This is a genomic window from Streptomyces sp. NPDC048751, assembly GCF_043198595.1.
In the GTDB taxonomy this organism is placed as follows: domain Bacteria; phylum Actinomycetota; class Actinomycetes; order Streptomycetales; family Streptomycetaceae; genus Streptomyces.
Window position 1 is genome coordinate 449442 of record NZ_JBICUX010000003.1, and the last position, 54915, is coordinate 504356.

Annotated in this window: 54 protein-coding genes and 1 pseudogene (2 of these 55 running past the window's edge); 29 read left to right on the plus strand and 26 right to left on the minus strand. The window is 71.1% G+C overall.

Annotation, left to right across the window (positions count from 1 at the left end; all coding sequences use genetic code 11):
* The 4 genes in view from ACGFNV_RS13715 to ACGFNV_RS13730 are tightly spaced (at most 11 nt apart) and all read right to left on the minus strand, a layout consistent with a single transcriptional unit that may run on beyond the window.
* Nucleotides 1-275 carry the beginning of an acetyl/propionyl/methylcrotonyl-CoA carboxylase subunit alpha gene (locus ACGFNV_RS13715; RefSeq protein ID WP_393622115.1) on the minus strand. 1567 nt of this gene lie to the left of the window's left edge, so only the first 275 of its 1842 coding nucleotides appear in the window; it begins with the start codon at nt 273-275; the stop codon falls past the left edge of the window.
* An 11-nt stretch (nt 276-286) separates the two neighbouring features.
* Entirely contained in the window at nt 287-1927 is a 1641-nt protein-coding gene (locus ACGFNV_RS13720) for an acyl-CoA carboxylase subunit beta (RefSeq protein WP_393622117.1), read from the minus strand.
* A complete protein-coding gene (locus ACGFNV_RS13725) occupies nt 1882-3567 on the minus strand; it encodes an acyclic terpene utilization AtuA family protein (protein WP_393622119.1) in 1686 nt (561 codons plus the stop codon). The genes ACGFNV_RS13720 and ACGFNV_RS13725 overlap by 46 nt, the downstream gene beginning before the upstream one ends.
* Nucleotides 3564-4358 (minus strand): TIGR03084 family metal-binding protein, encoded by a 795-nt coding sequence (locus tag ACGFNV_RS13730; protein ID WP_393622120.1) that lies wholly within the window; start codon nt 4356-4358, stop codon nt 3564-3566. The genes ACGFNV_RS13725 and ACGFNV_RS13730 overlap by 4 nt, the downstream gene beginning before the upstream one ends.
* 100 nt (nt 4359-4458) lie before the next feature.
* Between ACGFNV_RS13730 and ACGFNV_RS13735 the strand changes: the two genes are divergently transcribed.
* Nucleotides 4459-4857, plus strand: coding sequence for a hypothetical protein (locus ACGFNV_RS13735; RefSeq protein ID WP_393622122.1), 399 nt, complete (start codon nt 4459-4461; stop codon nt 4855-4857).
* 4 nt (nt 4858-4861) lie between these two features.
* On the opposite strand, the gene ACGFNV_RS13740 is transcribed toward ACGFNV_RS13735, so the two are convergent.
* The gene (locus tag ACGFNV_RS13740) at nt 4862-5824 is read right to left on the minus strand and encodes a DMT family transporter (protein ID WP_393622123.1); all 963 of its coding nucleotides are present in this window, start codon (nt 5822-5824) and stop codon (nt 4862-4864) included.
* A gap of 245 nt (nt 5825-6069) precedes the next feature.
* Between ACGFNV_RS13740 and ACGFNV_RS13745 the strand changes: the two genes are divergently transcribed.
* From ACGFNV_RS13745 to ACGFNV_RS13815, 15 genes are all read left to right on the plus strand, one after another.
* Nucleotides 6070-6321: a hypothetical protein gene (locus ACGFNV_RS13745; protein ID WP_393622125.1), complete on the plus strand. Its 252-nt coding sequence runs from the start codon at nt 6070-6072 to the stop codon at nt 6319-6321.
* Nucleotides 6322-6413: 92 nt separating this feature from the next.
* Nucleotides 6414-7520, plus strand: a complete 1107-nt coding sequence (gene lxmK, locus ACGFNV_RS13750; protein ID WP_393622126.1) for a class V lanthionine synthetase subunit LxmK — start codon at nt 6414-6416, stop codon at nt 7518-7520.
* Nucleotides 7517-8542 (plus strand): T3SS effector HopA1 family protein, encoded by a 1026-nt coding sequence (locus tag ACGFNV_RS13755; protein ID WP_393622128.1) that lies wholly within the window; start codon nt 7517-7519, stop codon nt 8540-8542. The genes lxmK and ACGFNV_RS13755 overlap by 4 nt, the downstream gene beginning before the upstream one ends.
* A gap of 81 nt (nt 8543-8623) precedes the next feature.
* A complete protein-coding gene (locus ACGFNV_RS13760) occupies nt 8624-8818 on the plus strand; it encodes an LxmA leader domain family RiPP (RefSeq protein WP_393622129.1) in 195 nt (64 codons plus the stop codon).
* An 86-nt stretch (nt 8819-8904) separates the two neighbouring features.
* Nucleotides 8905-9087 (plus strand): LxmA leader domain family RiPP, encoded by a 183-nt coding sequence (locus tag ACGFNV_RS13765; protein WP_393622130.1) that lies wholly within the window; start codon nt 8905-8907, stop codon nt 9085-9087.
* A gap of 86 nt (nt 9088-9173) precedes the next feature.
* Nucleotides 9174-9368: an LxmA leader domain family RiPP gene (locus ACGFNV_RS13770; protein ID WP_393622129.1), complete on the plus strand. Its 195-nt coding sequence runs from the start codon at nt 9174-9176 to the stop codon at nt 9366-9368.
* A gap of 87 nt (nt 9369-9455) precedes the next feature.
* Complete coding sequence (locus ACGFNV_RS13775; protein ID WP_393622132.1) at nt 9456-9638, plus strand: LxmA leader domain family RiPP; 183 nt, start codon at nt 9456-9458, stop codon at nt 9636-9638.
* Nucleotides 9639-9769: 131 nt separating this feature from the next.
* Nucleotides 9770-10783, plus strand: a complete 1014-nt coding sequence (locus tag ACGFNV_RS13780) for a methyltransferase (RefSeq protein ID WP_393622134.1) — start codon at nt 9770-9772, stop codon at nt 10781-10783.
* Nucleotides 10777-11664, plus strand: coding sequence for an ABC transporter ATP-binding protein (locus tag ACGFNV_RS13785; RefSeq protein ID WP_393622136.1), 888 nt, complete (start codon nt 10777-10779; stop codon nt 11662-11664). Before ACGFNV_RS13780 ends, ACGFNV_RS13785 begins: the two co-directional genes overlap by 7 nt.
* On the plus strand, nt 11661-12839 hold the full coding sequence (locus tag ACGFNV_RS13790) for an ABC transporter permease (protein ID WP_393622137.1): 1179 nt from the start codon (nt 11661-11663) through the stop codon (nt 12837-12839). The genes ACGFNV_RS13785 and ACGFNV_RS13790 overlap by 4 nt, the downstream gene beginning before the upstream one ends.
* 31 nt (nt 12840-12870) lie before the next feature.
* Nucleotides 12871-14685 (plus strand): ABC transporter ATP-binding protein, encoded by a 1815-nt coding sequence (locus ACGFNV_RS13795; RefSeq protein WP_393622139.1) that lies wholly within the window; start codon nt 12871-12873, stop codon nt 14683-14685.
* 74 nt (nt 14686-14759) lie between these two features.
* Entirely contained in the window at nt 14760-15701 is a 942-nt protein-coding gene (locus tag ACGFNV_RS13800; RefSeq protein WP_393622520.1) for an LLM class flavin-dependent oxidoreductase, read from the plus strand.
* A complete protein-coding gene (locus ACGFNV_RS13805; RefSeq protein ID WP_393622141.1) occupies nt 15698-16381 on the plus strand; it encodes a flavoprotein in 684 nt (227 codons plus the stop codon). Before ACGFNV_RS13800 ends, ACGFNV_RS13805 begins: the two co-directional genes overlap by 4 nt.
* Nucleotides 16378-17313: a hypothetical protein gene (locus ACGFNV_RS13810; RefSeq protein ID WP_393622142.1), complete on the plus strand. Its 936-nt coding sequence runs from the start codon at nt 16378-16380 to the stop codon at nt 17311-17313. Before ACGFNV_RS13805 ends, ACGFNV_RS13810 begins: the two co-directional genes overlap by 4 nt.
* An 85-nt stretch (nt 17314-17398) precedes the next feature.
* Complete coding sequence (locus ACGFNV_RS13815; RefSeq protein WP_393622143.1) at nt 17399-20038, plus strand: insulinase family protein; 2640 nt, start codon at nt 17399-17401, stop codon at nt 20036-20038.
* 130 nt (nt 20039-20168) lie between these two features.
* Here ACGFNV_RS13815 and ACGFNV_RS13820 read toward each other — a convergent pair whose 3' ends face one another.
* The 5 genes from ACGFNV_RS13820 to ACGFNV_RS13840 form a co-directional block, all read right to left on the minus strand.
* Entirely contained in the window at nt 20169-20474 is a 306-nt protein-coding gene (locus tag ACGFNV_RS13820) for a transcriptional regulator (RefSeq protein WP_393622144.1), read from the minus strand.
* Nucleotides 20471-20938 (minus strand): hypothetical protein, encoded by a 468-nt coding sequence (locus tag ACGFNV_RS13825; RefSeq protein WP_393622145.1) that lies wholly within the window; start codon nt 20936-20938, stop codon nt 20471-20473. The genes ACGFNV_RS13820 and ACGFNV_RS13825 overlap by 4 nt, the downstream gene beginning before the upstream one ends.
* A gap of 49 nt (nt 20939-20987) precedes the next feature.
* Complete coding sequence (locus ACGFNV_RS13830; RefSeq protein ID WP_393622147.1) at nt 20988-21974, minus strand: helix-turn-helix transcriptional regulator; 987 nt, start codon at nt 21972-21974, stop codon at nt 20988-20990.
* 253 nt (nt 21975-22227) lie between these two features.
* Nucleotides 22228-23349 carry a lipid II:glycine glycyltransferase FemX gene (locus ACGFNV_RS13835; RefSeq protein ID WP_393622149.1) on the minus strand — a complete coding sequence of 374 codons (1122 nt, stop codon included), beginning with the start codon at nt 23347-23349 and terminating at the stop codon, nt 22228-22230.
* Between the two features lie 108 nt (nt 23350-23457).
* Nucleotides 23458-26274 carry an FAD-binding and (Fe-S)-binding domain-containing protein gene (locus ACGFNV_RS13840; protein WP_393622150.1) on the minus strand — a complete coding sequence of 939 codons (2817 nt, stop codon included), beginning with the start codon at nt 26272-26274 and terminating at the stop codon, nt 23458-23460.
* 184 nt (nt 26275-26458) lie between these two features.
* On the opposite strand from ACGFNV_RS13840, the gene serC reads away from it, so the two are divergent.
* Nucleotides 26459-27577 (plus strand): phosphoserine transaminase, encoded by a 1119-nt coding sequence (gene serC / locus ACGFNV_RS13845; RefSeq protein ID WP_393622152.1) that lies wholly within the window; start codon nt 26459-26461, stop codon nt 27575-27577.
* Nucleotides 27578-27690: 113 nt separating this feature from the next.
* On the opposite strand, the gene ACGFNV_RS13850 is transcribed toward serC, so the two are convergent.
* Nucleotides 27691-28338, minus strand: a complete 648-nt coding sequence (locus tag ACGFNV_RS13850; protein WP_393622154.1) for a tetratricopeptide repeat protein — start codon at nt 28336-28338, stop codon at nt 27691-27693.
* A 141-nt stretch (nt 28339-28479) separates the two neighbouring features.
* Between ACGFNV_RS13850 and ACGFNV_RS13855 the strand changes: the two genes are divergently transcribed.
* Nucleotides 28480-29220, plus strand: a complete 741-nt coding sequence (locus ACGFNV_RS13855) for an SDR family NAD(P)-dependent oxidoreductase (protein ID WP_393622156.1) — start codon at nt 28480-28482, stop codon at nt 29218-29220.
* A gap of 105 nt (nt 29221-29325) precedes the next feature.
* On the opposite strand, the gene ACGFNV_RS13860 is transcribed toward ACGFNV_RS13855, so the two are convergent.
* Entirely contained in the window at nt 29326-29826 is a 501-nt protein-coding gene (locus ACGFNV_RS13860) for a hypothetical protein (RefSeq protein ID WP_393622157.1), read from the minus strand.
* Between the two features lie 75 nt (nt 29827-29901).
* On the minus strand, nt 29902-30033 hold the full coding sequence (locus ACGFNV_RS13865) for a hypothetical protein (protein ID WP_393622159.1): 132 nt from the start codon (nt 30031-30033) through the stop codon (nt 29902-29904).
* 34 nt (nt 30034-30067) lie between these two features.
* Here ACGFNV_RS13865 and ACGFNV_RS13870 point away from each other — a divergent pair, with 34 nt between their 5' ends.
* On the plus strand, nt 30068-30373 hold the full coding sequence (locus tag ACGFNV_RS13870; protein ID WP_393622161.1) for a hypothetical protein: 306 nt from the start codon (nt 30068-30070) through the stop codon (nt 30371-30373).
* Between the two features lie 148 nt (nt 30374-30521).
* Nucleotides 30522-31028 carry a carboxymuconolactone decarboxylase family protein gene (locus tag ACGFNV_RS13875; protein WP_393622163.1) on the plus strand — a complete coding sequence of 169 codons (507 nt, stop codon included), beginning with the start codon at nt 30522-30524 and terminating at the stop codon, nt 31026-31028.
* 69 nt (nt 31029-31097) lie between these two features.
* Here ACGFNV_RS13875 and ACGFNV_RS13880 read toward each other — a convergent pair whose 3' ends face one another.
* Both ACGFNV_RS13880 and ACGFNV_RS13885 read right to left on the minus strand, forming a co-directional pair.
* Nucleotides 31098-32657 carry a cellulase family glycosylhydrolase gene (locus ACGFNV_RS13880; RefSeq protein WP_393622164.1) on the minus strand — a complete coding sequence of 520 codons (1560 nt, stop codon included), beginning with the start codon at nt 32655-32657 and terminating at the stop codon, nt 31098-31100.
* A 188-nt stretch (nt 32658-32845) separates the two neighbouring features.
* Nucleotides 32846-33823: a WD40 repeat domain-containing protein gene (locus tag ACGFNV_RS13885; protein ID WP_393622165.1), complete on the minus strand. Its 978-nt coding sequence runs from the start codon at nt 33821-33823 to the stop codon at nt 32846-32848.
* Nucleotides 33824-33917: 94 nt separating this feature from the next.
* Between ACGFNV_RS13885 and ACGFNV_RS13890 the strand changes: the two genes are divergently transcribed.
* The 3 genes from ACGFNV_RS13890 (at nt 33918) to ACGFNV_RS13900 (ending at nt 36405) form a co-directional block, all read left to right on the plus strand.
* A complete protein-coding gene (locus ACGFNV_RS13890) occupies nt 33918-34667 on the plus strand; it encodes an SGNH/GDSL hydrolase family protein (protein WP_393622167.1) in 750 nt (249 codons plus the stop codon).
* Between the two features lie 113 nt (nt 34668-34780).
* On the plus strand, nt 34781-35368 hold the full coding sequence (locus ACGFNV_RS13895; protein ID WP_393622168.1) for a Uma2 family endonuclease: 588 nt from the start codon (nt 34781-34783) through the stop codon (nt 35366-35368).
* A gap of 44 nt (nt 35369-35412) precedes the next feature.
* The gene (locus ACGFNV_RS13900) at nt 35413-36405 is read left to right on the plus strand and encodes an aldo/keto reductase (protein ID WP_393622170.1); all 993 of its coding nucleotides are present in this window, start codon (nt 35413-35415) and stop codon (nt 36403-36405) included.
* Between the two features lie 174 nt (nt 36406-36579).
* Here the strand turns inward: ACGFNV_RS13900 and thpR are convergent, their stop codons facing one another.
* Genes thpR through ACGFNV_RS13915 form a run of 3 tightly spaced genes read right to left on the minus strand, consistent with a single transcriptional unit; the run spans nt 36580 to nt 39033 of the window.
* Entirely contained in the window at nt 36580-37152 is a 573-nt protein-coding gene (gene thpR, locus ACGFNV_RS13905) for an RNA 2',3'-cyclic phosphodiesterase (RefSeq protein ID WP_393622172.1), read from the minus strand.
* Nucleotides 37153-37193: 41 nt separating this feature from the next.
* Nucleotides 37194-38561, minus strand: coding sequence for an MFS transporter (locus ACGFNV_RS13910; protein WP_393622174.1), 1368 nt, complete (start codon nt 38559-38561; stop codon nt 37194-37196).
* Between the two features lie 34 nt (nt 38562-38595).
* Nucleotides 38596-39033, minus strand: coding sequence for a MarR family transcriptional regulator (locus ACGFNV_RS13915; RefSeq protein ID WP_133929026.1), 438 nt, complete (start codon nt 39031-39033; stop codon nt 38596-38598).
* Between the two features lie 152 nt (nt 39034-39185).
* On the opposite strand from ACGFNV_RS13915, the gene ACGFNV_RS13920 reads away from it, so the two are divergent.
* Nucleotides 39186-39368 carry a ribbon-helix-helix protein, CopG family gene (locus ACGFNV_RS13920; RefSeq protein ID WP_133929027.1) on the plus strand — a complete coding sequence of 61 codons (183 nt, stop codon included), beginning with the start codon at nt 39186-39188 and terminating at the stop codon, nt 39366-39368.
* A 16-nt stretch (nt 39369-39384) separates the two neighbouring features.
* On the opposite strand, the gene ACGFNV_RS13925 is transcribed toward ACGFNV_RS13920, so the two are convergent.
* Nucleotides 39385-40836: an NCS2 family permease gene (locus tag ACGFNV_RS13925; protein WP_393622176.1), complete on the minus strand. Its 1452-nt coding sequence runs from the start codon at nt 40834-40836 to the stop codon at nt 39385-39387.
* 151 nt (nt 40837-40987) lie between these two features.
* Between ACGFNV_RS13925 and ACGFNV_RS13930 the strand changes: the two genes are divergently transcribed.
* Nucleotides 40988-41251, plus strand: a complete 264-nt coding sequence (locus ACGFNV_RS13930; RefSeq protein WP_393622178.1) for a DUF2530 domain-containing protein — start codon at nt 40988-40990, stop codon at nt 41249-41251.
* A 162-nt stretch (nt 41252-41413) separates the two neighbouring features.
* On the plus strand, nt 41414-43810 hold the full coding sequence (locus ACGFNV_RS13935) for an HAD-IC family P-type ATPase (protein WP_393622180.1): 2397 nt from the start codon (nt 41414-41416) through the stop codon (nt 43808-43810).
* A 19-nt stretch (nt 43811-43829) separates the two neighbouring features.
* On the opposite strand, the gene ACGFNV_RS13940 is transcribed toward ACGFNV_RS13935, so the two are convergent.
* The 5 genes from ACGFNV_RS13940 to ACGFNV_RS13960 form a co-directional block, all read right to left on the minus strand.
* The gene (locus ACGFNV_RS13940) at nt 43830-44681 is read right to left on the minus strand and encodes a hypothetical protein (RefSeq protein ID WP_393622182.1); all 852 of its coding nucleotides are present in this window, start codon (nt 44679-44681) and stop codon (nt 43830-43832) included.
* 202 nt (nt 44682-44883) lie between these two features.
* On the minus strand, nt 44884-45750 hold the full coding sequence (locus ACGFNV_RS13945) for a calcium-binding protein (protein ID WP_393622183.1): 867 nt from the start codon (nt 45748-45750) through the stop codon (nt 44884-44886).
* A 207-nt stretch (nt 45751-45957) separates the two neighbouring features.
* A complete protein-coding gene (locus tag ACGFNV_RS13950) occupies nt 45958-49086 on the minus strand; it encodes a sacsin N-terminal ATP-binding-like domain-containing protein (RefSeq protein ID WP_393622185.1) in 3129 nt (1042 codons plus the stop codon).
* 99 nt (nt 49087-49185) lie between these two features.
* Nucleotides 49186-49395 carry a DUF397 domain-containing protein gene (locus tag ACGFNV_RS13955; protein ID WP_393622186.1) on the minus strand — a complete coding sequence of 70 codons (210 nt, stop codon included), beginning with the start codon at nt 49393-49395 and terminating at the stop codon, nt 49186-49188.
* Nucleotides 49392-50267, minus strand: a complete 876-nt coding sequence (locus tag ACGFNV_RS13960) for a helix-turn-helix domain-containing protein (RefSeq protein WP_393622187.1) — start codon at nt 50265-50267, stop codon at nt 49392-49394. Before ACGFNV_RS13960 ends, ACGFNV_RS13955 begins: the two co-directional genes overlap by 4 nt.
* A 367-nt stretch (nt 50268-50634) precedes the next feature.
* Here ACGFNV_RS13960 and ACGFNV_RS13965 point away from each other — a divergent pair, with 367 nt between their 5' ends.
* The gene (locus ACGFNV_RS13965) at nt 50635-51495 is read left to right on the plus strand and encodes a helix-turn-helix domain-containing protein (protein WP_393622189.1); all 861 of its coding nucleotides are present in this window, start codon (nt 50635-50637) and stop codon (nt 51493-51495) included.
* A 12-nt stretch (nt 51496-51507) separates the two neighbouring features.
* Nucleotides 51508-52160, plus strand: a pseudogene (locus tag ACGFNV_RS13970) (hypothetical protein); the annotation flags it as partial.
* A 68-nt stretch (nt 52161-52228) separates the two neighbouring features.
* Here the strand turns inward: ACGFNV_RS13970 and ACGFNV_RS13975 are convergent.
* Complete coding sequence (locus tag ACGFNV_RS13975) at nt 52229-52393, minus strand: hypothetical protein (protein WP_393622191.1); 165 nt, start codon at nt 52391-52393, stop codon at nt 52229-52231.
* A 441-nt stretch (nt 52394-52834) separates the two neighbouring features.
* A complete protein-coding gene (locus ACGFNV_RS13980) occupies nt 52835-53761 on the minus strand; it encodes a DUF3027 domain-containing protein (RefSeq protein ID WP_393622192.1) in 927 nt (308 codons plus the stop codon).
* Nucleotides 53762-54172: 411 nt separating this feature from the next.
* Between ACGFNV_RS13980 and ACGFNV_RS13985 the strand changes: the two genes are divergently transcribed.
* A protein-coding gene (locus ACGFNV_RS13985; RefSeq protein ID WP_393622194.1) for an MFS transporter crosses the window boundary here: on the plus strand, nt 54173-54915 show its 5' portion. 691 nt of this gene lie beyond the right edge of the window; the window shows 743 of its 1434 coding nt (coding positions 1-743); the start codon lies at nt 54173-54175; the stop codon falls past the right edge of the window.

Here is a 54915-nt window from a genome sequence, read left to right on the forward strand (position 1 = left end):
GCGAAGTCGGCGTTCTCGGAGAGGAAGCCGTAGCCGGGGTGGACGGCGTCCGCGCCGGCCGCGAGCGCCGCCTTCACGATGAGGTCTCCGCGCAGATATGTCTCCGCGGGCGCCGCCCCCGGCAGCCGTACCGTCGCGTCGGCCACGCGCGCGTGGAGGGCGTTCTCGTCGGCGTCCGAGGAGACGGCGACCGTCCGGATTCCCCACTCACGGCAGGTGCGGAAGATCCGGCAGGCGATCTCGCCCCGGTTGGCCACGAGCACAGAAGTGATCACTGAAGGGTCCCTCACATCCGGAAGACGCCGAAGCCGCCCCGCACGCCCTCGAAGGGAGCCGTGTGGAGGGCGGACAGGCACAGGCCGAGGACGGTGCGGGTGTCGCGCGGGTCGATGACGCCGTCGTCGTAGAGGCGCCCGGAGAGGAACATGGGCAGCGACTCGGACTCGATCTGCTGCTCCACCATGGCGCGCAGGGCCGCGTCGCCCTCCTCGTCGTACGGCAGCCCCTTCGCGGCGGCCGACTGCCGGGCGACGATCGACAGGACGCCCGCGAGCTGCTGCGGCCCCATCACGGCCGACTTGGCGCTGGGCCAGGCGAACAGGAAGCGCGGGTCGTAGGCGCGCCCGCACATGCCGTAGTGGCCGGCCCCGTACGACGCCCCCATGAGGACCGACAGGTGCGGGACCCGCGAATTGCTCACGGCGTTGATCATCATCGCGCCGTGCTTGATGATGCCGCCCTGCTCGTACTCGCGGCCGACCATGTAGCCGGTGGTGTTGTGCAGGAACACCAGCGGGATGTCGCGTTGGTTGGCGAGCTGGATGAACTGGGCGGCCTTCTGGGACTCCTCGCTGAACAGGACCCCTTGGGCGTTCGCCAGCACGCCGACGGGATAGCCGTGCAGGGTCGCCCAACCGGTTGCCAGGCTCGTCCCGTACAGCGGCTTGAACTCGTCGAAGTCGGAGGCGTCCACGACCCGGGCGATGACCTCGCGCGGGTCGAAGGGGGTCTTCAGGTCGCCCGGGACGATGCCCAGCAGCTCGTCCTCGTCGTACTTGGGAGGCGCGGCCGGGCCCGGATCCCCGTACGCCTTGCGGTGGTTGAGCCGCGCCACGACCCGCCGGGCCTGCCGCAGCGCGTCCCGCTCGTCGACGGCGAAGTGGTCCGCGAGACCCGACACGCGCGCGTGCATGTCGGCACCGCCCAGCGACTCGTCGTCGCTCTCCTCCCCGGTGGCCATCTTCACCAGCGGCGGCCCGCCGAGGAACACCTTCGCCCGCTCCTTGACCATGATCACGTGGTCGGACATCCCGGGGATGTACGCGCCCCCGGCGGTCGAGTTCCCGAAGACGACGGCTACGGTCGGGATCCCGGCCGCCGACAGCCGTGTCAGGTCCCGGAAGATGGCGCCCCCGGGGATGAAGATCTCCTTCTGGGAGGGGAGGTCGGCACCGCCCGACTCGACCAGGCTGACGCAGGGCAACCGGTTGGCGAGCGCGATGTCGTTGGCGCGCAGCGCCTTCTTCAGGCTCCACGGGTTGCTGGCGCCCCCGCGTACCGTCGGATCGTTGGCGGTGATCAGACACTCCACGCCCTCCACCACCCCGATACCGGTGACCAGGGACGCGCCGACGGTGAAGTCGCTCCCCCAGGCGGCCAGCGGCGACAGCTCCAGGAAGGGCGTGTCGGGGTCGAGGAGCAGCTCGATGCGCTCGCGGGCGAGGAGCTTGCCGCGCTGCCGGTGCCGTTGGACGTACTTCTCGCCGCCGCCCGCCAATGCCTTGGCGTGCTCGGCGTCCAGTTCCGCGAGCTTGGCCAGCATGGCCTCGCGGTTCGCCGCGTACTCTGCGCCCTGGGTGTCGAGCCGGGAGTCGATGACGGTCACAGCAGGGCCTCCGGGATGTCCAGGTGGCGGGAGCGCAGCCATTCCCCGAGGGCCTTGGCCTGCGGATCGAAGCGGTGCTGGGCGGCGACGCCCGCGCCGAGGATCCCCGCCACGACGAAGTTCAGGGCGCGGAGATGGGGGAGGGCGTGACGGGTCACGGTCAGCCCACGGCTCTCGGGGACGAGGTCCCGGAACCGCTCGACGGTCAGCTCATGGACGAGCCACCGCCACGCCTCCTCCGTCCGCACCCACACCCCCACGTTGGCGTCCCCGCCCTTGTCCCCGCTGCGGGCACCGGCGACCAGCCCGAGCGGGGCCCTCCTCGTGGCCCCCGGCGGCACCGGCTCCGGCGAGGAAGGCTCCGGTACGTCGTCGAGTACGAGGGCCTCGGCAGGCGCGGGAACGGAGACGCGGCGCCCGTCGTTGAGTACGGCGACGTGCTCGACGTCGCCCTGGGGGACGTACACGGCGTCGAACACGCCGTAGGGCGCAGCCTTGCCGGGCGGTGCGAGCACATGGAAGCCGGGGTAACTCGCCAGGGCCAGCTCCACGGCGGCACCGCTCAGCGCCCGCCCCACGACGGCCTGGTCGGGGTCCCGCACGACGAGCCGCAGGAGGGCGCTCGCGGTTTCCTCGGTGTCGGAGTCGGGGCGATCGGTGCGGACGAGGTCCCAGCGGACGTCCTGGGGGCGCGCCTCGGCGAAGGCACCGGCCTCCATCTGCTCCCGCACCAGCGCCGCCTTGGCCTCGATGTCGAGCCCGGTCAGCACGAAGACGACCTCGTTGCGGTGGCCGCCGACGCGGGTCCGGCCGACCTTGAGGGTCGGGGGCGGCGCCTCCCCGCGCACGCCGTCGATCCGCACCCGGTCGGGCCCGTCCTGGGTGAGCCGTACGGTGTCCAGGCGGGCGGTGACATCGGGTCCCGCGTACCGGGCGCCCTGCGTCTCGTACAACAGCTGGGCGGTCACCGTGCCGACGTCGACGAAGCCGCCGGTGCCGGGGTGTTTGGTGATGACACAGCTGCCGTCCTCGTGCAACTCGGCGAGTGGGAAGCCGGGCCGGCGCACGTCCCCGTCCCGGAAGAACGCGTAGTTGCCGCCGGTGGTCTGCGCCCCGCACTCCAGGACGTGCCCGGCGACGACCGCGCCGGCGAGGCGGTCGTGGTCCTTGGCCGTCCAGCCGAAGTGGGCGACGGCGGGCCCGGTGACGAGCGCCGCGTCGGTGACCCGGCCGGTGACGACGAGGTCGGCGTCGGCCCGCAGCGCGGCGGCGATGCCGAAGCCGCCGAGGTAGGCGTGGGCGGTGAGGCTGCCGGGGTGGGCGGCGGTGAGGTCGTCGCCCTCCACGTGCGCGACGCGGACCGGTATGCCGAGGCGGTCCGCCAGCTGCCGTACGGCGTCCGCGAGACCGGAGGGGTTGAGTCCGCCGGCGTTGGTGACGACGCGGACGCCTCGTTCGTGGGCGAGGCCGAGGCATTCCTCCATCTGCTGGAGGAACGTGCGGGCGTAGCCGGCGGAGGGGTCCTTCAGACGGTCCCGCCCGAGGATGAGCATGGTGAGCTCGGCGAGGTAGTCCCCGGTGAGGACGTCGAGGTCGCCGCCGGTGAGCATCTCGCGCATCGCGTCGAAACGGTCGCCGTAGAAGCCGGAGGCGTTGCCGATGCGGAGAGGGCCAAGGGTCACCGCGCGGCGCCCTTCGGGGGGCGGCCGGTGCCGGGCGGGCCCGCGAAGGCCTGGGCGATGTCCAGCCAGCGGTCGGCGTCGGGGCCCTCGGCGCGCAGGGCGAGGTCGGCGCGGTGGGCCCGCTGGGTGACCAGCAGACAGAAGTCGAGGGCGGGGCCGGTGACGCGTTGAGTGGCGTGTTCGGGGCCGTACGTCCACAGGTCGCCGGAGGGGGCGGTGAGTTCGACCCGGAACTCGTCGGCGGGCGGCTCGAGTCCGTGCACGCCGTAGGCGAAGTCCCGGGTGCGTACGCCGAGACGGGCGATGTGACGAAGGCGGTCGCCGGGCGTGCGCTCCACGCCCAGCGCCGCGGCCACGTCCAGGCCGTGCGCCCACGTCTCCATGAGGCGGGCGGTGGCCATGGAAGCGGCGGACATGGGCGGCCCGTACCAGGGGAAGCGGGCGCCGGGCGCGGAGTCGCGCAGTGCCTTGTCGAGACCGGCGCGCCCTTGCCTCCACCTCGCCAGAAGCTCGCCGGGCTGGAGGCGGGCCCCTTCCTCCGCCCCTTCGTCGACGAACGACTCGGGTGCGGCGAGCGCCCGCTCGACCAGCGCACGGAAGCCGTCCTCGTCGGTCACCGCCACCAGGGCCGAACGGTCGGTCCAGGCGAGGTGCGCGATCTGGTGGGCGATGGTCCAGCCGGGGGCGGGGGTGGGGAGCGCCCACTGCTCCACACTCAACTCGGCCAGGAGCCGGTCGAGTTCCTCGCCTTCCGCACGCAGGTCGTCGAACACGGGTGTCGGATCGGACATGGGGCGAGCATGACAGCGGCCCCAGAAACAAGCAAGCATGCTTGCATTAATCAGCGCTCAAGCCTTCTGGCGGTCCGGGCGGTGCGCCTAGGCTCCCAGCATGATCCTCAGGTGGGTGGTCTTCGCCCTGTTCACAGTGACCGTGTCCGGCCTCGCCTGGGGCGTCTCGGGGATGGTGGAGAACGGTGGATGCCCGGACGGCCGGAACCGCTGCGCCGGGTCGCCGGAGGTCGTGAAGTACTTCGTCGCCGTGATGGTGGGCGCGTTCGGCATGGTCCCCGGGTTCGTCGCGGTCGTGCGCACGCTGGACTGGCGCCCCCTGCTGGGGCTGCCCACGGGTGCCGTGATCGGCACCGGGATCACCCTCTGGCGCGGGCAGACGCTCGGGTTCTGGATCGTGGTGGTGGCCCTCCTGGTGGGCACCAGCGCCCTCACGTTCGGACTGCGTGCCACGCTCGCGAGCTTCCCGCCCGCGGAGGGCGCCCCCGGCTCCCGATGACGGGTCAGTCCCTCTTCGGCCGATCCGCCCTCCCCCGGCCCACCTGGGTCCGCACCGCACCCATGCTCGCCGCGATGACCAGGGCGATCGCCGCCGCCTCCATGACGGACAGGGCCTGGCCCAGGACGAAGAAGCCCGCCGTGGCCGCGATGGCCGGTTCGAGGCTCATCAGGACGGCGAAGGTCGAGGCGGGCAGGCGGCGCAGGGCCAGCAGTTCGAGGGTGTAGGGCAGTACGGAGGACAGCAGTGCCACCCCCGCGCCCAGCGCGATCGTCACCGGGTCCAGCAGCTTCGTCCCCGACTCCGCGACGCCCAGCGGCAGGAACAGCACCGCCGCGACCGCCATGGCGAGGGCGAGGCCGTCGGCCTGGGGGAAGCGGCGGCCCGTGCGGGCACTGAAGACGATGTACGTGGCCCACATCGCGCCCGCCGACAGGGCGAAGGCGACGCCCACCGGGTCGAGGCCGGCGAAGCCACCGCCACCGAGCAGGAAGACGCCGGCGAGGGCCAGCCCGGCCCACACGACGTTGATCGCGCGGCGGGAGGCGATCACGGAGAGGGCGAGCGGGCCGAGGACCTCCAGGGTGACCGCGGTGCCCAGGGGGATGCGGTCGAGGGCCTCGTAGAAGAGGCCGTTCATCGCGCCCATGGTGATGCCGAAGACGACGACCGTGCCCCAGTCGGTGCGGGAGTGGCCGCGCAGGCGCGGTCGGCAGACCACCAGCAGCCCCACGGCCGCGACGAGCAACCTCAGGGTCACCACGCCCAGCGCGCCCGCCCGCGGCATCAGGGTCACCGCGAGGGCGCCGCCGAACTGCACGGAGACACCCCCGGCGAAGACCAGGCCGACAGGGCCGAGCGAGCGTCGGCGTCGCGAGCCGCCCACCCCGGTCGCGCCTGGGGTGACCGGGGTGGGGGTGGAGGAGGGGGAGGGGGAGGGGGAGGAGACGGTGCCGCGGATGCTCACAGGGCGTTCCTGAGTCGAAGTTGCATTCACCTGAATGTACCGCAAAGTCCAGTGCAGTGCACTCTGTCAGGTCTCCGGAAGGGAGACGGCTGCCGGCCGACGGGTGCCCTGGGCAGGACTTCGAGACCGGCGAGGAGGGAGCTGCATCAACCTGACCGGCCCGTGCATCAACATGACATCGGATCCTCTGGAGTGAGCGCTCGGCGACTGACAGAGTTTTGGGCAGAGGAACTCAAGGGGGAAACATGAACAGGAAATTCCACACTGTCTTTGCGAAGTCTGTTCGCGTCGGCACGACGGTTGCCGCGGCTCTGCTGATTTCCGGGTCGCCGATGCTGGCCGGAAACGCCTTCGCGGCAGGGAATGAGTCGGCCGCGCCTTCCGCCACGCTTTCCGGGGAGGAGATTCCCGGTTCCGTCGCGCGTCTTGTCATCGAACTCCCCGAGTTCCCGGGGCAAATTTTCCGCACGCCCGGCCCGGTCAACGGCTGGCAGTAGCCGACCCGGAAACTCTTCGGACTCTGTGAGGGCTTGTGGAGAAGAACAGCGCGGCAGTTTTCAAGCCGCGAGATCTGGACGAGGTCCCGTCCGTGGACGCGCTCCTCGTGGAATTGGGGACAGGTCCCTTCATCCGGGACACCCTGGCGGCTCCGGTCGGCCGGAACGATTCCTGGACCGGCGTCACCACCAGCGGGCGGAAGGTCTTCGTCAAGCACCTGATAGGGCCCGGGCCGGACGTCCGGGACCGTATGCGCCGACTGCTGTCGTTCGAGCGTTTCGCCGAGGGGCTGCCGACCGCGGCGTTGCGAGGCCCGGCATTCCTCGGCGCCGACGAGACGGCCGCTCTGGTGGCTTACGACTACGTCGAAGGCGCGCGCAGCGGGGCGGAGTTGATGATCGACGAAACATTCGGTCCGGAACTCGCCGAGAAGATCGGCAGGGCGATCGGACTGCTGCACGGGGCGCCCGCACCGGATTCCGTTGAATTCGACGCGTCGCTGCCGCCCCATCCGCCGTCGGGATTTCTCCGGGGGCTTCCGCTGCCGGTGTTCGAGTCGCTGAGTTTCGCGGAACTCCAGGGCTGGCGGCTGATGCAGACCGACGCGTCACTGGTCGAGGCCATCGGGGAATTGCGGGTCCGGGAGCGAGAGGCACCTCGGGTGCCGTCCCACTGCGATCTGCGCGTCGACCAGTTCCTGGTGACGGGCGACGACTTCCTCGTGACGGACTGGGAGGAGTTCCGGCTGGCGGACCCGGCCCGTGACGTCGGCGCCTTCGCCGGCGAGTGGCTGCACCGTTCGATCCTCGACATCGTCACCACGCGCGGCGACTCGGCGTTCATGGACATCGAACTGACGCACGAGGCGGTGCTCAGCCGCGGGGTGGAGAAGCTGCAACGTCTCCTGCCCCTGGTACGCGCCTTCTGGCACGGCTACCGGCAGGTTCGTCCTGACCTGGACGACTCGCTCGCCACCCGGGCCACGGCGTACGCCGGCTGGCATCTGCTCGATCGGCTGATGGCAGGCGCGTCCCGGACGTCCAGGCTCTCCGGCATCGAGCGGGCGGCGGCGGGCATCGGCCGGGCGGCGCTCATCACCCCCGAGAGGTTCGTGACCACGCTCGGATTCGAGGACCGCCCCGAGGAAGGCACAGGCGAAGGCACCGACGAACGTGCGTGGGAAGGCAGAGCGGCATGAGCGAGAGACGGCTGGACACCGTGCCGGGCGTGTTGGCACCGAGGCTGCGGGACGCCCTTGACCGGGTGAGCGTCGCACCTGACCGCTCCCGGGCCTGGGTGGACGATCGCCTGGTCGAGGCGGACAGCCCGCGGGAGATGCGCCGGCTGCTGGCGGAAGCCCTGTACGACATCCTGCACGCCGGGCAGTTCGTGGAGAAGGGAGCGTTGTCCTTCCGCCTGCGCGACACGGCGTTCGAACGTGTCCTCGGCGCGGCGGTTCCCCACGAGCGCAGCACCGCACGTGCCCGGGTGCACATCCCCGCGGCCGGGGACGACGGCACGGAGCCGCGCGCCCTGGTCGAGCGGGACGGGGTGCGGGTGTGGGTGCCCTCCGGGAGCATCCGGGAGGACGGCCCACTCGCCGCCGGCCAGGTGGTGACGCTCGACGTACCCGCGCGCCGGCCGGCGCTGTCACCAGGATTCTTCGTGGTGGACGGCTCGCTGCCGCGCAGTCCGCACCGTGAGCTGCTGCGTGTGTACGTCCACATCGAGCGCTGGGAGGATGCCGCCCCGGTCTGGGCGAAGGCGCTCGGCCACCTGGAGGACCACGGGGTGGCGTACCGGTCGAAGATCCTTTCGGCCAAGGCCCTGTATCCCCGGCGGGATGCCCTGGTGGTCTATCTGGGACAGGAGATGTGGCCGCAGGTGCCCCGGCTGGCCGAGGCGTTGCGGAGCCTGCCCGGTATCGGGCGGGAGACCTCCGTCTTCGCCGACACCGTGGCCCCCGGCGTGGCCGTGGCCCTGGAGCCCGAGGACGACCGCCCCGGAATGTCCGGTCTCAGCTTCGGCCAGCACCGGGCCACCGCTCTGGCCAAGGCCCTGCTCGACAGCGCGGCCGACGGAACGCCCTTGGAAGCGACCGTCTTCGCCCGTTTCACCGAGGCGGGAATCGACCCCGCCCGTCCGGCGCGCAACAGCGCGTCCCCCGAGTTTCCGGCGGTGCTGGAAAGCCCGCAGGATGCCGGCCTCGTGTCCGCCTGAAGAAAGTTCCAGGCGCAGTGACGGCCGTCCTACGCCGGGATTCCGGCACCGACCAACACGTAACGACCCAAGGAGAATGCAATGGACAAGTCTGTGGCGATCATGGAGCTCGTTTCCCACTACGACGCCTACGCGGACGTCGACGAGCTCAACATCTCGGCCGCTGCCGACGCCCCGGCGACCACGCCGGTGTGTGCCGTCAGCGTCGCCAGCTCCAGCTGGTGCGCCGCCTCCGCGAGCGCCGCCAGCGGCGCCACCTACGAGCTGACCTGCTGACCGGTCGCTCCCCCAGCCTGCCGGCATCAGGCCGGTAGTGACTGTCGGCCCCAGAGCCGGCAGTGACCGCATGGAGAGGGAGTCCCATGGAGAAGACCACCGCGATCATCGACCTGATGGCCGGCTACGAGGCCTACAGCGATGTGCGTGAGCTGAACGTGACGGCCGCCGCCGAGGCGCCCGCCACCTCGCCCGCCTGCCTCGCCAGCGCGACGGCCAGCTTCGTCGCCAGCCAGTTCTCGGCGCGCACGATCGCCGGCGGCTGCTGAACCGAGGAACTCTCCGCTTTCCGCAGTGCCGGTGTCCGCATGTCCGCGGCGCCGGCGAAGAGAGACGAACCAAGAAGGAGAACCCGATGGACAAGTCTGTGGCGATCATGGAGCTCGTTTCGCACTACGACGCCTACGCGGACGTCGACGAGCTCAACATCTCGGCCGCTGCCGACGCCCCGGCGACCACGCCGGTGTGTGCCGTCAGCGTCGCCAGCTCCAGCTGGTGCGCCGCCTCCGCGAGCGCCGCCAGCGGCGCCACCTACGAGCTGACCTGCTGACCGGTCGCTCCCCCAGTCTGCCGGCATCAGGCCGGTAGTGACTGTCGGCCGCAGCGCCGGCAGTGACCGCATGGAGAGGGAGTCCCCATGGAGAAGACCACCGCGATCATGGAGCTGATGGCCGGTTACGAGGCCTACAGCGATGTCCGTGAGCTCAACGTGACGGCCGCCGCCGAGGCGCCCGCCACCTCGCCCGCCTGCATCGCCAGCGCCACCGCCAGCTTCGTCGCCAGCCAGTTCTCGGCGAAGACGATCGCCGGCGGCTGCTGATTGTGGCGTGCCGGCCGACCGGCCGCAGAACGTCTTCCGTTCACCGCGGCCGGTCGCCCGGCGGTCTTCCCCTCCTCCCACCCTGCGACCGACCAACCCCGTTCACCCGCACACCAGATGGGAACCGACCGATGGCACATCAATCGGACCCCGGAGATCTGCTGAAGATGGCGGACCTCCTGACCCCCGCCGCGATCCGTGCCGCGGCCACCCTCCGCGTGGCGGACCATCTCGGCGCCGGCACGAGCGATGTGGCGAAGCTGGCGGAACTCACCGGCACCCGCCCGGACCTGCTGGAGCTGCTTCTGCGTCACCTTCGGACGCAGGGGGTGCTGACGTGCGACGACGACGGGGCGTACAGCGTCACCGAGCTCGGCGAGCGGCTGCGCGAGGACCATCCGGAAAGCCTCCGGGGCCACTTGGCCATGGACGGCCTGTACGGACGGGCCAACCTCGCGCTGGTCAACCTCCTGCACACGGTGCGCACCGGCGAACCGGCCCACGGGACGGTCTTCGGACGCGGCTACTGGGAGACCGTCAACGAGGACCCCGCCTTCATCGAGGCACTGGAACAGAGCGATACCGGCCCGCAGCTCGGCTGGGACGCCGAGTTGATCTTCGACAGTTACGACTGGAGCCAGGTCGGGCGGGTCGTCGACGTGGGCGGTCACAGTGGCGCGAACCTGATGGAACTGCTGCGCCGCCAGCCCCATCTGCACGGCACGCTGGTCGATCTGAAGAACGTGGCCGAGGTCGCCGGACGCAGGTTCGCAGCCGCAGGGCTCGCGGACCGGGCCGAAGCGGTGATCGGCAGCTTCTTCGAACCGCTGCCCGCGGGCAGCGACGTCTACCTCCTGTCGGCGATCCTCGCCGACTGGCCGGACGAGCGGGCCACAGCGATCCTGCGCCGATGCGCCGAGGCGGCGGGACCCGACGGAAAGGTGCTGCTGGCCGAAGTGAACCTTCGCGTACCGCGCGAGGTACCCGAGTCGGCGGCCCTGGAACTGTGGCTGCGCGCCACGATGCCGGCTCCCGTCCGCAGCGTCGAACAGCTGAAGGCACTGGCCACCGCGGCCGGTCTCCGCCTGACCTGGGAGGGCCCGGCGACACCTCTCCGCTCGATCCTGGAGTTCTCGCCGTGCTGAGCTTCGACGCCGTCGACAAGAGCTTCGGCGGCCGACGAGTCCTCGACGGACTCACCTTCGACGTGCGCCCCGGCGAGATCTTCGGGTTCTGCGGCGCCAACGGCGCCGGCAAGACCACCGCGATGCGGATCGCGCTCGGCGTACTGGAAGCGGACTCCGGCTCGGTCCGCTTCAACGGCGCCGATGTCGACGCGCACTCCCGGCGGCGCTTCGGATACATGCCGGAGGAACGGGGCCTCTACGCCAAGATGACCCCCCTCGACCAGCTGGTCCATTTCGCGCGGCTGAGCGGAATCCCGCGCCGGGAGGCCGCACGGCGGGCCGCCGAGTGGCTCGAGCGGCTGGGCGTGGTGGCCGGTCCCAGGGACGCCCTGGAGAAGCTGTCCCTCGGCAACCAGCAGAAGGTCCAGCTGATCGCCGCCCTGATGCACGACCCTGCCGTACTGGTCCTCGACGAGCCGTTCTCGGGACTGGACCCGGTGGCCGTGGACGCCATGGCAGAGGTGCTGCTCCAGTCCGCCCGCGAAGGAGTGCCGGTCGTCTTCTCCAGCCACCAGCTGGAACTGGTGGAACGGCTGTGCGACCGCGTCGGCATCCTGCGCGGCGGACGTCTGGTGGCCGAGGGCACCGTGGGCGAGCTGCGCCGCGCCGCCGATCCCGGCCGGCCGCGGCTTTCGGTGACGGACGTACCCCCGCGGTGGGCCGACGCCCTTCAGGGCGCCCGGGTGCTGGCCGAGAAGGACGGCGTCATCACCCTGGAGCTGGAGTCCGACCGTGCAGCCCAGGCGGCCCTGGCCGCGGCGCAGTCCGCGGGCCGGGTGGAGTCCTTCGGCCGGCACGAGCCCGGCCTGGCCGACATCTTCCGGGAGGCGGTGGCATGAACCGGAACCGGCGCACGGACCTGGCGCTCATCAGGATCGTCGCGGCCCGCGAGGTCACCCGGCAGCTGCGCAACAAGGCCTTCTGGGCATCGGTGATCGTGACCGCCGCGATGCTGTGCCTGTCGTTCTCGCTCACCGATGTGATCAAGGGCGACGGCGAGAGCCCTCCGACCGTGGGCGTGGTCGGTGAGGCGAACACGATCGCCGCGGCGCTGCGCCCCCAGGTCACGGTCGAGCGGTACGCGGACACCGGCGCCGCGCGGACGGCCCTGCGCGACGATGCGGTCGACGCCGTGGTGCTGCCGGACGGCGGCGTGCTGGTCCTGCGGAACCTGCCGGCCGAGCTGGGCCGTACGATCCAGCAGGCCGAGCACACGGCCGACCAGGTCGCCCGGCTGGAGGCGCTCGGCGCGGCGCGGGAGGAGACCGAGCGGGCGATCGCCCCGCCGGCGCTGCGGGTCAGCACCCTCGACGCGGACGCCGGCGTGGTCCAGGAACGGACCATGACCGCGGGAATCGGAGTGTTCCTGCTCTTCATCCTGATGCTGATATCGGGGTTGGGCATCGCCCAGGGAGTGGCGGAGGAGAAGTCCAGCCGCATTGTCGAGGTGCTGCTGGCGAAGGTCCGGGCCTGGCACCTGCTCGCCGGCAAGATCATCGGCCTGGGCGCCGCCGCGCTGGTGCAGATCGTGCTGATGATGACGGCCGTGCTGACGGCTGCCGTCGGATTCGGAGTGCTTCAGGCCCCGCTGAACGCCGTCGGAACCGCAGCCAACCTGCTGCTGTGGTTCGTACCGGGCTACGTCCTGTTCGTGACCCTCTACGCGGTGGCCGGTGCGCTGGTCTCGCGTCAGGAGGACGTCAACCACGTCATCGGCCCGGTGAACATGCTGCAGATGCTGAGCCTCGCGGGCCCGGCACTGGCGGTGCGGCCCGCCCCGGACGACGCGCTGCTGACCGTCGTCTCGATGACACCCGGCCTGTCCTGGGCCGCGATGCCGATGCGCATGGCGGTCACCGAGGTGCCGTGGTGGCAGATGTTCGCGGCCTTCGCGCTGATGCTGCTGGCGATCGCCGCACTGGTGCGGTTCGGCGGCCGGATCTACCGCGGCGGACTGCTCAGGTACGGCGGGATCGTCAAGGTCGGAGAGGCTCTGCGCGGTGCAGCGCACTGAGGGTCCGGTACAGGAGGGGGAGTTGGGCACCATGAAGGAAACGACGGACACGGACACGGCGACCGCCGCGCCCGCGGCCGGGGGCACGGACAACGAGGGGGCGCCGCAACTGCGTCTCCTGCGTGAACTGACCCGTGGCAAGGCGGCGCAGACCGGTGCCGTCGCCCTGCTCGCACTGGTCTCCACGGCGGCCACGCTGGCCCTGCCGATGGTGGTGGGCAGGCTGCTGGCCGTCATCCAGCGCGGCGACAGTCCGACCTGGTGGGTCGTGGCGATGGTGGGGGCGGGTCTGGGTTCGGCCGCCGCCGGGGCACTGGCCGCCTATCTGCTGGGGCTGATGGGCCGGGAGCTCATCCGCGGACTGCGCGTGCGCACCATGCGGCACTCCCTGGAACTGCGGATGCAGGACACCCGGACCGAGGGGCCCGGCAATCTGGTGGCGCGACTGACCGCGGACGCCGCCATGGTCAAGAACCTTGTCGACATCGGCCCCATCCAACTGCCGATGGCCGGCATCACGGTACTGGGCACGCTGGTCATCATGGGCCTGCTCGACTGGGTCCTGCTGTTGATCACGGTGCTGGCCTTCCTGGTGGCCGTGGGACTCATCGCTCTGGTCGTCAAGGGCCTGCGCCGCCGGTACACGGCCGTCCAGGGAGAAATCGGGGCACTCGCGCAGCACTTCATCTCCACCCTGGACTCGCTGACCATCATCAAGGCCTGCCGGGCCGAGAGGATCGTGGGAGACCGGCTCGCCGCTCGTGCCGACAAGGTGGCGCGGCTGGAGACCGGCGCGGCCCGGATGGAATCCCTGATGATCCCGATCATCAACCTCGGCCAGCAGATCGCCCTGGTCAGCGTGGTCATCGGTGGCGGCAGCCGCATGCTCGACGGCCATCTGCCGCTGGCCGACTTCATCTCCTTCCTGCTGTATCTGCTGCAGCTCACAGCACCGCTGATCATGGCGGCATCCGGTGTGAGCGGTCTGCAGATGGGACTGGTGGCCCGCAAGCGGTTCGAAACGCTGTTCGCCCTGCCGACGGAGACGGCTGCGCGGGCCGCCACGGTACCGCCGGCGCGCGCCTCCGAATCCCCTGGGGACGACGCCCCCATGGCCGTACGCTTCGAGGACGTCGGATTCGCCTACGACGGTCACCCGGTGCTGCAGGACGTGGATCTGACGGTCCCGGCGCACGGTCTCACCGCACTGGTCGGACTCTCCGGATCGGGCAAGACCACGGCCCTGGGCCTGGTCGAAGGCTTCATGGAACCGGCCTCGGGGCGCATCGAAGTGCTGGGCCGTCCCCTGACGGACTGGCCGCTGGACGAACTGCGCGCCCAGATCGCCTACGTCGACCAGTCCAGCACCCTGCTCCAGGACACCGTCCGGGAGAACCTGCTGCTCGGCCGGCGGGACGAGCCGTCCGACGCGGACCTGATGGCGGCCCTCGACCGGGTCGGCCTGGCGGACGAGATCCGGCGGCTCCCCCAGGGCCTGGACACGGTCCTGGGAGGCGCGGCCGATCTCTCCGGCGGCCAGCGCCAGCGGCTCGCGCTGGCACGAGCGGTACTGGCTGATGCCCGGCTGGTGCTCCTCGACGAGCCCTCCTCGCACCTGGACTCCGTGAACGAGCGGAAACTGCGGAAGGTGGTCGACGAACTGGCCGCTGATCGCGCCGTACTGGTCGTCGCCCACCGCATCTCCACCGTCCAGCACGCCGACCGCGTGATCGTGCTGGACGCCGGCCGGGTGGTGGATCAGGGCACTCATCTGGGCCTCCTCGACCGGTGTCCCGACTACGCCGACCTGGTGAGCGGACAGGTCCTCAGCACCGTCTCCCGATGACCGCGGCCAGGAGCCGACCGTACGACCAGGCCAGGAGCCGACCCGTGACCACCGACAGCGTGTACTCCGTACTCATGCCCTTCGCGCCGCCGCGGCCGGAGCAGATCCTGCCGTTCGCCGCGCTCACCCAGTGGAGCGGCGCGCACCGCCTGTGGCAGGGCCAGGCCATGCTCAACCAGCCGCATCAGGCCTTCGCCTACGCCGCCGCCTCCGGCTTCCGGGTTCCGGTGGGACTCGGCGTGACGCTCATGCCGTTCACCCACCCCTACGAGGCGGCGCTCCAGGCCCAGTCGCTGGCGGCGGCGACCGGACACCCCGTGGTGGCGGGCTTCGGACCGGGCGCGGCGGTGCTGCAGCGCAGCATGTGCGGAGCCCCCTACCGCAGCCCGCTCGCCGCGTCACGCGAGTACCTCACCGCCGTGCGCGGCCTGCTCGACGGCGAGTCGGTCGAGCAGGACGGCACGTACTTCACCTGCCACGGGAAACTGCTTCCGGTGCCGCGGCCCCCCGTCGAAGTGGGGCTGGGTGTGCTGCGGCCGGGAATGGCACGGCTGGCGGGCGAGGTGGCCGACACGGCCATCACCTGGCTCACCCCCGCCGCCTATCTGCGCGACACGATCGTGCCCGCGCTGCGCGAGGGTGCCGAGGCGGCGGGACGCCCGGTTCCGCGCCTTGTCTCCATCGTTCCGGTGGCCCTGGCGGAAGCGGACCGAGACCCGGCGGCCGTGGCGCTCGCGAGCAACATCGGCCACCTCCGGCTGCCGCACTACGTCGACATGCTCCGCCGCTCCGGCATCCGTACCGAGAGCTCCGATCCGGCCGCGGGTGCGGCCGCGCTGGTCGAGGGGCGGGCCTTCCTCTACGGAGAGCCCAAGGTGCTCGCCGAGGAGTTCGCGGCGTTCCGGGAGGCGGGGGTCGACGAGATCGTCCTCAACGTGACCGGTGTGAACGGCATGTACGGCAGCCGGACCGCGCTGCGTGAGCTGGAGACCATCCTCGCCGAGGTGACGTCATGACGCACCACAGCCGCATTCCGGGGACCCCGCAGCCGGACGCACAGGTACCCGAACTGGGCGTCCAGCGGCTGCTGGTGGTCACCGCCGGTTCCGCCTTCGCCACCGGGATGCCGTACTGGATCGACTGGCTGCGCCTGTCCTACCCGGAGCTGGCCGTCAAGATGGTGCTCACCGCCAGCGCTCGGCGGTTCGTCACCCGTCAGGCGCTGGCCGGGCGGCTGCACCGGCACGGCGAGGTTCTGTACGACGAGTGGCCCGAGGACGAGGGGACGGCCCGGCACGTCGAACTGGCCGAGTGGGCCCAGGCGGTCGTGGTCTATCCCGCGACCTTCCACTTCACCGCCCGGCTGGCGCTGGGGCTGGCCGACTCGCCCGCACTGCTCGCCTGTCACTGCACCCGGGCCCCCATCGCGGTGGCCCCGGCGCTGCCGCCCGGCGGGCTGGAGAGCGCCGCTTTCCAGACGCACTGGGCCGCACTGGCCGCTCGACCCAATGTCGTCCCCGTCCCGCCCCACCCAGGCGTCAGCATGACCACCGGTCGTGCTGACGCCTGGGTCCCACCCCTGTTGCCGGAGGTCATAGGCATGTTGGAGCAGCGCCGCGCCCAGTTGGAGGCGGGCCGGCCGAACCGGGAGCCCAGGACCCCGGGTGAGTTCGTCGCGGATCTGGTCCACCCGTGAGCGAGCTGCGAGCGGTCTCGGAGACGACCGCACATGACGACGGCGCGCACCAGGACGTGGCGGAGGTGTCAGCGGCCGCCGAGTACGGCACCGATCTGCTGCGTACGTCCGTGCGCGCTGTGCCCGGTGGCCATGAGTGGACCAGGACCCCCGGCCCGTCGGCGCCCGAGCCCTTCCGGCCCGTCACAGGTCCGGCGGGCCGTGCGGCGGCGGTGGGCGGCGACGGCGCGGCCCTGCTGACGGTGGGCCGGCCGGCCGGCGACGGCAGGATCTACACGGTCGCGGGCGGGGAATCGGTCGCGAACCGGCTGCTGTCCGCGGGGCCGTCGCCGCAGTTGCGGGAGCCGCTGCGCGGGCTGGGTCGGGCGTTGCGACGGCTGCACGACGGCGGGCCCCCGCCTGCGGCGGAGCGGCTCGGCCCGCCCCGGGGTCTGGTACGGCTGGACACCTGGCTGGACGGGCGGGCGCCGGTCCCCCGCGCCGCGTACGTCGGTGCCCAACTGCAAGTCCGGCTGGGACCGCGACGCTGGTCCCGTGCCGTCGCCTGGAGCCGCGGCGTCACCGAGGACACCGACGTGACCCTGGTGCACGGAGCTCCCGGACTGGGCTCGCTGGTCGCCGGGAGCGGCGTCGGCCCGGACGCCCTGCTGACGGGCGAGGACCTGGGCGTGGCCCCCTGGTACTTCGACCTGGGCTGGGTCCTGGGCGAACTGGTCGAACTCAAATGGCAGTTGGGCGGGGATCAGCAGGGCTGGCAGCTTCTGCTGGAGGCGCTCTTCGACGGCTACGGCCGGGACCTCGGCGACGAGTGGAGCCGGGCGGCGGCACTGCGGATCCTGCTGCACGTCCACGACATCGCCGCCTACGTCGGTTGGCACACCGCGGGGTTCGACCACTACGCGACGTTCCTGACTTTCCTTCTCGATCTGTGACCGGCGCGGCCGGCCGCACAGCGGGCCGCGCCGATCGCCGGACCCACGACCCAACTCCTTGACCACGAACGGGAGACGTACCGTCATGAGCACCGACCGTCCCCAACCCGGGCTGCACAGGTTCACCCTGCCGAACGGGCTGCGGGTGGTGCTGGACAGCCGCTTCCCGCAGCCGAGGGTGGCGGTCGCCGTGCACTACGGCACCGGGTTCCGGTCCGAACCCCCGGGCCGTGAGGGGTTCGCCCACCTCTTCGAGCACCTGATGTTCCGGGGGAGCGCCAACCTTCCCGACGGCCGCTTCTACGACCACGTGCATCGCTTCGGTGCCCGGGCCAACGGCACCACGCACCAGGACTACACCGACTACTACCAGGTGGTTCCAGCCCAGGCACTGGAGCGGGCACTGTTCGCCGAGGCGGACCGGATGCGGGCTCCGCTGTTCACCGAGGCCGCGCTGGCCGAGCAACTGCGCGGCGTCGAGCAGGAGATCCAGCAGGCCGTGCACGACAGGCCGTACGGCGGCTTCCCCTGGCCGCTGCTTCCCGGAGTACTGTTTGAAACCTTCGCGAACGCGCACGACGGTTACGGCGACGCCGAGCGGCTGCGCACCGTCACGGTGGCGGACTGCGAGGAGTTCTTCGACGCCAACTACACTCCCGGCAACGCCGTGCTGACCGTCGTCGGCGGCGGCGATCCCGATGCGATCCGGGAACTGGTGGTGCGGCACTTCGCTGCCATACCCGCTCGTGCCACGGCGCCCGCGCCCGTCCTGGCGGAGCCTCGCCCCGGCGAGGAACGGTGGGTGGAGTGCATCGAGCCGGGGGGCACGGCGACCGCGCTGGCCATGGGGCTCCGGCTGCCCGACCCGGGAACGGATCTGCCGGGCTATCTGGCGCACGCCGTGGTGGCCCGGCTGACCGCCGAGCGGGGGCCGGTGGCACCCGGACTGCCCGCGGTAGGGACGAGCTGCGGTTTCTTCGGCCCGCTGGACGCCAGGGACCCCGATGCCCTGGTGGTCACCGCGCTGCTGCCGCCGGACGCCGGTCCGAGGGAGCTGGTGGCAGCGGTCGCCCGTCGCTGGGCCGACTGGGCGCAGGTGCCTCCGGCGGAGGCGGTACGGCGCACCGTACGGCTGATGGTGGGTGAACATCACCGCCGACACGGGGACCTGGAGACCCGGTGCCGCGCCTTGGGCCGTCTGGAGATCCTCTTCGGGCGGGCCGACCTCCTCGACCGGATACCGGACCACCTCGTGGCCGTCGGGCCGGCCGAGATCGCGACGGCCGCCCAGGAGCTGGCGGCCACGCCCGCGACGGTACTCGTCATGCGGCCGGGCAGCACCAGGACCCGGCCGGAGCCGGCGTTCGGCGACACCGCGACCGGCGGTGCGGACGCGCGGAGCGCGGACGCGGTCGGCGCCGGCCGCGTCTCCCGGTCGCGCGCGGAGGCCCGCGCCGTCCCGCCGTACGGACGGCCCGCGACACCCGTTCGATGGCAGTCGGACGAGCTGGTCCTCGACAACGGGCTGCGTGTGGTCGCTGTCACCGACCGCCGGGCACCGGCCGTGGAGGTACGGCTGCGGCTGCCGCTGGGCGTTTTCGGCGGCTGGGACACCCCGGCGGCCGAGGTCCTGCTGCGCCGCGGTCTGGCCCGCACCCGGGCCGGCGATCGCGCGGCGGGTCTGGGCGGCGTCATGGAGGGTTCCGTGGACGGGCAGTGGATGGACGTCACGGGCTGCGTGGCCCCGGAGGAGCTGTCGGCCTGGCTGGCCGTCCTGGCAGAACTCCTGAGCGCCCAAGGGGAGGGCGTGCGCGACGCGTCATCGGCGACGTCGCCGCCGGGCGCGGGCCGTAACGTTCGTCCGACGGCCGGACGCCTCATGGACGACGCGGTACAGCGCCACTGGCTGGCGGACGAGAGGCCGGGGAACGCGTCGTCGAGGGGAGCCCTGGAAGGCGGCGTGCTCGTCCTCAACGGGGACATCGCCCCGGACCGTGCCCTCGCGCAGGCCCGCGAGGCGCTCGCCCACCCGGAGTCCACCGGTGTCACCCCGCTCCCCCGTACGGGCGCCGCCCGACGGCGGACCGCGGGCGGCCGGCTGCTGATGCTGCGCTCTCCCGCCGAACGCGAAGTCCATCTCACCTTCTGCGCACCGGAGCCGGCGGTCCCGGCGGACGATGCCGAGGCGACCGAGGCGGCACGCTATCTGGCGACAGCGGTGTTCGGCGGGTACTTCGGCTCCCGGCTGGCCGCCCGGATGCGAGGCGTGGTGGGCGCGGGCTTCGAGGTGTACGCGGGGCGGGACGTCCTGCTGGACACCGCCCGGGTCTTCGTACGGGCGCGGGTGGCACCCCACCTGGCCGGGGAGACTCTCGCCGGGATCCGTGCGGAACTGCGCCGGGCGGGTGAGGAGCCGTTCACGGAGGCGGAGGTGGCGGATGCCCGGGAGTTCTGCGCGGCCCAGGCGCTGGGCGCGTTCGACTCACCGGCCACCCAGGCCGATCTGCTGCGCCAGCTGACGGCCGCGGGGCGTGACCCGCTCTGGCTGCCGCGCCTTCCGCGACTGCTTCACGAGGTGCCCAGCCACGCCGTGTCCCGGGCGGGCCGTGACCTTTTCGCCACCGCCGCCATGGACACCGTCCTGCTCGGCGCCGTCGCACCGGACGAGTTCACGCAACCGGGGGTGCTCCCCGGAGCTCGGGCGGGTGCGTTCGCACAGCGGTGACGCTCTTCCTCCCCCGCTGTACGGCCCTGACGTGCGGCCCGTTGTACGGCCCCGGTGTGCCGCCGAGGAGCACACCGGGGCCGTACGGTCTCCGTCTCCCGCGCAGCCGCCGGGTTCCGCGGGAGTTCGGCTACGGCTTCGCCGGGTCGGCGAGTGCCGCGATGCGCCGCAGCTCTGCCAGGTGTCCGGCGAGGGCGGTGCGGCCCGCGTCGGTGAGGGCGAGCCAGGTGTGGGTCCGGGAGTTCATGGGTGCCTTCCTGACGGTGGCGTAGCCGGCCGTCTGCAGCACCTTCATCTGTTTGCTCAGGACGGAGTCGCTCACCCCCAGGGCGTCGCGCACCGTTGAGAACTCCATGGATTCCACCGCGGCGAGCATGGCGCAGATCTGCAGCCGGTGCGTCGGATGGATCACCTCGTCGAGGCCGGACGCGGTCATGGCCGGCGCAGGAGGTCGTGGCGCAGGGCGTCGTCGTTGCGCCTGCTGACGTAGATGGTGAAGGCCAGCGCCGCAAGGCCTGCCGCCGACATGGCGCCCGGCAGGTCCGCGGCCAGTTTCAGGGTCAGGCCCAGTCCCCCGAGGACGACGAGCACGATCAGGTACAGGCCGTTGAGCTGACGGGTGCCGGGCGCGGACAGGGAACGGTTGACGGAGACGCCCCGGGAGCGGGCGACGCTCAGGGTGAGCGCGGCGGGCAGTAACACTCCGCCGACGAGGACGCCCGTGGGCACCAGGCTTCCGCCGACGTCGATCGAGAGGAAGGCGAGGCCCACGCCCAGGCCGAGCCCCGCGTGGTACCACCAGGGTGCGGCGGCGCGGTCGGCGACAGCGGCACGGGCGGCGGCGGCGCTGTCGAGGGCGTCGCGGGCGGCGGCGGGATCTTCGGGCACGATGTTTTCCATGTTGGAAAGTCTACTCCGACTTTCCAACATGGCAAGTCCTTCGGTGGGGTCAGATCCAGCCTCGCTCACGGGCCAGAAGCACGGCCTGCGGACGGCTCGCGGCGTTGAGGATGTGCAGGATGCTGGCCACGTAGCGACGGTAGGTGCGTACCGAGACGCCCAGGTCACGGGCTCCGATCTCGTCCTTCGTGCCGCGGCACATGGTTTCCAGGACCCGCTGTTCCTCGTCCGGGAGCCGGTCTTCGTCGCACTCTCCGCTGAAGGACATCAGATCCACGGCGTCGGACCAGATCTTCTCGAAGAGGTCCACCATGTTGGCCACCAGCCCGGCCTCGTTCGCCACCAGTGCCCCGCGTGAGCTGTCGGCCGGGTCGATGGGCGTCAGCGCCGTGTGGCGGTCGTAGACGAGGATGTGCGCGGAGATCTCCTCCGCGACGCGGATCTCGGCACCGAGCGAGACGAGTTCGCGCAGATATTCGAAGGTCAGCGGGTCCTCGATGGTTTTGCTCAGCACGACGTTCTTGATCCGTACCCCCCTTCTGATGCACCGCAGGTCCAGGGGTCTGGAGTGCTGGATGTTCTCGGGAGTGAGGGCGGTGTAGGGCTCGGCCGAGAGGATCTCCTCGCGGGCGAAGAATGCCAGGGCGTCGATCCTGCTGCGGATGGACTCCAGGTTCTCGATCTTCTCCACGACCGGCGCCGGGGCCGGCGCGAGTTCCTGTTCGGCGCGGAGCGAGGCGACCAGGTGCCGGGCCTGCGTGACTGCGCGCAGTTCCTCATGCAGTTGTCTCAGTCGCAGGTCGGCCAGAGTGTCCACGACCAGTTCGGGATTCCCGGGCAGATATCCGCCCTCCCGGCCTTCCCCCACCACGGCCAGTGCGGTGAGCCGCTCCAGCGCCGCCCTGACTTCCTCGGGCGGGACTTCCAGCAGCAGATGGACGTCGTCAGCCGTCGTTCCTGGGTTTCTCAGGAAGTGGCGGTAGAGGCGTTCCTCCAGCTGTGAGAGTCCGAGTACGGATGCTGCCCCTGCAGTCAAAGTGATACCCCCGTGTCTCGCTTTGCGGCGGCCCGAGCTCCTGGTCAGGGAGCGGCGGCCACCATGACAAACGCAGCGATCATAAAGAATCGACACAGGAAAGCGGAACGACATAACCCGCCAGCATCTCCTCACAGCCCCCCTGTTCATCACGTGTTCAACACCGCACTTGCCGTCCGGTCGACGGCACAACGGGCCGAGGCACGCAGAAGCGGAGCCGCTGAAGCCCACTGATCACGACTGGAGACGGGCCCTAACGGTGTGCCATGTACAGGCCCAGCGCCTTGTGCAACAGCCGGTTGAGGGGGAAGTCCCACTCGCCGAGGTATTCCAGGGCCTCTCCGCCCGTGCCCGCCTTGAAGCGGAGCAGACCGAGCAGGTGGTTGGACTCCTCCAGGGTGTCGGTGATGCCGCGCAGGTCGTAGACAGCGGCGCCGAGTTCGTGGGCGTCGCAGATCATCCGCCACTGCATGGCGTTGTTCGGCTGCACCTCGCGCCTGCGGCCGGTGGAGGCGCCGTAGGAGTACCAGACGTGCTCACCGACGGTCAGCATGGTGGCGGCGGCGAGGACATCGCCGTCGTGATGGGCGACGTAGAGCCGCATGCGGTCGGGATCCTCGGCTGTCAGTGCGGTCCACATGCGCTGGAAGTAGGACAGCGGGCGCGGGATGAACCGGTCGCGCTCGGCGGTCTCCCTGTAGAGGGTGTGGAAGACCGGAAGGTCCTCGTCGCCACCGCGCACGATCTTCACACCGGCCTTCTCCGCCTTCTTGATGTTGCGCCGCCACTGCTGGTTCAGGCCGCGGTGGACTTCCTCCAGGGACCGCCCGGCGAGCGGCACCTGGAAGACGTATCTGGGCTGTCCGGCGGCGAAGCCGTCCTCCCCGCCGGGCTCGGTCCGCTGCCAGCCCGCGCGGCGCAACCGGTCCGCCACGTCGAGGGCGCTGGGGTCCAGGGAGGTCGCCTCCACCTCACCGAGCCGGCGCGCACCGGGATCGGCGATCGCCTCCTTCACCGCTTCGGCGCTCCATCGCCGTACGACGACGGGCGGGCCCATCTTCACGGCGAAGGCGCCCCGCTGCTTGAGGTGGGCGAGCATCGGCGCCAGCCAGCGGTCGAGGTCGGGAGCGGACCAGTCGATCACCGGGCCCTCCGGCAGGTAGGCGAGGTATCTCTTCAGCTTCGGCAGCGGCCGCAACAGCACCAGGCCCACCCCGACGAGCCGCCCGCCCTCGTCGAACCAGCCCAGGCTCTCCGCGCGCCAGTCCGGCTTCACGTCGCCCCACGAGGGGACCTGCATATGGCTGGCGGAGCCTCGGTCCGCGACGAACCTCAGATGCTCGCCTCGGCCGATGGGCTGGATACGGAGGGTCATGCGCGGGCTCCTTCACTTGACTGAACCAGCCAGCCTAGGAGGTCACCCCCTGGCCGCCTCGTGGTTCGGCGCCGCCCGCGCGTCGGCGCGCCGGCCACCGCTCCCCGCTCAGTTCTCCCGCCCCAGCCGCTCCGCGAGCACCTCCGCCAGATGCTTCCCCCGCACCCCCGCCAGCTGCTCCAACTGCGTACGGCAGGAGAACCCGTCCGCCAGGACGACCGCACCGTCCTCCGCGTCCCGCACCGACGGCAGCAGCTGTTCCTCCGCGCAGGCGCTCGACACCTCGTAGTGGCCCTTCTCGAAGCCGAAGTTGCCCGCGAGGCCACAGCAGCCGCCGCTCAGCTCGCCGGTCAGGCCCGCGGCGGCGCGCAGGCGACGGTCGGGGGTGTCGCCGAGGACCGCGTGCTGGTGGCAGTGGGTCTGGCCGACGGCGGGGCGGTCGACGCGGGGCGGGTTCCAGTCGGGGGCGTGGCGCTCCAGGGCCTCCGCGAAGGTCAGCACGCGTGCGGCGAGGCGGGCCGCGCGCGGGTCGTCGTGCAGCAGCTCCGGCAGGTCGGTGCGGAGCGCGGCCGCGCAGCTCGGCTCCAGTACGACGACCGGTGCGGAGGTTTCGAGGACCGGTGCCATCAGGTCGAGGGTGCGGCGCATCACCGCGCGGGCGCGGTCGAGCTGGCCGGTCGAGACGTAGGTGAGGCCGCAGCAGACGCGGCCCCGCCACGGTACGGCTGTCGGCCGTACCGGCGGCGGCAGCGTCACCCGCAGCCCGGCCGCCTCCAGCACCCGTACGGCCGCCTGCCCCACGGACGGCGACAGGTGCTCGGTGAAGGTGTCCGGCCACAGGACGACGAGATCGCCGCGTGGGGCGACCCGCCCGCGCCTGCGCCACCACCCGCTGAACGTCTCCGGCGCCACCCGCGGTATGCCCCGCTCGGGCGCGATCCCGCCGAGCCGCTTGGCCGCCCGCGCCAGCGCGGGCACGGAGGCGAGGGCGTTGACCACCGGCGCCGTACGACTGCGCGCCACCGCCCGCAGCCACACCGGCAGCCATCCCATGCTGTAGTGGGCGGCCGGGCGGCGGCGGCCGGCGTAGTGGTGGTGGAGGAACTCCGCCTTGTACGTGGCCATGTCCACGTCGACCGGGCAGTCGGAGCGGCAGCCCTTGCAGGACAGGCACAGGTCGAGCGCGTCCCGGACCTCGGTGGAGCGCCAGCCGTCGGTGACCAGCTCACCGGCGAGCATCTCGTGGAGCAGCCGGGCACGCCCGCGCGTGGAATGCGCCTCCTCGCCGGTCGCCCGGAAGGACGGGCACATCACGGCGGACCCGGACACCGACGTCGTACGGCACTTGGCGACCCCCACGCAGCGGCGCACCGCGGCCGAGAAGTCGCCGCCGTCCGCCGGGTAGCCGAAGGCCACGTCGACGGGTTCGCGGGGCAGGACGGAGAAGCGGAGGCCGGCGTCGAGGGGGGCGGGGCGGACGAGCATCCCGGGGTTGAGGAGGTCGTCGGGGTCCCACACCCCCTTGGCCCGCTCGAAGAGGGCCACCGTCTCGTCGCCGTACATCCTCGGCAGCAGCTCCGCCCGCGCCTGCCCGTCCCCGTGCTCCCCCGACAGCGAGCCGCCGTGGGCGACGACCAGCTCGGCGAGCTCCTCCGAGAAGCGGCGGAAGCGGCCGACGCCCGTCTCGGTGAGGAGGTCGAAGTCGATACGGACGTGGATGCAGCCGTCCCCGAAGTGTCCGTACGGGGTGCCGCGCAGGCCGTGGGCGGACAGCAGGCCCCGGAAGTCCCGCAGGTACGCGCCGAGCCGGGCGGGCGGCACCGCGCAGTCCTCCCAGCCCGGCCAGGCCTCGGTCCCGTCGGGCATCCGGGTCGCCGTGCCGCTCGCGTCCTCGCGGACGCGCCACAGGGCGCGCTGCCCGGCCGCGTCGGTGACGACCAGCGCGTCGACGACGTCGGCGGCGCGCACGATCGCCTCCGCACGCGCGCGTGCCTCCTCCGGCGACTCCCCGCCGGTCTCCACGAACAGCCAGGCCCCGCCCCTGGGCAGCCCGGCCCCCGACGGCACCAGGTCGGCCGCCATGCCCTCCACCGTGAGCGGAGCGTGCGGCAGCAGCCCGGCCGCGGCCTCGGCGGCGGCGCCCTCGTCGGCGTAGCCCAGCACGGCCAGCGCACGCGCGCGTGGCGCCTCGACGAGCCGTACGACCGCTTCCGTCAGCACGCCCAGCGTTCCCTCCGAGCCGCAGAAGCTACGGGCCACGTCGGCGCCCTTCTCCGGCAGCAGCGCGTCCAGGGCGTAGCCGGAGATACGGCGGGGCAGCTCGGGGAAGCCGGTGCGCAGGCGGGCCAACTCGCCGTCGACCAGGTCCCGCAGGCCGTCCGGTGCTCCGGCCCACGCCTGCCCGAGCCGCAGCCGCTCGCCCCGCGCGGTGATCACGTCCAGCTCGCGCACACTGTCCGCGGTCGTGCCCCACGCCACCGAGTGCGAGCCGCACGAGTTGTTGCCGATCATCCCGCCCAGCGTGCAACGGCTGTGGGTGGACGGATCGGGGCCGAAGCGGAGCCCGTGCGGGGCGGCGGCCTCCTGGAGGCGGTCGAGCACCAGCCCCGGCTGTACGACGGCCGTGCGCGTGTCCGCGTCGAGCGAGAGGAGTCGGTTCATGTACCGGGTGAAGTCCAGCACCACACCCGTGCCGGTGGCCTGCCCGGCGATGGACGTCCCCCCGCCACGCGGCACGACAGGCACCCCGCGCTCCCGGCACACCTCCAGTACGGCCGCCACGTCATCGGCGTCCCTCGGCGCCACGACGCCCAGCGGGACCCGCCGGTAGTTGGACGCGTCCATGGTGACCAGGGCCCGGGAGGTGACGTCGAAGCGGACGTCACCCCGGACGACCTTGCGCAACTCGGCCTCAAGATCCGTCATGCGTCCAGCAAATCAGCTCACGTCGGCACGTCACAGCCCGTCGTCTCAGCCCGTCGTCTCAGCCCGTCCTCTGCCCGTCCGGTGCTTGAGGACGAGACGTGTCAGCCGTGGCCCCGCCCGCATGCCGTCTCACCCGACGGACGAGGTTTCGCCGAGATTTCCTCCAGCGGCTAACCTCGCCTTCGTGGCTGAGATCCAGATTCCTGCTGACATCAAGCCCGCCGACGGTCGATTCGGCGCGGGCCCCTCCAAGGTGCGGGTGGAGGCGCTGGACGCCCTGGCCGCCACCGGCGCGTCCCTGCTCGGCACCTCCCACCGCCAGGCCCCGGTGAAGAACCTGGTCGGCAAGGTGCGCGAGGGCATCGCCGAGCTGTTCCAGCTCCCCGAGGGCTACGAGGTGATCCTCGGCAACGGCGGCTCCACCGCGTTCTGGGACGTCGCGACCCACGGCCTGATCGAGAACAAGTCGCAGCACCTCAGCTTCGGCGAGTTCAGCTCCAAGTTCGCCAAGGCCGCCAAGCTCGCGCCCTGGCTGGCGGAGCCGGACATCATCTCCTCCGACCCGGGCACGCACCCCGAGCCGGTCGCCGAGGCCGGCGTCGACGTCTACGCCTTCACCCACAACGAGACCTCCACCGGTGTCGCCGCGCCCATCAAGCGCGTGCAGGGCGCCGACGAGGGCTCCCTCGTCCTGGTGGACGCCACCTCCGGCGCCGGCGGCCTCCCGGTCGACATCGCCGAGACGGACGTCTACTACTTCGCCCCGCAGAAGTCCTTCGCCTCCGACGGCGGCCTGTGGATCGGCGTGTTCTCCCCGGCCGCGATCGAGCGCGCGGAGCGTATCCACGCGTCCGGCCGTCACGTCCCGGAGTTCTTCTCCCTCCCCACGGCGATCGACAACTCCCGCAAGAACCAGACGTACAACACCCCGGCGCTCGCCACCCTCTTCCTGCTGAACCAGCAGCTGGAGTGGATCAACGGCCAGGGTGGCCTGGACTGGTCGGTCCGCCGCACCGCCACCTCCGCCCGCACCCTCTACGGCTGGGCCGAGGACATCAAGTACGCCAACCCGTTCGTCACGGACCCGGCCAAGCGCTCGGCGGTCATCGGCACGATCGACTTCACCGACGAGGTCGACGCCGCCGCCGTCGCCAAGGTCCTGCGCGCCAACGGCATCGTCGACACCGAGCCGTACCGCAAGCTCGGCCGCAACCAGCTGCGGGTCGCGATGTTCCCGGCGATCGACCCGGCGGACATCGAGGCACTGACGAAGTGCATCGACTACGTGATCGAGAAGCTTTAGCCGTTCCCGTACGGGCAGCCCCTGCAGCTCCTGTACGCCGATGAAGGCGCCCCGCGCACGCGCGGGGCGCCTTCTCGCATGGAGAGCCGTAGCAGCGGACGGGCATCGAGTTCCTAGGAACGGATGTGCGTGCGGGCCTGCTCGATCCACCCCGACACGGCCTTGGCACCGCAGCTCTCGGCGACCGACCGGGCCTCGTCGAGGTGGCGCAGCGCCGTCGAGGGGTCGCCCGTCTCGGCCGCGAGGTAGGCCAGCGCCACGAGGCCGGCCGCTTCACCGGGCCGGAAGCCGATCTCGCGGCGCAGCTCCACCGATTCGGTCAACCGCTCACGGGCCTGATCGAAGTGGCCCGCGTCCTTGTCGGCGAAGCCGAGGTGGCGTACCGCATAGGACATCGTCAGCCGGTCGTCGACGGATTTCGCCAGCGCGTACGACCGCTCGAAGTACGGCCTTCCGGTGGTGCCGTCGCCCTTCACCACCTGGTGCCAGCAGCCGATCCAGAACAACGCGTCCGCCTCACCCGACACGTCCTCCAGACGCCGGTACAACTCGGCCGCGCGCTCGAACAACACCAGTTCCTGGCTGTTCTCTTCGCGGTCGTTCAGGAAACGGACGTGCAACACCTTGCCCCGCGCCATGGAAAGCGGCGCCTCGACCGCGTCCAGCACGTCATCGGACCGGTCCAGCGCGGAGCTGTCCCCGCCGAACATCGCCGCTTCGAACAGCTCACCCGCCTGTTCGATCCACTCCTGCCCTCGCATGCCCTGCCCCTCCCCGTTCGAATGACAGCGCTGAGCCTATGTCCGCGCGCCTGGCGGGGGCCGGGCATTTCCGGAGGGCAGCAGGAAGTGACGCCGCGGCGCGCATGGAGAGGCGTGGCAGCCGTGGCAGGATCCGCGGGCATGAGGACTGAGCAAGAGGATCGGCCCGTCGCCCTGGTCACCGGGTCCACGTCGGGGATCGGCGAAGCCGTCGCGCGCAGGCTGGCGGCCGACGGGATGCGGGTCGTCGTCCACTCGCGGCGCAGTGCGGAGGCCGGGGAGGCGCTGGCGGCGGAGCTCGGCGGGGCGTATGTGCGGGCGGATCTCGCGATGGAGGAGGAGGCGCGGGGGCTGATCGAGGCGGCGCTCGGCCGGTTCGGGCGACTGGACGTACTGGTCAACAACGCGGGGATCAGCTGGCCGATCCCGCACGGCGACCTGGCCGCGGCGACACCGGCGGACTGGCGACAGTTGCTGGAGGTCAACCTGATCGCGCCCTGGGTGCTGTGCACGGCGGCGCTTCCGGCCCTGCGCCGCTCCCCCGCGGGCGGCAGCATCGTGAACGTCACCAGCCACGCCGGGGTGCGCCCCAAGGGCTCGTCGGTGCCGTACGCGGCGAGCAAGGCCGCGCTGAATCACGTGACCCGGCTGCTCGCGGCCGCGCTCGGGCCCGAGGTGCGGGTCAACGCGGTGGCGCCGGGGCTGGTGGACACACCGATGACGAAGGACTGGGCGCACGCGCACGAGGTGTGGCGGGACCGCGCCCCCATGCGCCGTCCGGCCCAGCCCTCCGACGTGGCCGACCTGGTGGCGTCGGTGCTCGCCAGCAGCTACCTCACCGGCGAGGTCATCGTCCTCGACGGCGGCCTGAATCTGACCTGATCCGCTGCCGTTCGAGGCGGTGGGCCAGACTCCGCAGCCCGAGCGGTCGGAGCAACTTCAGGCGCCTCGAAACCCAGTGCGCCGCACCTGTCACCTACACCGAGGTCACGTCAGCGGGCAGGTGAGATCAGGGTGGTGCCGGTTCGGGCAGCACACCACGTTCAGCGACACCATGCTGCCCGACCGGTTGTAGTACACCCAGCTCACATCGACACCGACCGGCAGGACATCGAGCGCGTAATCACGCTTGGTGTCCAAGCCCCCGTAGGCCTGCCGCCCGTCCTCTCGCTGCATCGGCAGGTTGTCGAGGAACAGCTTGGTCAGCCAGTCGAGGGCCGCGACGGGTTCGGTCCAAGTCCGCTCGTGGCCGGCCTGGCCGCGCTTCATGAGCCAGTGGCCCGACATCATGGGCGGCAGGTTCGAGGTCGGGAACTCGGCGCTCACCTCGCGGTAGCGCTGGAGCACACGGATGGCCATCTTGTCGTCGTCGGAAACGGGAGGCGCGGGAGGGTCAGGATGCGGAGGCCGCCGGTCGCCTTCCCGGTGGTAGCTGTCCGGCGATCCGATCCACGGGCCGTAGCCGTGGAAGTGTCCTGTCCAGGTCATGCGCGCCTTCCAGATGGGGGCGGGCCGCCCTCCTGCGCGAGGGCGGCCCGTCATGGGTTGAGAGGTGTAGCAGGTTCAGGCGGTCAGCTCCCGCTTCTTCACCCGGCCGAGGGCGAAGTCGTCCGGCTCGGCCGCGGTGAACCGCAGCTCCTGACCCCGCTCGCGATACCGCCCGAGGGCGATGCGCGCCAGAATGAAGGGAGGCATTTCATAGCATTTCGCATGATCAGAGGTGATCCATATGACCACCAGCGCAGCTCAGCCCACTGAGCAGGGCACCGCGCCGGGCGGCTTCAAGGCCCGCGCCCAGGGCATGGCCTCACGACTGCCCGCAGGCCGGGGTGGGGATCTGATCTTCTACGGCGGTTTGGGGGCACTGACGGTCGCCGGTGCGCTCGAATGGCCGGTTGCCCTGGCCGTCGGCGGCGCCGCCTACGTCGTGAAGAGCGGCAGGGCACACCAGGAGGCCAAGGCCGGTGCAGGCGAAACGGCCGAGTCCCCCGCGACCAGCAGGGAGACCGAAGCCGAAGCCCGGCGGGCAGGCTGACGACTCGGCAGGACAGGGGCCGCGTCGCCCGGCTGCAGCGGCCCGAGCGACGCGGCCGTACCGGGAACGATTGTCTTCCGTCGGTCACGTTTCTCCGTCGTGATCCGTCAGGGCAGCGAGAGCACATGAAGCCCAGAAGGAGACGGCGATGGAAACACGTTCGATCACGACAGAGGTCCCGATGGCTCCGCGGATGCCCCAGAACCCTGCGGAGCTCATCCCCGAGCTGGCGGAACTGTCGGCTGCGCTGTTCAAGGTCACCGGCAACGGTTCGGTACCGCGCTCCACGATCAGCTTGGTCCACCTACGTGCTGGTCAGATCGTCGGCAGCACCTACCTGACCGTTCTGCACACGGGCTTCCTGCGCAAGGCCGGGGAGTCGGAGGAGCGGATCACGTCGGTGGCGTCCTGGCAGGACTCGCCGTACTTCACTGGTGCCGAGCGTGCCGCGCTGGCACTGGTGGAGGCCGTGCTTCAGCCGTCCGCAGACGGTGAGCGGGTCTCCAACGAGCTGTATGCGCAGGCCGCCGAGCACTACGAGCCCAAGGCGCTCGCCACGCTGATGGTCGCCATCGGCCAGGTGAACTTCTTCACCCCCGTCGCGCTCATCGCAAGGCCGGTGCCCGGCCGGTCGTTCACCGACCCGTGGCAGTGAGACCACCCCGGGTAGAGCTGGAAGTACGGGGCACGCAAGGGCGCCCGGTGCTCACCGGGCGCCCTTCACTCACGTCGCCGTGCAGCTCACACTCGGCACACCCCCGCCCCCAGGCGCGCCCCCGAAGCCGAAGCTCGCCGAACCGCCCACGGGAACCGCTCCGTTGTGGTCGGCGTTGGAGGCGGTGACGGTCGCGCCGCTCTGGGTGTAGGACGCGTTCCACATGCTGGTGACCTTCTGGGAGCCGGGCCAGGTCCAGGTCACCTTCCAGGACTTGAGCGCGACGGTCCCGGAGTTGGTCACCTTCACCTCCGCGTTGAAGCCGCCGCCCCAGTCGCTGCTGACGGTGTAGGCGGCGGTGCAGGCGGCCGTACTGCCTCCTCCGCCGCCACCGCCACCACCGCCTCCGCCTCCGCCACCCCCGCCGCTCGGGAAGCCCGGCGCCTTGATGCTCGTGAGGTACCCGTCCTTGACCGTGTCCACGGTCTGCCAGTCGTCCTTCAGGATCCCGCCCGTGTCACCGGAGTTGGGGTTCCAGGACCAGAAGGTCCAGTGGAAGGAGTCGGAGCCGTACGTCGAGGTCGGGCGCAGGTAGCTCACCAGCGCGGCGAGCCATTTCTGGTCGGTCGTCGACTGGAGGGTCGTACCGAACTCGCCCACCCACACGGGGGCGATGTTCTGCTTGAAGATGTAGCCCCAGTACTTGTCCCAGATCCCCGGCATGTTGTTGGGGAACGCCGGGTCGCTGAACCAGCTCTGCTGGGCGACGCTGGTGGCGTAGTCGTGGGCCGAGTACACCACGCGGTTGGGCACATCGAGTTGCACCGGGTACTGCGCGACGCCCATCAGGTTGCCGCCCCACCAGCCGGAGACGCCGTTGAAGGTCTGCACGCCCTCGACGAAGATCAGCAGGTCGGGGTTGACGGAGAGGACGGCGTTTCCGGCGCGTTGCGCCGCGAGGCGCCAGTCCTTCGTGGTGTCGCCGCAGCCCCAACAGGCGGGATCGTGAGGCTCGTTGTGGAGGTCGATGCCGACGACGGCCGTGTTGCCCTTGTAGCGGGTCGCCAGGGACTTCAGGTTGGTGATCCACGTCGACTCGGGGACGGCCGAGGTGTACCAGAGCGCGGACTGGCCGCCGCCGTCGGGGCGGTGGCGGTCGAGGATGACCTTCAGGCCGTCCTGACCGGCGTACGCCACGATCTTGTCGAGGACCTGGAGGGAGTTCAGGCCCTGGAGGTCGGCGTTCTTGCCGCTGGAGAAGTCGATGCTGTTGGGGACGGTGCCGCTCTTGAAGATGTCGTCGCTGTACGGGATGCGGAGGGTGTTGTAGCCGGTCGCCTTGATCTGGTCGATCATGTTCTTGTAGTCGCGGGACCAGAGGCCGTGGACGACGTTGTTGCCGGTCTCGAAGCCGAACCAGTTGATGCCGGCGACGCGGACCGGCTGTCCGGCCGCGTCCAGGATCTGGCGGCCGCTGGTGTGCCAGTAACCGGCGCCGGCATCCGCGGCACGGACACCCGCGGCACCGACGTCCCCCGTGCCCACCGCGTTCGCCGTCTGCGCGCCCGCCACTGGTAACAGGAGCGCCGCCGCCATCGCGCACAGCGCTTTTCGCAAGCTGCGGAACATGTCGCTGCTTCCTCTCGGGGAGGCGCGGGCCGGAACGAGTGGGAGCGCTCCCACACCCGCACCTCCCATGGAAGGCAGGACTCATCGGTCCGTCAAGGACTACGACGTCACCGGCTCAGCCTCTGGAACCTCCGCACCGCCAGCGGCAGGAAGACCTGCGCCTCGCAGGGCGCGCGGGTGAGGAACCGTCAACGACGCCGGAACAGGCGGCCCAGGCCGAACAGGGCGGCGACGGCCAGGACGACGGCCACGGCACCGGTCTTGAGCGTGACGGGCGAGTCGGAGCCGTCACCGCCCCCGGACGCGGAGGAACTCCCGCCGCCGGACGGCGACTTGGAACCGGCGTCGCCGGGCGCGTCCTCCGCGACCACCGAACTGCCGGACCCCTCACTGCCGTACATCAGCTTCGTCCCGTCGGCGGAGTAGCTGACGGACTCGCCCTGCCGTTGCAGGGGCACGTCGAGCTGCTCGACTCGCTTGATCTTTCCGCCGTTCCAGTCGTAGTCGATGCCACCGAGGTAGCCGCGCACGGCGAGCCGCTTGCCGTCCGGGGAGAGCGCGGCGTCGGTGGCCCACAGGTCGACGGGGGCGATGGGGCGGAAGACGTTCGTGCCGGAGGTGGAGAGCTTGGCGGGGCCCTCGTAGAGGTGTCCGCCGTCCTCGTTCTTGTCGATGATGTAGACCCGGCCGGTCTTGGGGTGGACGACGAGCGACTCGGCGTCCCGGGCGCCGTCGGAGTACTTCACGACGTACTGCGCCGCCCGGATCGTCTGGTCCTTGAGCTCCTTCGGCTCGGGCAGCCGGTAGACCCACACGTAGGACCAGGTGCCGCCGAGGTTGTCGCCGATGTCGCCGACGTAGATCTCGTTGTCCGGCCCGATGGAGATGGCCTCGACGTCCCGCGGGCGGCCCACGCCGGTCATGGTGACCCGCGCGACCGTCTTCCCGGTGGCGCTGTCGACGGCGTAGAGGTACGGGCCGTCGTCGCTGTCGTTGTGGGTCCAGTAGATCCCGGGGTGGAGGTGGGATGCGGCCAGGCCGCTCGACTCGGTGATGCGGGAGTCCTCGATGGTGAACCCGTCGTCACCCGGTGCCGCCGAGGCGGGTCCCGCGCCCACGAGGACACAGAGAGCGGCGACCGTGACCACACCGAGAAGCGAGCGCATGGGGCCAAGCTTGCCATCCCGGGTGGTGTGGGCGGTGTCAATGCGTGCTCAGCCTCACACCCCAACTCCCCCTCTGATCGTCCATCATGAGCGGATGCTCAGGTTCATGCCCGTCGGGGACTCCATGACGATCGGCAGCGCGGGCGAGCACACATGGCGGTACCGCATGTGGCAGCACCTGCGCGCCACGTACGACGCCCCGTTCGGCGTGGTCGGCCCCCGCGAGACGCTGTACGACAAGGCGACGGACGAGCCGACGTCGTACGAGTACGCCGACCCCGACTTCCCGCACGCCCACCTGGCCGGCTGGGGCGAGGGCTGGCTGCACATGGCTCCGGCGATCCGCGAGGCGGTCCGCGCCTGCCGGGCCGACGTGCTGCTCGTCTCCCTGGGCCTGATCGACCTGGGCTTCTACACGAACGCGGAGCAGACGGCCGCCAACGCACGGGAGTTCATCACCGAGGCCCGCGCCGCCAACCGGCACGTCCGCGTCGTTCTCCTCCCGGTGATCCCCAACGTGCGCGCCGAGTCCGACGCGCCCTTCGCCACGGAGGTCGCCCGCTTCAACGAGCTGCTGGCCAAGACCGCAGCCGACCTGGACGATCCGACCTCCCCCGTACTGCTGGCCTCCGTACCGGAGTCGTACGACATCCACACCGACACCTACGACGGCACCCACCCCAACGCGAGCGGCGAGCACAAGCTGGCGGCGGCGTTCGCGGGGGCGATGCATCAGGCGTGGGGGCTGGGTGGGGAGTACGGGGAGCCGACGGTGTCGACGAGTCATGCGGCACAGGGCCGCACGCGGGGGCGCGAATCGTCCCGGCCCGCCTCCCGGAGGTAGTCGGCCCAGGATCGCTGTGGCATATGCCGATCGATCCGTGTCCTGGTCACGGTGCGTATCGTTGTACTGCGCGGCTGCACTCGTTCGTGGGGCAGCCGGGGAGGAGTGCCACGATGACCGTCCTGGAGGACAGGATCGCCATGGCCGACGCAAACACCAGGCGCCTGGACGAGTGGTTCGAGCTGCTGGAGCAGATGCCCGTCCCCGAAGGATTCAGGGTCGAGATCGTCGGGGGCAACGTCCACATGACACCGCAGCGGGACACCCACTGGGAGATCATCTTCCAGATCGCCTTGGCCTTGCGCCACAGGTTCGGGAGGAGCGTGAGGGTCTTTTCGGACGTCCGCATCGATTTCCCCGGCCACGAGAACGGATTCTGCCCGGACGTCGTCAAGCTGCGCGAGTCAGCAGAGAAGGACGGCGAAGGCCGCTGGCGTTACGAAGACGTCGAGTTCGTCGCCGAGGTCATCTCGCAGGGCACGGCCGCCAACGACTACGGCCCGAAGAAGACCGCCTACGCGGTGGCCGAAGTCCCCCTCTACCTCATCGCGGATCCCTATCAGGGCCGGTGCTTCGTCTACACCGACCCCAAGGACGGTCACTACGTCACCAGCACGAGGGTCGACTTCGGCGCCGACGTCCACCTGACGGGAACCGTCATCGACCTCACCCTCAAGACCGACGAGTTCCCCCGCGACTGATCCCCCTTGCATAGAGCGCACTCCAAGCCGTTGGCTAGGCAGTCATGAAGTACACGCAGCTCGGACGCACCGGACTCAAGGTCAGCCGACTCGTTCTCGGCACCATGAACTTCGGCCCGCAGACGGACGAAGCCGACTCCCACGCGATCATGGACTCGGCGCTGGACGCGGGCATCAACTTCTTCGACACCGCCAATGTCTACGGCTGGGGCGAGAACAAGGGCCGCACCGAACAGATCATCGGCAACTGGTTCGCGAAGGGCGGCGAACGGCGCGACAAGGTCGTCCTCGCCACCAAGGTGTACGGCAACATGGCGGCCGACGGCGCCGCCTGGCCCAACCACGACAAGCTCTCCGCGCTGAACATCCGGCGGGCCGTGGACGCCAGCCTCAAGCGACTGCAGACCGACTACATCGACGTCTACCAGTTCCACCACGTCGACCGCAGCACTCCCTTCGAGGAGATCTGGCAGGCCATCGACGTCCTGGTGCAGCAGGGGAAGATCCTCTACGTCGGGTCCAGCAACTTCCCCGGCTACAAGATCGCCCAGGCCAACGAGATCGCCGCGCGGCGCGGCGGCACCATCGGCCTCGTCAGCGAGCAGTGCCTCTACAACCTCGCCGAGCGGCGGGCCGAGATGGAGGTCGTCCCGGCGGCGCAGGAGTACGGCCTCGGGGTCATCCCCTGGTCGCCGCTGCACGGCGGACTGCTCGGCGGCGTGATCAAGAAGGAGGTCGAGGGCGGCCGACGCGCCTCCGGCCGGTCCGCCGACGCCCTCAAAAACAGCTCCGTACGAGCCCAGGTGCAGGCCTACGAGGACCTGCTCGACAAGCACGGGCTGGCACCGGGAGAGGTCGCACTGGCCTGGCTGCTGACCCGGCCCGGCGTCACCGGCCCGATCGTCGGTCCGCGTACCGCCGAGCAGCTGGAGGGCGCCCTGCGCGCGGTCGAGCTGGAGCTGAGCGAGGAGCTGCTGTCCGGCCTCGACGAGGTCTTCCCGGGTCCGGGGCCGTCTCCGGAGGCCTTCGCCTGGTAGGCGCCGGCACCCGTCCAGGGGCGCGGGGCTGTGTCGACGTGCGGCTCCGCCGCGCGGGCGCGACCAGCCCCGCCCTACCTGCCCACCGCAGCGGCCACGGCGACGACGACGAACATCAGCACAAGCGCACCGGCCATGATCCGGTTCCGGGTTTTCGGGTCCACGCCATCGAGCCTAACCGGCCGCGCCCAGCGGCCAGCGGGCGACCGGGGTGTAGCGGGGCTGCTCGCCCGGCACCCCTGACGTCGGCAGGTCGCTGCGGACCAGGACCAGCTCCCGCACGGTCCACGTGCTGCCGGTGAACGTGTGGAGGGCCTCGACATACGGTCGTACGGCGAAGGCGTCCCGGCTGCGGGCCACCGTGAGGTGGGGCTTGTAGCGGCGGTGGTCCCCCATCGGCACGCCCGCCTTGCGTGCCGCCGCCTCCGCCCGGTCGGCCAGGCGGCTCAGGGTGTCCAGGTCGCCGTGCGCGCCCGCCCACAGTGCCCGGCCGTGACCGAACTGGCCACCGCCGCGGAGAGCGAGCGGGAAGGGGGCGGTGCGGTGAGCCGCCCGCTCCAGACGCCCCGAGAGGTCGGGTACGACCTCGTCGTCGACCTCGCCGTAGAACGCGAGGGTGAAGTGCCAGCCCGGGCGGCTCGTCCACCGCAGGTCGGCCGCGCCGGGCAGCTTCTTCAGCTCGGCGATCCTCGCGGCCAGTTCGTCGGTCACGTCGGTCGGCGGGAGCACGGCGGCGAAGAGTCTCATGGAGGTCACCCTGCCACGAGACTCCGCGCGCCCGAGTGCGCTCAGGCCACGGTCGCGAGCCGCTCCCGCTCCTCCGGTTCGCGGGGCACGAAGCGGACGTGGGGGTGGCCGTGGTTCCAGCCGACCGACAGGCGCAGTCCGCCCACGCGGGCCAGGACCAGGCCGATCGTCACGGCCGCCGCGGCCGAGATCGCGCCGCCCGCGGCCAGGCCCGCGCGGACGCCGTACGCGTCCGTGATCCAGCCCGCGATCGGGGCGCCGACGGGTGAGCCGCCCATGAACACCATCATGTACAGGGCCATCACCCGGCCCCGCATGGCCGGGTCGGTGGTCATCTGGACGCTGGTGTTCGCGGTGACGTTGACCGTCATGCCGAACATGCCGATGGGGACCATGAGCAGCGCGAACAGCCAGAGCGAGGGAGCCGTCGCCGCGACCAGCTCCACCGCGCCGAAGGCCAGCGCCGCCGCGATCAGCACCCGCATCCGGGCCGTGCCGCGGCGGGCCGCGAGGAGGGCGCCCGCGAGCGAGCCGATCGCCATCAGGGTGTTGAAGAGGCTGTAGGAGCCGGCGCCGGCGTGGAAGACGTCGTCGGCGAAGGCCGAGAGGTAGACGGGGAAGTTGAAGCCGAAGGTGCCGATGAACCCGATCAGGACGATCGTCCAGATCAGCTCGGGACGCCCGGCGACATAACGCAGGCCCTCCCGCAGCTGGCCCTTGCCGCGCGGGGCGCGCTCGACGATGTGCAGCTCGCGGGCGCGCATCAGCAGCAGGCCGACGATGGGTGCGACGAAGGACAGGCCGTTGGCGAGGAACGCCCAGCCGGTGCCGACGCCAGTGATCATCAGGCCCGCGACGGCGGGGCCGACCAGGCGGGCGGACTGGAAGTTCGCGGAGTTCAGACTGACCGCGTTCTGCAGCTGGCCGGGGCCGACCATCTCGCTGACGAACGACTGGCGGGCCGGGTTGTCGACGACCGTGGCGAGGCCGACCGCGAAGGCGGCGACGTACACGTGCCAGACCTGGACGTGGCCGGAGAGGGTGAGCAGCGCGAGCGCGACGCCGGTGACGGCCATCGCGGTCTGCGTCACGAGCAGCGTGCGGCGCTTGGGCAGGCGGTCGACGAGGACACCGCCGTAGAGGCCGAAGAGCAGCATCGGCAGGAACTGCAGGGCCGTCGTGAAGCCGACGGCCGTGGAGGAACCGGTGAGGCTGAGGACCAGCCAGTCCTGGGCGATGCGCTGCATCCAGGTGCCGGTGTTGGAGACGACCTGGCCGAGGAAGAACAGGCGGTAGTTGCGGACGCTCAGGGAGCTGAACATCGAGGACTTGCGGGAGCGGTCGGGGGCGGGCGGGGAGTCGTGGGCGTCTGGTGCGGGGGCGGAAGCTGCTCCGGGTCCCGTACTCAAAGTGGGTTCGCCTCCTTGCTACTGCGGGCCGTTCTTACAGGTGTGCGAGCTTCTCCAGCACGGGGGCGGCGGCGCGCAGTTTCGCCCACTCGTCCTCGTCGAGGTGTTCGGCCAGGGACGCCAGGAAGACGTTGCGCTTGCGGCGGCTCTCCTCGAGCATCGCCTCGGCCTGCTCGGTCTTCGTGACGACCTTCTGGCGCCGGTCCTCGGGGTGCGGCTCCAGGCGGACCAGGCCCTTGGCCTCCAGCAGCGCCACGATGCGGGTCATCGAGGGCGGCTGGACGTGCTCCTTGCGGGCGAGTTCACCGGGTGTGGCGCTGCCGCAGAGGGAGAGGGTGCCGAGCACCGACATCTCGGTGGGGCTGAGCGATTCGTCGACCCGCTGGTGCTTGAGCCGACGGGACAGTCGCATCACGGCGGATCGCAGGGAGTTCACGGCGGCCGCGTCGTCGCCATGGGTAAGGTCCGGCATGTTCTTTAGCATAACTCATTACCCTCCCTAAAGAGTAATGGGGACACGCGAGGCCGCGTGATACCGGCCACTGAGCCCCACTGTCACTCATCCGGGTGACACCACTGCGGAACGTAACGCGCTGCCCCAAGGCATGCGGCGACCCTCAGTGCATGGGGACCAGTGTGCTCAGCCTGCGAATAGACCACGACCTGCTGGAACGGCTCCGGGAACACGCCGCCAGACGAGGAATGAGCGTCCAGGACTATGTCGTCCGGACGCTCATTCGCGATGACTTCGACGAGCGGTTCCAGACCGCCGTCGAGGAGACGGAGAAGTTCTACGGGCTCATGTGAGGCGCGATCGCGCCCGTCAGGTCAGGCCCAGCGCCGGCATCAGGTAGTAGAACGCGAACAACGCCGCCACGACGTACATCGCGGACGGGATCTCCTTGCCCCGGCCCGCCGCCAGGCGCAGCACCACGAAGGTGATGAAGCCCATGCCGATGCCGTTGGTGATCGAGTAGGTGAACGGCATCATCACCATCGTCACGAAGGCGGGGACGGCGATGGTGTGGTCCGCCCAGTCGATCTCCTTGACCGAGCCGGCCAGGATCAGGAAGCCGACCGCGAGCAGGGCCGGGGTGGCCGCCTGGGACGGGACCATGGTGGCGACCGGGGTCAGGAACAGCGCGGCGGCGAACAGCGCGCCGGTGACGACGTTCGCGAGGCCGGTGCGGGCGCCCTCGCCGACGCCCGCCGTGGACTCCACGAAGCAGGTGGTGGCCGAGGAGGAGCTGGCGCCACCGGCGGCCACGGCGATGCCGTCGACGAAGAGGACCTTGTTGATGCCGGGCATCTGGCCCTGGGCGTCGGTCAGCTTCGCCTCGTCGCTGACGCCCATGATCGTGCCCATGGCGTCGAAGAAGCAGGACAGCAGCACGGTGAAGACGAAGAGGACGCCGGTCAGGACGCCCACCTTGTCGAAGCCGCCGAAGAGGCTGACCTTGCCGATGAGGCCGAAGTCGGGGGGCGAGACCGGGTTGCCGGGCCACTTCGGGGTCGTCAGGCCCCAGGACGGCACCCTGGCGACGGCGTCGATGACGACGGCGAGCACCGTCATCGCGACGATCGAGATGAGGATCGCGCCGGGGACCTTGCGGACGATCAGCGCGAGGGTGAGCAGGGCGCCGAGGACGAAGACGAGCACCGGCCAGCCGTTGAGGTGTCCGTCGGCGCCGAGCTGGAGCGGGACGGTGGTGTGGGCGGCGTCCGGGATGCGGGAGACGAAGCCGGAGTCGACGAGGCCGATCAGCATGATGAACAGGCCGATGCCGATGGAGATCGCCTTGCGCAGGCCGTAGGGCACGGCGTTCATGACGCGCTCGCGCAGACCGGTGGCGACGAGCAGCATCACGATGAAGCCGGCCAGCACCACCATGCCCATGGCGTCCGGCCAGGACATCCGGGGGGCGAGCTGGAGGGCGACGACCGAGTTCACACCGAGGCCGGCGGCGAGCGCGATCGGCACGTTGCCGATGACACCCATCAGGAGGGTCGTGAGCGCGGCGGTGAGGGCCGTGGCCGTCACGAGCTGGCCGTTGTCCAGCTGGTGTCCGTACATGTCCTTCGCGCTGCCGAGGATGATCGGGTTCAGCACGATGATGTACGCCATCGCGAAGAAGGTGGCCAGACCGCCTCGGACCTCCCGGCCGAGGGTGCTGCCCCGCTCGGAGATCTTGAAGTAGCGGTCGAGCGCGCCGTGCGCGGGCGTGCCGCCCGGCTGGCCGGGCGCGGGAACCTTGGCGGGGGCCGAGGTGGACATGCGGGACCTCATCACCAGCGGACTTCCCCCAAAGTGCCGTTGGAGTTTCATACGAGCGGAAGTGGTCAGAAACAAACTGTTTCAGTATGAACATATAAGGTGGCCAGCGCCATCTCCGCGCGTAGATGTGATCGCCTCGTAAGCTGTCCCCATGGCGAAGTGGACACCACAGCACGAGGCGCCGGAGCCCCTGGAGGGCCCCGTGGTCGCCACCATCATCGGCGGCACGATCGTCTGGTTCGCCCTCTTCCTCGTCCAGCTCCCCTTCTACGGCTGGTTCGACGACCACGGTCACCTGTGGTGGCTGTGGACCTGCCTGGCCGGAGGCGGGCTCGGACTGATCGGCGTCTACTACGTCCGCAGGCGGGACGCGGCGATCAAGCGGGACGCGGCACTGAAGTCGGCCGTCGAGTAGCCCCGCCACAACCGTCCAGCAGCACCCGTACAACCGTCCAGCAGCACCCGTACAACCGTCGAGCAGCCCCGTACAACCACCGCACGACATCCGTCCTCCCCAGGTCGGATCTTTCGCCCACTCGGCGGGTGAAGGCCCAAATCCACACGTAACGTCGAATGCATGACGCATATCGACGCGGGCGCCGAACTCGACCCTGTGCACCCGGTGCCGTACCCCTCCACCCCGGCGACCGGCCTGACCGCCGCCGAGGTCGCGGAGCGCGTCGCGCGGGGTCAGGTCAACGACGTGCCGGTGCGCAGCAGCCGCTCCACCGCCGAGATCGTCCGCGCCAACGTCTTCACCCGCTTCAACGCGATCATCGGCATCCTCTGGCTGATCATGCTGTTCGTCGCGCCGATCCAGGACAGCCTCTTCGGCTTCGTGATCCTCGCCAACACGGGCATCGGCATCATCCAGGAGTGGCGGGCCAAGCAGACCCTGGACTCGCTCGCGGTGATCGGGGAGGCACGCCCGACCGTACGGCGGGACGGCACCGCCGCCCAGATCTCGACCGGCGACATCGTCCTCGACGACCTGATGGAGATCGGCCCGGGCGACAAAGTCGTCGTCGACGGCGTCTGCGTGGAAGCGGACGGACTGGAGATCGACGAGTCGCTGCTCACCGGCGAGGCGGACCCCGTCGTCAAGCACCACGGCGACCAGGTGATGTCCGGCAGCTTCGTCGTGGCCGGCGGCGGCGCCTTCCGCGCCACGAAGGTCGGCCGTGAGGCCTACGCCGCCCAGCTCGCCGAGGAGGCGTCCCGCTTCACCCTGGTCCAGTCCGAGCTGCGCACCGGCATCTCCACGATCCTGAAGTACGTGACGTGGATGATGATCCCGGCCGCGATCGGCCTGGTCATCACCCAGCTGGTCGTGAAGGACAACGACCTCAAGGGCTCCCTCGCCCGGACGGTCGGCGGCATCGTGCCGATGGTCCCGGAGGGCCTGGTCCTGCTCACCTCCGTCGCCTTCGCGATCGGCGTCATCCGGCTCGGCCGGCAACAGTGCCTCGTACAGGAGCTGCCCGCGATCGAGGGCCTCGCCCGCGTCGACACCGTCTGCCTCGACAAGACCGGCACGCTCACCGAGGGCGGCATGGACGTCACCGAGCTGCGCCCGCTGGGCGGCAGCGACGAGTCGTACGTACGCCAGGTGCTCGGGGCACTCGGTGCGTCCGATCCCCGGCCCAACGCCTCCCTCCAGGCGGTCATCGAGGCCTACCCGGACACCGACGGCTGGCGCTGCACCGGGTCCCTGCCGTTTTCCTCGGCCCGCAAGTACAGCGGCGCCACGTTCAGCGACGGCGACGGGCAGAGCAGTACGTGGCTGCTCGGGGCGCCCGACGTCCTGCTCCCCGACGACGACCCCGCGCTCGCCGAGACGGACCGGCTCAACGAGCAGGGGCTTCGGGTGCTCCTGCTCGCCCGTACCTCCCGCGACCTCGACGATCCCACCCTCGGCAAGGACGCGCAGGCCGCCGCCCTCGTCGTACTGGAGCAGCGGCTGCGGCCGGACGCGGCCGACACCCTGCGCTACTTCACCGAGCAGGACGTCCACGCCAAGGTCATCTCCGGCGACAACGCGGTGTCGGTGGGGGCCGTGGCGGGCAAGCTGGGGCTCGACGGCAGCACGGTGGACGCGCGCCGGCTGCCGAGCGACGCGAAGGAGATGGCGCGGGCCCTCGACGAGGGGACCGTGTTCGGGCGGGTCACCCCGCAGCAGAAGCGGGACATGGTGGGCGCCCTCCAGTCGCGCGGGCACACGGTCGCGATGACCGGCGACGGCGTGAACGACGTCCTCGCCCTGAAGGACGCCGACATCGGCGTGTCGATGGGCTCGGGCTCCGAGGCCACCCGGGCCGTCGCACAGATCGTGCTGCTCAACAACAGCTTCGCCACCCTGCCGTCGGTGGTGGCGGAGGGGCGCCGGGTCATCGGGAACATCACCCGGGTGGCCACGCTGTTCCTGGTGAAGACGGTCTACTCGGTGCTGCTGGCCCTGCTGGTGGTGTGCTGGCGGGTGGAGTACCCCTTCCTGCCCCGGCACCTGACCCTGCTGTCCACCCTCACCATCGGCGTCCCCGCCTTCTTCCTGGCCCTCGCCCCCAACAAGGAACGGGCCCGGCCCCACTTCGTCCGGCGGGTGATGCGGTACTCCGTCCCGGGCGGGGTGGTGGCCGGCGTGGCGACCTTCGTGACGTACCTGCTGGCCCGCCACTACTACACCGGCAGCGGCGCGCTGGACGCGGAGACCAGCGCGGCCACGCTGACGCTGTTCCTGATCTCGATGTGGGTGCTGGCGATCATCGCCCGGCCCTACACCTGGTGGCGGATCGCGCTGGTGGCCGCGATGGGGCTGGCGTTCCTGTGTGTGCTGATGGTGCCGTGGTTGCAGCACTTCTTCGCGCTGAAGCTGGTCGGGGTGACGATGCCGTGGATCGCGGTGGGCATCGCGGCGGTGGCGGCGGCCGCCCTGGAGCTGGTGTGGAGGTGGGTCGACCGCCGCTTCCCGGTGTGAGCCGGCTTCGTCCTGCTACTTACTGCACGTCGACGTAGTCACCCGCGGCGCTGACCGCCGGGGTGGTCGTGGTGCCCGCGAAGCTGAAGCGCCAGTAGCCGTCGTACTGCGCGGTGGCGGTGGCCTTCAGGTTGCCGTACGAGTCCGTGTACACCGTCTTGATCGTGGTGTACGTGCTGGTGCCCGCCTTGCGGAACTGCAGCTTGACCGGCTGGCCGGTGTAGCCGTGGTACTTGTTGTCCTCCCAGTTGGCGCGGGAGAGCTTGCCGGTGGTGGTGATGGTCCTGCCCTTGACGACGGGCTCGGGACCGGCGTTGGCCGTCAGCTTGGAGTAGCGCTGGACCTTGGTGGTACCGAGGCCGCCCTGGGTCTTGGTGTCGCCGTTCTGGGTGACGGCGAGTCCGCCCGCGTTCCAGGTGCCGGCGTCGGAGTTGAACAGGTCGCCGTCCGCCGGGCGGATCGTGATGGTGCCCTTGCAGCTGAGGGTGGTGGTCGACGTGACGGTGCAGGTCGCCGGGTCGTCGCTGAGGATCTCGTTGTCCGGCCTCGTCACCGACGTGCCGTGGTAGATCAGCGGGCCGCTGGCGAAGTTGTCCTCGCTGACGTCCATCCCGGAGGGGTGGGTCAGGGTGTAGGTCACCGGGACGTTGATGACGGTGGCGGTGCCGACGACGATGTTCTTGCCGTTGTTGACCTTCATGTTGGAGAAGGTGACGTCGAGCGTGGCGGTGCTGGTGGCCGGGCCGTCGGCGGTGGCGGCGCTGAAGGCGGCCTTGCCGGACGGGGCGTCGGCGGCCTGCGCGGCCGGCACGACGAGGGCGGAGAGGGCCAGGGCGCCGGAGACGGCGGCCACGGTGGCTCGAATGCGCATGTGCGTTCCCCAGGGGGAGAAGTGAAGTGGAGTCTGCTGACTCACTTGATCAGATCCGCCGCCCAGGGGCCGGGTTGTAGGGGTGGATCATGATTTTGTCCGCGCATGCGCAAGCTTTGGCATTTGCATGACGAAACACCGCGCCGGTCCCGGAAGGTCCCGGAACCGGCGCGGTGTGAGCCTGCTTGCTCGGCGTCCCTGCTTACCGCACGTCGACGAAGTCGCCCGCGGTGGTGATCGCCGGGGTGGTCGAGGTACCGGCGAAGCTGTAGCGGAAGTAACCGTCGGTGGACGCCTTGACGGTGGTGCTCAGGTTGCCCGTCGAGTTCGTCTTGATGGTCTTCAGCGTGGTGTAGGTGTTGGTGCCCGCCTTGCGGAACTCGAGCTTCACCGGCTGGCTGGTGTAGCCGTGGTACTTGAGGTCATCCCAGTTGGCGCGGGCGAGCTTGCCCGTGATCGTGATGGTCCTGTCCTTGCGCACCGGCTCGGGCGAGGCGTTGACCGTCAGGGTCGAGTTGCGCTGGACCTTGGCGGTCTTGTAAGCGTCGCGGACGATGTAGTCGCCGTCGTTGCCGACGGCAGCGGCCCACACCTTCCAGGTACCGGCGAGGATGTTGCCGTAGATGTTCGTGTTCGGGTCGGCGACCAGCGTCACCTTGCAGGTCGCGGTGGTGGCGCTGGAGTGGGTGCAGCTGCCGACCTGCTCCTGTTCCAGGTTCGCGGGCTCGATCACCCCGTCGGCGTGTTCGGTGTCAGGGCCGTGCCACAGGATGGGGTAGGCGTCGTAGATGCCCTCGGGGTCGGTGGCCGTCACGGCGACGGTGAAGGACTTCTTCGCGGTGGTGCCCACGACGACGTTCTTGCCGCCGTTGACGGTCACGCTCGTGATCCTGGTGTCACCCTCGGACTCGTCCAACGGAGCTGCGGCGACGGACGACGGCGCCTTCGAGGTGGACGGGACCAACGAGGCCAGGTTCGGCTTGTGCCCGTCGGCCTGCGCGGCCGGAATGGCGAAGGCGGACAGGGCCAGGGCCCCCGAGACGGCGGCGACGGTGGCGCGAATGCGCATGTTCCCCCCACTGTGAGGGGCCCCGCCGGTCGTCGTTGGCACGACTTGTGATCACGTCGGGGCCCGGATGATCGCGGAGTCCGTTGACTCCGAATGATCAGATGCGCGGAGGAAGCGAATAGTTGTACGGGACGTGGAGATTTCGTGGACGGAACTTTACGACCGTGCGGTGCCCACCGGTGTGACCCGGCGGGCACCGGCAGACGGTCAGTCGAACCAGCGGTCCCGCGCCAACTCCCCCGTCCTGGACGGGTCCTCCAGCAGCGCCGCCACCTCGAAGCGCCGAGGCCACTGACCCGCCGCCCAGGCGAGGCCCGCGGCGACGCCCTCGAGGGTCGAGGCGTGCAGGACATCGTCGTTGGTGAGGCGCCAGTCGATCTCGACGCCGTCGACGACGAGTTCCTCGTGCTCGACGTACGAGGACGGGGTCAGCGGGCCCAGCAGCACCCGTACCGACTCGGGTACGTCGTGCTCGGTGCCCTCGGAGTCGACCTCGCCGGTGACGGACTCGCTCAGCCGCCGTACCTGGAACAGCTCGGCCAACTCGGCGGCCCGGGAGGGGCGGACCGGCAGCAGGGGCACGCCGGACGTGAACGGCAGCAGGTCGGGCGAGTCGACGACCACGGCGTCGGCCGCGTCCACGACCTCCACGCGCCCGTCGACCACGGCCCGCAACTCGTCGGGCAGGGTCACCTGCTCGGGGTCCAGCTCGGCCAGCGCGCCGTAGAGCCCGTGCAGTTGGGTGGCGGTGACGGGGCGCTCCGGGTCGGCGAGGCGTTCGAGCAGTTCGGCGGCGCCGCCCGGCTCGTCGAGCAGCGCCGCCACGGAGGTGCGTACCCCCAGGGCCCGCAGCACCTGCTCGTCGTCGAAGCCGGTGGCGTCGGCCTCGTCGTACAGCCCCCGGAGCAGGGGGTCTCCGCCGGAGGCGAGCAGACCGGCCGGCCGACGGCCGTCGAGCACCGGGTGCCCGCGCAGCCACCAGGCCGTGTACGGCCGTACGACCTCGTGCGTGCCGTCGGGCAGCAGGATGCGCACGGGCTGGGTGAGGGCGTCGCGCAGCGGCGGCTGGGCGAGCAGGGCGAGGGCCTGGGGCCAGCGGTCGTCGTCGACGAGGTCGAGGTCGCGCACGGCGATCAGCTCGGTCGCCACCGGCGGTACGGGCGTGTCCGGGAACCGGTCGAGGATGTCCTCGCACCACACGTCGACGGCGTCCAGGAGGCCCGCGTCGTCGGGTTCGGCGAAGTCGCCGTCCCGGGGCTCCAGTTCGTCCGGGTCGAGGACGACGTCGGTGGCCCGGACGAGGGCGAAGTCGGCGAGCACACCGCAGGCGGCCAGCGGTTGTTCGCCCCACTTCTCGGTCAGCTCGGCGTCCACGGCGGCGAGTTCGTCCTCGCGGATGACCTGGGCGAAGGGGCTGCCAGGCAGGACGAGTTCGCCCGCCGGGGACAGTTCGCCGTCCTCGTCGGGCAGGGCGAGGGCGCCGAGCCAGGGTTCGTCACCGGGTTCGAGGCCGGCGTCCCGCACCAGGGCGAGAACGGTGTCCGCGAGCTCCTCGGCGTCCGGGGCGTCCTGCTCCCAGTTCGCCCCGCCGTCGTCGTCGAGGGAAGCGGCGACGGCGGCGCGCACCTGCGGGGTGGTGAGGACGGCACGCGGGGTCGCGGGCAGGGCGCCGAGCTTCTCCAGGAGAGGGTGGGCGGCGTCCGGGTGCGCGACCTTGAGGCCGAGCCGGGCGAGGACGTCCGGGTCGATTCGGGCCGCGTCCGCGCTGGGCAGCAGGACCTGACGGGGCCCGATGGTGGTCCGCCCGTCGGCGAGCGGCACGGGCAGCCCCGACAGCCGGTCGGGATCGACACCGGCCAGGCTGTCGTAGAGCCGGTGCCACCACTCCGGGGCCTTCTCCAGGCCGGCCAGCCGGTCGATCGCGTCGGTGAGCGGAACCCGGGCGACCCCCAGCGTGCGCAGCTCCACCCGGCGCTCCAGCCCTGCGGGCAGCAGCGTGGGCAGCACCTCGGCGAGAACCCGCACGGTGTCGACACCGGCGCCCTCGACGACCTCGGCGTCCCGGGGCCGCAGCGACTCGGGCAGGTCGTCGCTGTCGTCCTTGCCCGGCTCGACCGCGGGCGGCAGGAAGGAGGTCCGCGGCAGCCGCTCCAGGATCGCCTGCCGCAGTGTGCCGTCCAGCTCGCCCTTCCCCAGCGGCCCGGGGACGAGGTCGATGATCCCGGCGGACACCGGCCGCCAGTCGGCGAGGAGTCCGGCGTACGCGTCCGCCGCCCGTGCCACGAGGAAGTCGGTGAGCGGGCCGGGTGCGGCATGGCGCCGGGTGGTGTCCAGCGGGAGGGACGCGATCAGCAGCGCCGGTACCCCGAGGGGTTCGTCGCTGGGGGTCGGCGCGTGCACGACGGGGCTGGTGCGGGGCCGGACCGGGCTGCCGTCGGAGTCGACGGGCACGGCCCAGGTGACCGACCAGTACGGCCGCAGCCGCTCCTCGACGGGCCGGTCGGCCAGGAGGTCGGGGGTCAGGGCCCCGTGCGCGGCGGCGGTACGCCAGTACGTGATCCCGTCCCGCGAGTCGTCCACGACGGTGAACGCGCCGTCGGTGCGGCGGCCGATGGTGCGGGGGCTGCCGTCGCCGATCTCCACCACGACCTCCTCCAGCCCGGGGAGGGCGAGGAGCAGGGCGTCGTCGACGGAGTGGAGCAGCCGCTCGGCGAGATCGGCGGCAGCGGCATCACGCAGCGGAAGGATGACGACGGTGTCGTACGACTCCGGGGCGCTGCCCTCGGCCGCGAACGGCAGCCGCAGCAGCGGTACGTGCCCGTCACGGCGGCGGATCTCGTCGCCGAGGCCGGGGCTGTGCCGGGCCGTCTCGGCGGCGAGCGCGCGGGCCTCGGCGAGCGACCAGCGGACGCCGCCGTGCCGCCCGATGACGGCGGGCTCATCGGTCACGGCGAGAACGGCGGCGAAGCCGACGCCGAAGCGGCCGACCGCGCCCTGGTCGGTGTTCCTCTTGGCCGAGGCGCGCAGGGTCGCGAGCGATTCGACGCCGGCCGCGTCGAGGGGCGCCCCGGTGTTGGCGGCTACGAGGACGCCGTCGCGCAGGGTGAGCCGGAGCCGTCCGGGTACCCCGGCCCTGGCGGCCGCGTCGGCGGCGTTCTGAGCGAGCTCGACGACGAGCCGGTCCCGGTATCCGCCGAGGACGAGATCCTCCTCGGCGTTGGCGTCCTCGCGGAAGCGGGCGGGGCTGGTGGCCCAGGCGTCCAGCACCCCTCGCCGCAGTCGTGCCGTCCCGAACGGATCGGCCCCCTCGGCCGCAGGCCGCACGAACTTGCTCACGTTCACTCTCCTCATCGGCGTGGGACGAAGGTACCGCCCACACGACACGGACGCGCCGCCCGCCCGCCGTCACCGGCCCCGAGGGAAGAGAGCCGTGCGTCAGTCCTGGGCCGCGTACGTCACGAACTCCGCCCAAGCCCTCCCGGCGAGCGCGAGCCGGGGACCCGCGACCTGCTTGGAGTCGCGGACGTGGACGGTGCCGGGGGTGGCGGCGACCTCGACGCAGGAGTCGCCTTCACTGCCGCTGCTGTAACTGCTCTTGAACCACACCAGGTCCGAGGCGCCCCCGGCCGAGGACTTGCGGATCATGTTTCCCCCAGCAGTTGCTCGATGAAGGCCGTCGACTCACGGGGAGTGAGAGCCTGCGCCCGGATGATGCCGTAGCGCAGCTCCAGGATACGGAGGTGCCTGGGCTCGGACACCGGCCGTCCGTTGGCCATCACCGGCGAACGGCCCACCGCAGAGCCGTCCTGGAACTTCAGCACCTCGATGCCACCGTCCACGCCCGCGTGCTCCTCACGGTCCATCGGCATCACCTGGAGCTCGACGTTGCGCAACTGCGCCGCCTCCAGCAGGTGCTCCAGCTGGCGCCGCAGGACCGCCTTTCCGCCGAGCGGACGTCGCAGGGTCCACTCCTCCAGGACGAAGCTGATCTCAGGTGCCGGGTCCCGTTCGAAGACGGACTTGCGGGCCACGCGCGCGGCGATGAACGTCTCCACCTCGTCCCCGGTGTACGCGGGGCGCCTCATGAGGAGCAGGGCGTGGGCGTACTCCGGCGTCTGAAGCAGTCCGTGGATGTTCAGCGGGTCGTAGAGCTGGAGCTCGACCGCCTTGGCCTCCGACTGCGCGAGGTCCCGCACCTTCTTCGGATACCGGACCTTCTTGACGTCCTCCTTCATCGCGGCGAGCAGCCCACCCGCCCCCAGGACGTCGTCGGCCCTGTCCAGATACTCGGGGCGAGGGATCCGCTTCCCACCCTCGATCTTGTAGACGAGGTCCTCGCCGTACCCGACCGCCTCTCCGAACTCGGCGGCCCGCATCCCCTTCGCCTCTCGTCGCAGCTTCAGTTGCCGCCCGACGGTCGCGACGACCGCCACGCCCCAGTCGTCCTCCGGGTCCACCTCCCAGCCCGGCTCGTCCGTCTCGCTCCGGAGCCGCCCCACGTCCGCCTGGACCGACATCCCGCCACCCTTTCGTCACTCTTCGTATCGAAACTGTCACAGCTCACGGTAGGCGTCAGCCGCCACCCTGGGTGACGAGACCGGGAAATCACCACCGGAACTCAGGAACGCGGGCTTCGGTGCCGTCGGCTGTCTCCCCAAAGGAACACGGGAGAGAAAGAACCCGACCAAGCCCCACCCCTCCCGCCCGCCGCGCAAACTCACTCGCGCGAGTGAACATCGCCAACTCGGCTGGATTCGGACCTGGTTCGCTGCCCTACGCTCAGCGCGACACGAGCAGCAGCACAACCCCAGACATGCGACGGCCCTCGCCGGGACGGCAATCCCAGTGCGAGGGCCTGACCACCGAGGAAGTAGGAGCTTCCCGATGGATACGCAGAACCCTAGCGCGCCCGCGTGCGCGGATTCCGGTACTCCGGCCAAGCACCATCCGGACCGGCGGCACCCGCACTTCGGCGTCGTGCACGACAACACCCGCCACACCACCCGCTTCACGGTGATCGGCAACCACCTCGCCCAGCACCCGGAGCTGTCACTCCTCGCGATCGGGCTCGCCGTCCACATCCAGTCCCTGCCCGCCGGGGCCCGCGTCGACATCAAGACGCTCGCCGCCCGCTTCCCCGAGGGGCCGACCCGTATCAGCGCCGCGCTGCGGGAACTGGAAGCCCACGGCTACCTCCGCCGAAGCCGCGAGCGCGTCCCCGGCGGCCGCATCGTCACCCGCACGGTCTCCTGCAACCAGCCGGGCCGCCAGGGCGAGCCGACCGACAGCCTCAGGGCACCCGCCCGACGCCCGGCTCCGGACACCCGCGCCCCTCGCAAAAAGCTCCCACCGGTCCCGCAGCCCGCCGTCTCCTCCCCCGCCCTCCTCCACACTGCCGCAGACCTCCTCGCGGGCCTCCGCCGCCACGATGCCCGGCTCCTCCTCTCCGCCACCGACGCGGACCACCTGGCCCCGGGTGTCGCCGCCTGGCTGGAACGGGACCTCACCCCCACGGCCGTACGCGACGCCCTCACCGCGGACCTCCCGCCGGACCCCCTACGCCGCCCAGCCGCCCTCCTGGCCCACCGCCTCACCGCCCAACTACCGCCCCCGCCCCCGTTCCGCGCCCCGGCCCCACCACCGACCGTCCGCCACCCCCTCCGCAACTGCGACGGCTGCGACCGCGCCTTCCGCGGCCCCGAGCCGGGCAGCTGCGCCGACTGCCGACGAGCCACGCACACCTGAATCGAGGCCGCCATGGTCAGCTCGTCCCACGAAGCGATGCACCGCATCTTCCAGTGGGACCCCGGGCTCTTCAGCCGCGTCTCAGACGTCCTCGGGCTCACCATTCCCGCGCCCGTCACGGTCACCGTCCTACCTACCGATCTCACCGAGACGAGTCCCGTCGAACGCCGCGTGGACACTCTCCTGCGCCTTCAGACCGCTGAACACGGGGCCTTCCTGCTCGCCGTCGAGGCACAGGGCAAGAAGGACCCGGACAAACGGCGAACTGGGCCTACTACACCTCGTACCTGTGGACGAAGTACCGGCTGCCCACCGCGCTCGTCGTCGTGTGCCAGGACCGGTCCACCACCGAGTGGGCCCAGCGGCCGGTGGCCGGCGGGCCTCCCCAGCTGCCCACTCTCACCCTGCGCCCCGTCGTCCTGGGGCCGCGCAACATGCCGGTCATCACCGACCCGGCCGAGGCCCACGCCGACCTCGCGCTCGCCACTCTCTCGGCCATCACCCACGCGGCAGACCCGGACATCGCTGCCACACTGAAGGCACTCTCCGCCGCCCTGCGGGACGCACCCCAGGATCTGTCGATCACCCTTGCCGAACTCACCGCGCAGGGCTTGGGCAAGCGCCCGGCCGCGCAACAGTGGAGGAACCTGATGGCCGCCGACCTCGACACTCTCGGCCGCTGGTTCGACCGCGCCATCACGACCACGACCGCGGAAGAGCTCTTCATCGACGACTAGTACTTCTTGCCCTTCTTCATCCTGCGCGTACGCCAGACTCCGATCAATCCGGAGATGAGCGTGATGACGACGAGCATGATCGCGCCAGTGGGCCAGAACGGCGTCGGGTTGTCTGCAGCCAAATACAGGTGCTTCACAGCCTGACCTCTTCCGTCGGTCATGGGCCAGGCTTCGTCAGCCGCGGCCGCTACTGGCCGGTTACCCGCGTTGTGCCGTGGCGCCACACCACTATCGTTCTGGTGCGCCACAAAGCCACGTACAGCTCAGAGGCGAGATAAGCAGGGAGACCCTCCAGCAGGACAAGAGAGCATTTCGTAACAACGCCTAAGGCCCTGTCGTTTCCCCCACGTTGTCGTCACTCGCCGAACTCACCGCGCAAGGCTTGGGCAAGCGCCCGGCCGCGCAACAGTGGAGGAACCTGATGGCCGCCGACCTCTCCTGGAGCGGCGAGGCGTCGAGGTGCCCGGCGAGGCACGGGAGCGGATCACCGGCTGCGACGACCTCGACGTACTCAGCCGCTGGTTCGACCGCGCCATCACGGCCACGACCGCCGACGAGGTCTTCACGGACGCGTAGTCGACGCCCAGGACTCGCAGGACGCCTTACGAGTGCCCCAGCTCCGCCGCGTCCTCGTCGTCGACCGCCGGCACCGACCCGGAGTCCGGGGACGGACGCAGCGGGAACGGGTCGACCCGGGTCTCGTCGATCACCGGCGGAGCCGGACGGGGCGGCTTCGGCATGACCGCTGCCTCGGAGTGGCCGCCGCAGCCGTACGCGAGGGACACCATCCGCCCGTCGGCCGGGGAGAACTCGTTGGCGCAGACGCCGAAGGCCTGGCCGAGGGAGCCCCCGACGGCCACCAGGAACGCACAGCTCGCGCAGGACGCCGGCGCCGCCTGGGCCATCGGCGTCTTCGCCCCGAAGGCCTCCTCCCAGCGGTCCGCCGCGGTGTGCAGGCCGTACCGGGAGAGCACCCGCGCCCGCCGCAGGCCGAGTTCCTCGGCGACCGCCGCGATCGACCCGCGGGACGGCGTCGTCGTGAGGTCCGTCGTCGGTCCCGCCGTCACCTCCGCGTCCTCCGCCTCCACCAGGTCGGCCATCTCGTGGGAGACGGGCGAGTTCGGCGAGGGCTCGTCCTCCCCGGTGTAGCCGGGTTCGAGCCGCAGATCCTCCGCGTCGGTGGGCAGCAGGTCACCGGGCCCCATGTCCCCGGGGCGGAGCCGCTCGCTCCACGGCACCCACTCCGGCGCGAGCACGGCGTCGGGGCCGGGGAGCAGGACGACCTCGTCGAGGGTGACGATCTTGGCGCGGGAGGCACGGGCGACCGTGGCGGCCCAGCGCCAGCCGCGATACCCGAGTTCCTTGCACTCGAAGAAGTGCGTGACAACGCGATCGCCCTCGGACACCAGCCCCACGTGCTCGCCGACGACGCCGGGCGCCGCGGCCTCCTCGGCGGCGGCGCGGGCGAGGTCGACCGCCTCGGCGCACAGGCGGTCGGGGGTGCGGCTTCGCGTTGTCGCTGCGCTCACAGGTATCGCTTCTCTCCTACGCCGTCTCTCGGTGCGCCGGCCTGAAGGCGGCGGGTGCGGACGGAGCGGACCTGGGGACCGCGTCGACGTCCGCGCCCGATCGCGCTCGGGCGCGCCTGCTGTCATCCATTCTGCGGGATGCCCGGGAGGCGCGCGGCCGAGAACAATCGCCACGGCGCGCTACGCACGCTACCTGTTCGCCGCCGCTCGGCCTACACCGACGGGCTTCTTCGTCCCTCCTCGAAGATCCCCGTGCCGCTTCCCGCCACATTTGTGCGTAGCTTTCACGCCGGAACGGCGCCCGAACCGCGCCCGAACCGCGACGAAGCCGCGACCGCGCTCCGGCGAAACCCCACCCCCATCCGAGCGCACACCGCACTATGCGCGCCCATCTCGGGGCACTATGACGGAGTGGCAGCCGCGAGGACACCCCAGGGCGCCACCGGGATCGGTGGGGACAAGGGGTACAAGGGGAGCAGCCGGGGAAACGGTTCGGGCCGGGTCGGCGGCGCCGTCCGGGCGCTCGGGCGTGCCCTGCACTTCCCGGTCACCGGCACGGCGCGCGGTATCCGCAAGGCGACGCACGCGCACGGAGCGGGCGAGTCCGGCCTCGGCAAGCTGATCGAACTGCACGGTGTGAACGGCGCCGGCGATGTGATGATCACGGTCGCGCTCGCGTCGACCGTGTTCTTCTCCGTGCCCACCGACGAGGCCCGCGGCCGGGTCGCGCTGTACCTCGCGATCACCATGGCCCCGTTCACGATCCTCGCCCCGGTGATCGGCCCCCTCCTGGACCGTCTGCCGCACGGCCGGCGCGCCGCGATGGCGGGCGCCATGTTCGCCCGTGCCCTGCTCGCGCTGGTCCTGTCGGGCGCGGTCGTCACGGGCGGTATCGAGCTGTACCCGGCCGCGCTCGGCGTGCTCGTCGCGTCGAAGGCGTACGGGGTGGTGAGAAGCGCGGTCGTGCCGCGGCTGCTGCCACCCGCCTTCTCGCTCGTGAGGGCCAATTCCCGGGTCACACTGGGCGGGCTCCTCGCCACTGGGGTGGCCGCCCCCATCGGCGCCGGGCTCCAGGCGATCGGGCCGCGCTGGCCGCTCTACGGCGCCTTCGCGATCTTCCTGGTGGGTACGTTCCTGTCGTTCTCCCTGCCGCC

Excerpts from the sequence above, each read along its gene's own strand:
- ACGFNV_RS13720 (WP_393622117.1), bottom strand. The coding sequence starts at position 1,927 with ATGGCTGCGCTCCCGCCACCTGGACATCCCGGAGGCCCTGCTGTGACC.
- ACGFNV_RS13730 (WP_393622120.1), bottom strand. The coding sequence starts at position 4,358 with ATGTCCGATCCGACACCCGTGTTCGACGACCTGCGTGCGGAAGGCGAG.
- ACGFNV_RS13735 (WP_393622122.1), top strand. The coding sequence starts at position 4,459 with ATGATCCTCAGGTGGGTGGTCTTCGCCCTGTTCACAGTGACCGTGTCC.
- ACGFNV_RS13745 (WP_393622125.1), top strand. The coding sequence starts at position 6,070 with ATGAACAGGAAATTCCACACTGTCTTTGCGAAGTCTGTTCGCGTCGGC.
- ACGFNV_RS13755 (WP_393622128.1), top strand. The coding sequence starts at position 7,517 with ATGAGCGAGAGACGGCTGGACACCGTGCCGGGCGTGTTGGCACCGAGG.
- ACGFNV_RS13760 (WP_393622129.1), top strand. The coding sequence starts at position 8,624 with ATGGACAAGTCTGTGGCGATCATGGAGCTCGTTTCCCACTACGACGCC.
- ACGFNV_RS13765 (WP_393622130.1), top strand. The coding sequence starts at position 8,905 with ATGGAGAAGACCACCGCGATCATCGACCTGATGGCCGGCTACGAGGCC.
- ACGFNV_RS13770 (WP_393622129.1), top strand. The coding sequence starts at position 9,174 with ATGGACAAGTCTGTGGCGATCATGGAGCTCGTTTCGCACTACGACGCC.
- ACGFNV_RS13775 (WP_393622132.1), top strand. The coding sequence starts at position 9,456 with ATGGAGAAGACCACCGCGATCATGGAGCTGATGGCCGGTTACGAGGCC.
- ACGFNV_RS13780 (WP_393622134.1), top strand. The coding sequence starts at position 9,770 with ATGGCACATCAATCGGACCCCGGAGATCTGCTGAAGATGGCGGACCTC.
- ACGFNV_RS13790 (WP_393622137.1), top strand. The coding sequence starts at position 11,661 with ATGAACCGGAACCGGCGCACGGACCTGGCGCTCATCAGGATCGTCGCG.
- ACGFNV_RS13795 (WP_393622139.1), top strand. The coding sequence starts at position 12,871 with ATGAAGGAAACGACGGACACGGACACGGCGACCGCCGCGCCCGCGGCC.
- ACGFNV_RS13800 (WP_393622520.1), top strand. The coding sequence starts at position 14,760 with ATGCCCTTCGCGCCGCCGCGGCCGGAGCAGATCCTGCCGTTCGCCGCG.
- ACGFNV_RS13805 (WP_393622141.1), top strand. The coding sequence starts at position 15,698 with ATGACGCACCACAGCCGCATTCCGGGGACCCCGCAGCCGGACGCACAG.
- ACGFNV_RS13815 (WP_393622143.1), top strand. The coding sequence starts at position 17,399 with ATGAGCACCGACCGTCCCCAACCCGGGCTGCACAGGTTCACCCTGCCG.
- ACGFNV_RS13820 (WP_393622144.1), bottom strand. The coding sequence starts at position 20,474 with ATGACCGCGTCCGGCCTCGACGAGGTGATCCATCCGACGCACCGGCTG.
- ACGFNV_RS13825 (WP_393622145.1), bottom strand. The coding sequence starts at position 20,938 with ATGGAAAACATCGTGCCCGAAGATCCCGCCGCCGCCCGCGACGCCCTC.
- ACGFNV_RS13835 (WP_393622149.1), bottom strand. The coding sequence starts at position 23,349 with ATGACCCTCCGTATCCAGCCCATCGGCCGAGGCGAGCATCTGAGGTTC.
- ACGFNV_RS13840 (WP_393622150.1), bottom strand. The coding sequence starts at position 26,274 with ATGACGGATCTTGAGGCCGAGTTGCGCAAGGTCGTCCGGGGTGACGTC.
- ACGFNV_RS13850 (WP_393622154.1), bottom strand. The coding sequence starts at position 28,338 with ATGCGAGGGCAGGAGTGGATCGAACAGGCGGGTGAGCTGTTCGAAGCG.
- ACGFNV_RS13855 (WP_393622156.1), top strand. The coding sequence starts at position 28,480 with ATGAGGACTGAGCAAGAGGATCGGCCCGTCGCCCTGGTCACCGGGTCC.
- ACGFNV_RS13860 (WP_393622157.1), bottom strand. The coding sequence starts at position 29,826 with ATGACCTGGACAGGACACTTCCACGGCTACGGCCCGTGGATCGGATCG.
- ACGFNV_RS13865 (WP_393622159.1), bottom strand. The coding sequence starts at position 30,033 with ATGCCTCCCTTCATTCTGGCGCGCATCGCCCTCGGGCGGTATCGCGAG.
- ACGFNV_RS13870 (WP_393622161.1), top strand. The coding sequence starts at position 30,068 with ATGACCACCAGCGCAGCTCAGCCCACTGAGCAGGGCACCGCGCCGGGC.
- ACGFNV_RS13875 (WP_393622163.1), top strand. The coding sequence starts at position 30,522 with ATGGAAACACGTTCGATCACGACAGAGGTCCCGATGGCTCCGCGGATG.
- ACGFNV_RS13880 (WP_393622164.1), bottom strand. The coding sequence starts at position 32,657 with ATGTTCCGCAGCTTGCGAAAAGCGCTGTGCGCGATGGCGGCGGCGCTC.
- ACGFNV_RS13885 (WP_393622165.1), bottom strand. The coding sequence starts at position 33,823 with ATGCGCTCGCTTCTCGGTGTGGTCACGGTCGCCGCTCTCTGTGTCCTC.
- ACGFNV_RS13890 (WP_393622167.1), top strand. The coding sequence starts at position 33,918 with ATGCTCAGGTTCATGCCCGTCGGGGACTCCATGACGATCGGCAGCGCG.
- ACGFNV_RS13895 (WP_393622168.1), top strand. The coding sequence starts at position 34,781 with ATGACCGTCCTGGAGGACAGGATCGCCATGGCCGACGCAAACACCAGG.
- ACGFNV_RS13900 (WP_393622170.1), top strand. The coding sequence starts at position 35,413 with ATGAAGTACACGCAGCTCGGACGCACCGGACTCAAGGTCAGCCGACTC.
- thpR (WP_393622172.1), bottom strand. The coding sequence starts at position 37,152 with ATGAGACTCTTCGCCGCCGTGCTCCCGCCGACCGACGTGACCGACGAA.
- ACGFNV_RS13915 (WP_133929026.1), bottom strand. The coding sequence starts at position 39,033 with ATGCCGGACCTTACCCATGGCGACGACGCGGCCGCCGTGAACTCCCTG.
- ACGFNV_RS13920 (WP_133929027.1), top strand. The coding sequence starts at position 39,186 with ATGGGGACCAGTGTGCTCAGCCTGCGAATAGACCACGACCTGCTGGAA.
- ACGFNV_RS13925 (WP_393622176.1), bottom strand. The coding sequence starts at position 40,836 with ATGTCCACCTCGGCCCCCGCCAAGGTTCCCGCGCCCGGCCAGCCGGGC.
- ACGFNV_RS13930 (WP_393622178.1), top strand. The coding sequence starts at position 40,988 with ATGGCGAAGTGGACACCACAGCACGAGGCGCCGGAGCCCCTGGAGGGC.
- ACGFNV_RS13935 (WP_393622180.1), top strand. The coding sequence starts at position 41,414 with ATGACGCATATCGACGCGGGCGCCGAACTCGACCCTGTGCACCCGGTG.
- ACGFNV_RS13940 (WP_393622182.1), bottom strand. The coding sequence starts at position 44,681 with ATGCGCATTCGAGCCACCGTGGCCGCCGTCTCCGGCGCCCTGGCCCTC.
- ACGFNV_RS13945 (WP_393622183.1), bottom strand. The coding sequence starts at position 45,750 with ATGCGCATTCGCGCCACCGTCGCCGCCGTCTCGGGGGCCCTGGCCCTG.
- ACGFNV_RS13955 (WP_393622186.1), bottom strand. The coding sequence starts at position 49,395 with ATGATCCGCAAGTCCTCGGCCGGGGGCGCCTCGGACCTGGTGTGGTTC.
- ACGFNV_RS13960 (WP_393622187.1), bottom strand. The coding sequence starts at position 50,267 with ATGTCGGTCCAGGCGGACGTGGGGCGGCTCCGGAGCGAGACGGACGAG.
- ACGFNV_RS13965 (WP_393622189.1), top strand. The coding sequence starts at position 50,635 with ATGGATACGCAGAACCCTAGCGCGCCCGCGTGCGCGGATTCCGGTACT.
- ACGFNV_RS13975 (WP_393622191.1), bottom strand. The coding sequence starts at position 52,393 with ATGACCGACGGAAGAGGTCAGGCTGTGAAGCACCTGTATTTGGCTGCA.